The following is a 41867-nucleotide window of genomic DNA, read 5'->3' as shown; positions in this document are numbered from 1 at the left end:
GGCATCGCCGGTGTGCGGCACGCGGCCGTCGCCGGGCGCGGCGCTGCGTTCGGATGCGGCAGCCCTGGCGGCGTCGAAGCAGGTGCCCGGCACCGTGGTGCTGGCGCTGGTCAGCAGGGCGCTCAGCGGGGCCTGGTCGCCGATCAGCTTGGAGTGGTTCGCCTGGCCCACACCAGCCTGCTGTGGCCTTGCCCGCCCCATTCCTTCGATTGCACGCCCCACAGCGCAGTGGCGTTGCGGTGCGCCGCCTCCCCGCCGCCGGCACCGTGCCACGCCGGGGCGTGGCCGCCGGACAGGTTCGCCTGCGCGCAGGCGCGCCCATCGCGCGCCTGCGCGTAGGCCTGCGTGTCGGCCTCGGCTAACTGACCGCCCGGCGTGGCCGGCGTGCCCGCTTCGCCCTTGCCGTTGTACAGCGCCCCCAGCACCACCGGGCGGTCGATGTCCCCTTCCAGAAACCCCACCAGCACTTCCTGGCCCACGCGCGGCAGGAACTGGCTGCCCACGCCCGGGCCGGCGTAGCGCTGCGCCACCCGCAGCCACGTGCTATCCGGCGCCGCCGCGTCCTGCTGGAAGTGGAACGCGACCCGGATGCGCCCTTGCGCGTCGGCATAGACCTCTTGGTTGCCGCCGCTGGCGCCGACCACGATCGCGCTCTGGTATCCGGGGGCGGTCGGACACGGGTTCAGCCGCGCGCCGGTGTCGTCGGCCAGCACCGGCCGCCACAGACGACTGCGCTCCACCGCCTGGAACCGGTTGGCATAGCCCACCGCCTCGGCCTGGCGCCAGACCTCGGGGTCCAGCAGCAAGTCGAGCGGGGCCGGCGCAAGCAGCTGGCTCTCGACCGCCTTACGCAGATCCACCGGCAGGTTGTTGATGGCGGCGTGGCGGACTTCAGTCAGCAGCAGCTCCGGCGCTTGGCCGGGAAACTGGGTCACCGCGCACCAGGTACCGGTACTGAAGCTGCGCACCGTGCCGCGGCCCTGCCAGTCATGCCATTGCGCTTCCTGGGCCTGGGCCATCAGCCTGGTGTAGCGCTCGGCCTCGGCGGTGCTGGCGAAGGCGTACTGCCCGGCCGGGTCGTAGACCTCGCGCAGGGACTGGCTGCCGCCTCCGGCCAGCGGCACCTGCGCGCTGGTGGCCTGCTGGCTGCGGTAGCTGTCGCTGAGTACCGTGAGCTGGGTGGCGCCGAGCCGGCGCACCTGGCCCAGCGCCGACACACTGTCGGCCGCCTCGGTGGCATCGCTGCGATGGAAACGCACCCCAGTGCCGGCAATGGCGGTGGCGTCCTGCGCCTGCGCACTGCTGTCGGCAAACACCACCAGGGCGTGGCCGGCCGGGGCCTGGTCATCGTGCTCCAGCCGCCAGCCCAGGCCTTCTTCGGCCAGCAGGCGTTGCACAAACGCCAAGTCGCTCTCGCGGTACTGCACGCAATAACTGCGCGCGCGCGGCCGATAAAAAGCCGGTCACCTCGGCGCTCCAGCGCCAGTGCGCCTGTGGCGCATAGCCGGCAAACACCTCTTCCAGGATCTCGATGAGCGTGCGCTCCTGGAACACCCGGCTATGGCGGCCTTGCGACAGCCACCAGGTCCAGCCCACCAGCCGCACGCGGTAGCGCGCCAGGCCGCCGTCGCTGCCCAGTAGCGCTGCTTCGTTGACCAGGAAAGAACGCACGATCTCACCGCCGCGCGCATCGCGCGTGTACAGCGTGGCACGCTGCGCCAGCCAGTCATCCAACGGCAGATCCGCATCGGTGCTGAGCACATCGACCCACAGGTCCACGCCCTGCGACAGTTGCTCGCGGCCTTGCCAACACTCCACGATCACCGCAGGCGCCTGCGGCAGCTCCAGCCGATGCAGACGCTGGGCGTCGTTGAGCTGCGCCAGGGCGGTCGATCGTGTTACCAGTGCGTCCATCACTGACATCCCTTGCGCCATAAAACAGCCAGCTCATCACGTTAGCAAGGCTTGCGGCTGCTGACTACCGGCATGTGCTGATTTTACAAATACTGTTGATCAGCGGTGCTGGCAGTGCCTTGGGGAACAGGGCTTAGGCGTGCCCACCCACCGACGGCGTCTGCGCTTCCAAGGTTTCCAACTCGCGTGCCACAGCTTGGGGGGACTTGGTGTATGGCGCGATCAAGCTGTAGAACGCCGGCACCACGTACAGCGACAACAAGGTGGACAGCGATACACCGAAGATCACCACCACACCGATGGTGGCGCGGCTGGCCGAGCCGGGCCCGCCGGCCACCACCAGCGGAATCGCACCGACCACGGTGGCGATCGAGGTCATCAGGATCGGGCGCAAGCGCACCGATGCCGATTCCACAATTGCCTCGTGCACGCTGCGTCCTTCGTCGCGCAGCTGATTGGCGAACTCCACGATCAGGATGCCGTTCTTGGCCGCCAGGCCCACCAACATCACGATGCCGATCTGACTGAACAAATTGAGCGTGCCACCGGTGATCCACAAACCGACCAACGCACCCAGCACCGCCAACGGCACGGTGAGCATGATCACCAGCGGATGGGCAAAGCTTTCGAACTGCGCGGCCAGCACCAGATACACCACCAGCAAGGCCATGCCGAAGGTCAGCACCACCGCGCTGCCGGATTGCTGGTATTCGCGCGATTCGCCCTTCCAGTCCACCTGCGCGTACTCGGGCAATTCTTCGCGTGCGGCCTGCTGTGCCCAGGCGATCGCATCGCCGAGCGGGTAGCCTGGCTCCAGGCCGGCACTGATGGTGATCGCACGCAGGCGGTTGAAGCGATTCAAGGTGCCGGCTTCGGCCACTTCGCTGAGCGTAACCAGGTTGGACAGCGGAATCAGCTCGCCACGGATCGAACGCACCCGGATGGCGGTGAGGTCTTCCGGCGCCATGCGGCCTTCGCGGCCGGCCTGCAGCATCACGTCGTATTCCTCGCCGTTTTCGACAAAGGTGGTGACGCGGCGTGAGCCGATCATCGCTTCCAGCGCCCCACCGATCGCGGTGACCGGCACGCCCAGGTCGGCGGCACGCAGGCGGTCGATATTGATGCGTATCTGCGGGCGGGTTTCCTTGTAATCCGAGTCCGGGCCGACCAGGCCGGGATTGGCCTCCATGCGCTGCAGGATGCGATCGCGCCACTGCGCAATCTCTGCGTAATCCGGCCCGCCCAGCACCAGCTGGAACGGTTGCCCGCGGCTGCGCACCAGCCCGCCGCTCACCTGCGTGCGCGCACGCACGCCGCTGAGCACGTTGAGTTTTTGCTGCAGTTCGTCAGCCACTTCGGTGGTGGGGCGCGTGCGTTTTTTCCAATCCTGCAGAAACACGCTGACGCGGCCGGTGTGCATTTCCTCGCTGCTGCCAAAGCTGCCAGGCACGCGTGGATTTGCCCGCACGACGGGTTTGTCAGGGCCCACGTACGGGCCGAGGATGGCTTCGACCTGATGCATTTGCCCTACCGTGTAATCGAAGCCGGCGCCTTCGGGCCCATCGATCATGATCTGGAAATTGCCGCGGTCTTCGGCTGGTGCCAGCTCTGAGGGAATACGGCTCATCAACCACGCGCTGGCTCCCAGCGCCAGCAACATCAGCAGCGCGAAGATCCAGCTGCGATGAACATGCCGCTCCAGCGAGCGCCCGTACGCAGCCGACACCGCCTGCATGCGGCCGTCGAACCAGCGATGGAAGCGATTGGGTTTGGCCTGCCCATGCGAGCGCAACAGCTTGGACGACATCATCGGTGTCAGCGTCAGCGCAACGAACGCGGAGATCGCCACCGCTGCCGCCAATGCCACCGCCAGCTCGCGGAACAAACGCCCGGTATTGCCTTCCAGAAAACCCACCGGCAAAAACACGGCCACCAGCACGGCGGTCGTGGCGATCACGGCGAAGGCAACCTGCCCGGTCCCGCGCTTGGCGGCCACCAATGGCGGCTCGCCCAGCTCGATGCGGCGCTGGATGTTTTCCACCACCACGATGGCATCGTCCACCACCAGGCCGATACACAGCACCAGGGCCAGCAGAGTCAGCAGGTTGATCGAAAAATCGAACGCATAGAGCGCGATGAATGCGGCGATCAGACACACCGGCACCGTCACTGCCGGAATCAAGGCCGCGCGCGCGCTGCCAAGAAACACCCAGATCACCACCAATACCAGCACCACCGCTTCGACCAGCGTGTGATACACGCGCTCCACCGCCGCATCGATAAAGGTCGTGGTGTCGAAGGCGACGAAGATATTGGTGCCCTGCGGCAGCGATTTCTGCACTTCCTCGGCCTGCGCGCGCGCTTGGCGTGCCACATCAAGCGCATTGGCGGTGGAGTTGCGCACGATGCCCAGACCCACATTGGGCACGCCGTTGCTCTGGAAATACGCGCGCCGCTCGGCCGAGGTCAGCTCCACCTTGGCCACATCGCCCAGACGCACTACGTAACCAGCCTCGCCCTTGCTCAACGGCAACTTGGCGAAGTCTTCGGGCTTGAGATAACTGCGCTCCACGCGCAGGGTGAAATCGCGCTGCGCCGATTCAATGCTGCCGGCCGGCAGCTCCACGTTTTCGTTCTGCAGTGCGGCTTCGACGTCGGCCACGGTGAGTTCGCGCGCGGCCAGTTGATCGCGATCTAGCCAGATGCGCATCGCATAGCGCTGCTGCCCGCCGATACGCACCTGCGCCACGCCGTCCAGGCTGGAGAAGCGGTCCACCACATAGCGCTCGGCATAGTCGGACAACTGCAGCGTGTCCATCGTGCTGGAGCTCATGTTGAGCCACAGGATGGGGTCGGCATCGGCTTCGACCTTGGAAATCTCCGGCGGGCGCGCCTGGTCGGGCATGCGGTCGGAGACGCGGCTGACCGCATCGCGCACGTCGTTGGCGGCGGCTTCCACATCGCGCGATTGCACGAACTCGATACTGATATCCGAAGACCCATTACGGCTGCGCGCCTCGATGGTTTCGATGCCTTCGATGCCTGCGAGCGCGTCTTCCAGCACCTGGGTGATGCGGCTTTCCACCACCGCCGCCGAAGCGCCGGTGTATTCCACATCCACCGAGACGATGGGCGGGTCGATAGCCGGCAACTCGCGCAGCGTGAGCCGGGTGAACGACATGACCCCCAGCACGATCAGCAGCAGGCTCATCACCACCGCCATCACCGGGCGGGTGATGGACAGATCGGAGAGTTTCATCGGGCTGCCTGCGGGGGCACCGGCGCAGGTGTCGATGCAGGAACGGGCGCGGCCTGATCGATCACCTTCAAGCCTGGACGCAACTTGCCGGTGCCATCAACCACGATGCGCTCACCGGCGTTAACCCCGTCGAGAATTTCTACCTTGCCATCGCGCCGCTCGCCCAGCCGCACGTCGGCGCGCTCGACGCTGCTGTCGGGCTTGACCCGGAACACGTAAGACTCTCGCCCCACCTGCACCACCGCAATTTCGGGAATCACCACCGCCTGCCGCGCCGGCTGAAACAGCCGCACATCCAGCAACATGCCCGGCCGCAGCCGGCGATCGCTGTTGGGAAAATCCGCCCGCACCGTCACCGAGCGGGTGGTCTCGTCGATGCGCGAATCGATCGCCGCCACCACGCCTTCGAACTGCGCGCCCGGATAGGCCGCCGCGCTGCCGTTGACCCCATTACCAAGTTGCACCAGGCCGAACTGCGATTCCGGCACCTGAAAGTCCACGTACATGCGCGCCACATCGTCCAGCGTGGCGATCACCGTGCTCGAGGTGATCAACGAGCCGGGGCTGATCTGGCGGATGCCGAGCACGCCGGAGAACGGTGCGCGCACTTCGCGGTCGGTGATCTCTGCGCGCATCTGCTGCACGCGCGCCTGCGCGGCATCGCGCAAAGCACGTTGCGTATCGACGGTGGATTTGGCCACCAGCTGCTGGCCAACCAGACTCAACTGGCGGTGATAGAGCTGATCGGTTTCTTCGAAGGTGGCCTGTGCGGCAATCAATGCCGCCTGCTGCGAGTTGCCGCGCAGGCGCAGCAGCAACTGCCCGGCCTTGACCTCGTCGCCGCTGTCGAAATTGACCTGCTCCACCACATCGCTGACCGCTGCCGTCAATGCCACCGATTCGCGCGCACGCACGGTGGCGATCGACTGCACAGTCGAGTTCCACGGTTGGGTGGTCACCGCCTGCACAGAGACCGGGATGGGTTTGGAAACGGTAGGCGCCGCAGCCTGACGGCTGCAACCGGCCAACGCAGCGGCCAAGAAAAGCACGGCGCCAAAGCGCGCGCTGGGCAGAACGAGCATCAGAACATCCTGGCGAGGCACGTCTAAATTTTAACGACCTGGCCGCCAGGGTTTTGACAGAAAGGCATGCGTTGCACCATGACCAAAGACCCTTGCCGTCGTCGGCGCGATGCGCTGGTCAACGTTCCAATTCAAGAAACTCGAGCACTTGGCGTGCCAGCGCCTCTACATTATCACCATCGGTTTGAAGATGGATCTCCGGCGCTTCCGGCGCCTCGTACGGCGAATCGATACCGGTGAAGTTGGGGATCTGCCCGGCCCTCGCCTTGCGGTACAAGCCCTTTACATCGCGCGCTTCAGCGACCGCGAGCGGCACATCGACAAACACTTCGACGAATTCACCCGGGTCGAAGCGCTCGCGCGCCAGTTGCCGCTCGGCGCGGAACGGGGAGATGAAGCTCACCAGCACGATCAGGCCCGCATCGGCCATCAGCCGCGCCACCTCGGCCACGCGGCGGATGTTTTCCACGCGGTCTTCGTCGGTGAAGCCCAGATCGCGATTGAGCCCGTGGCGTACGTTGTCGCCGTCCAGGATGAAGGTGTGGTAGCCCAGCGCATGCAGACGCTTGTCGACCAGATTGGCAACGGTGGATTTACCTGCCCCCGACAAGCCGGTGAACCACAGCACGCGCGGGGTCTGGCCCTTGATGCGCGCACGCGCGGCGCGATCCACATCCAGATGCTGCCAATGCACGTTGCCGGCGCGGCGTAGCGCGAACTCCAGCGTGCCGGCGGCCACCGTGGCATTGCTCTGTCGATCGATCAGGATAAAAGCGCCCAGCACACGGTTGCGCGCATACGGCGAGAACGCGATCGGCTCGTCCAGCGACAGATTGCAGTAGCCCACTTCGTTAAGCTCCAGCCGCTTGGCAGCCAAGCGCTCCTGCGTATTCACATCGACCTTGTGCTTGATCTCGCTGATGCTCACGGTGACCGTGCGTGTGCCAATCTTGAGCCAGTACGGGCGGCCCGGCAGCAACGCGGCGTCGTCCATCCACAGCAGATGCGCGGCGAACTGGTCGGCCACTTCCGGCGGGTCGTCGACGGCGGCAATGATGTCGCCACGGCTGATGTCGATCTCTTCGCGCAAGGTCAGCGTGACCGCCTGGCCGGCACGCGCGCTGTCCACTTCGCCGTTGGCATCCAGCACCGATGCCACATGCGCTCGGCGCCCAGACGGCACCACCACCACTGCATCGCCAACACGTACCTGCCCAGCCGCGATGGTGCCGGCATAGCCGCGAAAATGCTGGTTGGGACGATTGACCCACTGCACAGGAAGACGGAAGCCACTGCCTGCTTCCGGCGCTTCCAATTGCACGGTTTCAAGATGCTGCAATAGATGCGGGCCGCTGTACCACGGCATCCGCGTCGATGGGCTGGACAGATTTTCGCCATCCAATGCCGATAGCGGAATGCACTGCACATCGGCAATGCCCAACTGCGTGGCCAGCACGCGATAGGCATCGGCGATATCGGCGAACACCTGCGCGTTGTAGTCCACCAGATCCATCTTGTTGACCGCCAGCACCACATGCCGGATGCCCAGCAACGACACGATGTAGCTGTGCCGGCGCGTCTGCGTCAACACCCCCTTGCGCGCATCCACCAGCACCACCGCGACATCGGCGGTGGACGCGCCGGTGGCCATATTGCGCGTGTACTGCTCATGCCCAGGGCAATCGGCCACGATGAACTTGCGCTGGTCGGTATCGAAATAGCGGTACGCCACATCGATGGTGATGCCCTGCTCGCGCTCGGCGGCCAGGCCGTCCATCAGCAGCGCATAGTCGATACCATCGCCTTGCGTGCCATGCCGGCGGCTATCGCTTTCCAGCGCCGTAAGTTGATCGTCGAACAAGCGCTTGCTGTCGTATAGCAAGCGCCCGATCAACGTGCTCTTGCCGTCATCCACGCTGCCGCAGGTGATGAAGCGCAGCAGTGGTTTGGATTCGTGTTGATGCAGGTAAGCGCTGATGGCGCCGGGAATCGGGAGTCTGGAGTCGGGAATGGCAAAGGCGCCCTCCGTCGTCGCGACGTTTGCAGCGAACTGCTGTTGCGATTTCCCATTCCCCAATCCCCCTTCCCGGCCCATCAGAAATACCCCTCAAGCTTTTTCTGCTCCATCGATGCACCGGGCGCATGGTCGATCATGCGGCCCTGGCGCTCGGAACTGGTGCTGACCAGCATCTCGGCGAGCACCGCCTCCAGCGTGTCTGCAGTCGATTCGATCGCGCCGGTCAGCGGATAGCAGCCCAGCGTGCGGAAGCGCACCGAGCGCAGTTGCGGCGTCTCGCCTTCGTGCAACGGCAAGCGGTGGTCGTCGACCATGATCCAGGCGCCGTCGCGTGCCACCACCGGGCGCTGCGCGGCGAAGTACAGCGGTACCACCGGAATGTGTTCGCGGTAGATGTACAACCAGATGTCCAGCTCGGTCCAGTTGGAGAGCGGAAACACGCGCACGCTCTCGCCAGGCTTGGTCCGTGCGTTGTAGAGATTCCACAACTCGGGGCGCTGATTCTTCGGGTCCCAACGATGACGCGCATTGCGGAACGAGAACACCCGCTCCTTGGCACGCGATTTCTCCTCGTCGCGGCGCGCGCCACCAATGGCCGCATCGAAGCTGCCCTGCTCCAGCGCCTGCTTCAAGCCCTGGGTTTTCATGATGTCGGTATGCACCGCCGCGCCATGGCTGATCGGGCCGATGTTCTGCGCGATGCCGTCCGGGTTGATGTGCACGCGCAGGTCCACGCCGGTCTCGGCCGCACGTTGGTCGCGGAAGGCGATCATCTCGCCGAACTTCCAGCGCGTGTCTACATGCAGCAGCGGAATCGGCGGCGGGGATGGCGCGAAGGCCTTGAGCAGCAGGTGCAGCAGCACCGAACTGTCCTTGCCCACCGAATACAGCATCACCGGGGCCAGGAACTCGGCGGCGACTTCGCGCAGGATATGAAGGCTTTCGGCTTCGAGCCGATCCAGGTGTGACAGGGGCTGCAGAGTCATGAGGGCGTCTTAGGCGTGAGCAGCAAGACCCACCAATGGCAGGCCAGGCAGCCCAGTGTGTGGTGTGGCCATACCCAACTGAAATAACAGGCCGGCATAACGCGATAACGGCTCATCCTTTCTGGCGACTGCAACATTTCCATAACATCGCGTGTCTCATCGAAGCACCCGGATCCGAATGACCGCCGTCAGTTCTGCGCTACCGCCCAGCCCCTTGCCCGACGAGCGCAAAGCGCTGCTGGAACGGTTGGTCGAGGGCCTGGATGCCGCATCGCTGTGGTGGCTGTCCGGCTATGCCGCCGGCCTGGCACAAGGGCATCCGCCGCGTTCGCTGGCCGTCTTGCCTGGCGGCCAGCCGCACGCGATCGCGCAAGCGAGCCAACGCCTGACCGTGCTGTACGGCAGTCAGACCGGCAATGCCCGCCGGCAAGCCGAGCAACTGGCCGCCGAGGCCGAGGGCGCCGGGCTTAGCGTGCGCTTGCTGCGCGCCGACGCCTATCCCACCCGCGACCTCGCCAGCGAACGCTTGTTGTATGTGGTCATCAGCACCCAGGGCGAAGGCGACCCGCCGGACGATGCGATCGGGTTGGTCGAATTTCTGGCCAGCCGGCGCGCACCCAAGTTACCCGAGCTCAAGTACGCAGTGCTCGGCCTGGGCGATTCCAGTTATGCGGATTTCTGCGGTATCGCGCGGCGTATCGATGATCGCCTGGCCGAACTTGGCGGCAGCCGCGTACAGCCGCGTGGCGAAGCCGATCTGGATATCGACAGCGTCGCTGCGCCCTGGCGTGCGCAGGCACTCACGCATGCACGTGAGCAACTCAAGAGCGGCCCGCCCTCGGCCACCATCACGCCCTTGCGCAGTAGTGCAGCTGCGCCGGTGTGGTCGCATCAGCACCCGTTCGCTGCAGAGGTGCTGGCCAACCAGATCATCAGCGGGCGCGACTTCAAGGGGCCGCAATTTCGCGTGTATGGCTTGCCAGGTAAGCGCGTGCGTCATCTGGAATTTTCGCTGGAAGGCAGCGGGCTGAACTACGATCCAGGCGATGCGCTGGGTATCCGTCATCGCAATCCGCCCGCGCTGGTGGATGCGGTGCTGGAGACGCTGCGCCTGGATGGTCATACCGCGGTCACCCTCGGCGATGAGACTCTGGCCTTGCACGAATGGCTGGCCACCCAGCGCGAACTGACCAAGCTGTCGCGGCCGCTGCTGGCCGCACACGCCGAGCGTGCGCGCGCCGACGAGCTGCAAGCGCTGCTCACCCCGACCCAGACCGCCGGCCTGGCGTCATTGCTCGCCGATCACCAGTTGATCGACGTGCTGCGACGCTGGCCGGCGGATTGGGACCATGACAGCCTGCTGGCCACCCTGCGTCCGCTCACCCCACGCCTGTACTCGATCGCCTCCAGCCGCAAGCGCGTGGGCGAAGAAGTGCATCTGGTCGTGGACGAACTCACGTATCAGGCGCACGGGCATGCGCATCTGGGCTCGGCCAGCGGCTTTCTCGCTGCACTGCGCGAAGGCGACACCGCACCGGTCTACATCGAGCCGAACGAACGCTTCCGCGTGCCCGCCAATCCTGACCGCGACATTTTGATGATCGGCCCCGGCACCGGCGTGGCACCGTTCCGCAGCTTCGTACAGGAACGCGCCGAAAGCGGCGCAAAGGGACGCAACTGGCTGTTCTTCGGTGCCCAGCATTTCAATACCGATTTCCTGTATCAAGCCGAATGGCAACAGGCCTTGCAGCGCGGCGAGTTGCACGCGCTGGAAGTGGCGTTCTCACGCGATCAGGCCGAAAAAATCTACGTGCACCACCGCCTGCGCGCGCGCGGCGCCGAGGTCTACGCCTGGCTGCAAGGTGGTGCACATGTGTATGTATGCGGCGCCATCGGCATGGGCAAGGACGTGCACACCTCCCTGCTCGACATCGTCGCCGCCCACGGCGCCCTCGATGCGGAAGCCGCAGCAGCGTACCTCACCCAACTGCAAGTGGAGGGACGGTATGCGCGCGATGTCTATTAATGCCGGAAATCTGGAATGGAGAATCTGGACCGGGTACAGCCAACAACTGAATTTTCTCGATAGACCACGCCGCTTCTTACGATTCCCTATTGCCGATTCCCGACTCCCATGAGCCACTCCGTCGAAGACATCAAATCCGAAAGTCGCCGTCTGCGCGGGTCGCTGGAAAAGAGCCTGGCCGATGCGGTGACCGGTGCGTTGCGTGAGGACGATCAGACCCTGATCAAGTACCACGGCAGCTATCAACAGGACGACCGCGATATCCGCGATGAGCGCCGTCGGCAGAAGCTTGAGCCGGCGTATCAGTTCATGATCCGCACCCGCACGCCGGGCGGGGTGATCTCACCCACGCAGTGGTTGGCACTGGATAGCATCGCCACGCGGTACGCCAATCATTCGCTGCGCATTACCACGCGCCAGGCGTTCCAGTTCCATGGCGTGATCAAGCGCGAACTCAAGGCGACCATGCAGGCGATCAACGCAACCTTGATCGATACGCTGGCTGCGTGCGGCGATGTCAATCGCAATGTGCAGGTCGCAGCGAACCCGCTGCTGTCGCAGGCGCATGCCACGCTGTATGCCGATGCTGCGCGCGTGTCCGAGCATCTGTTGCCGAATACGCGTGCGTATTACGAAATCTGGCTGGACGAAGAGCGCGTCTCCGGCTCCGGCAGCGAAGAGGAACCGATCTACGGCAACCGATATCTGCCGCGCAAATTCAAGATCGGTTTCGCCGCGCCGCCGCTCAACGATGTGGACGTGTTCGCCAACGATCTTGGTTTTATCGCGATCCTGCGCGAGGGCGAACTGCTCGGCTACAACGTCAGCATCGGCGGCGGCATGGGCGCAAGCCACGGAGATGCAGAGACCTGGCCGCGCGTGGCCAACGTCATTGGTTTTGTCACCCGCGATCAGTTGCTGGATGTCGCTACTGCGGTGGTCACCACCCAACGCGACTTCGGCAACCGCGCAGTGCGCAAACGCGCGCGCTTCAAGTACACCATCGACGATCACGGTCTGGACACCATCGTGGCAGAGATCGAACGCCGCGCCGGTTTCGCGCTTCAGCCGGCGCAGCGGTTTGCGTTCGAGCACAACGGCGATCGCTACGGCTGGGTCGCAGGCGAAGACGGGCTATGGCATCTGACCCTGTCACTGCCGGCCGGGCGCATCGCCGATACCAAGACCGCTGCACATCTGAGCGGCCTGCGTGCGATTGCGAAATTGAACGTCGGGCAATTCCGCATGACGCCCAATCAGAACCTGGTCATCGCCGGCGTGCTGGCTAGCGAGCGCTCACGCGTCGATGCCTTGGTGGTGCAATACGCGCTGGATGCAGGCAATCGCGCGCCCACTGCGCTGGCCCGCGGCGCATTGGCCTGCGTGTCGCTGCCCACCTGCGGTCTGGCGATGGCCGAGGCCGAGCGGTATCTGCCCGACTTCAGCGCCGCCTTGCAACCGTTGCTGCAACAGCATGGGCTAGCGGACACACCGATCGTGCTGCGCCTGTCCGGCTGCCCCAATGGCTGCTCGCGCCCGTATCTGGCCGAGATCGCACTGGTGGGCAAGGCACCGGGCCGCTACAACCTGATGCTGGGTGGCGATCGCCGTGGCCAGCGCCTGAACACGCTGTACCGCGAAAACATCACCGAAGCGGACATTCTCGCCGCACTCGAACCGCTGCTGGCCCGCTATGCGGCCGAACGCGACCAGGCCGGCGACGAAGGCTTCGGCGACTTCCTGCATCGCAGCGGCCTGATCGCACTGCCGCCCTACCCCACACACCGCCACCTCGACCTGGAATTGCTCGCATGACCGCGCTGCCTGCTGCATCGATCACCACGTCCCCACTGGACGATCTGGACGCACTCAATACGCATTTGGAAACGCTGCAAGCGGATGCCCGTGTGGCCTGGGCGCTGCAGAATGGGCCGCAGAACGTTGCGCTATCGTCCAGTTTCGGCGCACAGTCGGCGGTCACCTTGCACCTGCTCACCCAGCAGCGCCCGGACATTCCGGTGATCCTGATCGATACCGGTTACCTGTTCCCGGAAACCTACCGGTTTGCCGACGCGCTGGCAGACCGGCTCAAGCTCAATCTCAAGGTCTATCGCCCGCTGGTCAGCCGTGCCTGGATGGAGGCGCGCCACGGCCGCCTGTGGGAACAGGGCATGGTCGGCATCGATCAGTACAACAACCTGCGCAAGGTCGAGCCGATGCGGCGCGCGTTGGACGAACTCAACGTGGGTACCTGGTTCACCGGCCTGCGCCGCAGCCAGTCCGGCGGCCGCGCGCAGACACCGATCGTGCAAAAACGCGGCGAGCGCTACAAAGTCAGCCCGATTGCCGACTGGACCGACCGCGACGTGTGGCACTACCTGCAGGCGCACGACCTGCCGTATCACCCGCTGTGGGAACAAGGCTACGTGTCCATCGGCGACTTCCACACCACGCGCCGCTGGGAACCGGGCATGCGCGAAGAAGACACGCGTTTCTTCGGGTTGAAGCGTGAGTGCGGCATCCATGAGGACATCTGATCAACGGCGCTGCGTTCGGCCGATCCAGTAACGATCCAACAGCCACATCAGTAACAACGACACGCCGACCAGCGGGAAGATCAGCCCGCACAGCACCAACAAAAGCATCAGACCGCGCAACGTGCCTGAATCAGCCGGCAGTGGCGGCACACCCAGCCCGCCGAGCGGGCGACGTTTCCACCACATCACTGCAGCGCTCACGCACAACAGCACGATCGCCGCGCACGCCAGCAACAGGATCAGCTGATTGGCAGTGCCGTATTGCTGGCCCAGGTGCACATTGATGCCCCATTCCAGCGCGCGCCCCATCGGCCCGTAATCGCGATACGTCATGTCCAGCAGCACCGCACCGCTGTACTGATCCAGATGGATCACGCGCTGACGTGTCAGATCGGCAGGATACACCGAGGCGGTATAGACGCCGGTCGTGCCGCGCGGCGGTGACACGCTGTAGCCCGGCGCAATGCCGAGCGCAGCGAACCGCGCCATCGCCGTATTCAACCCGATTGCCCCGTGTTCGGGCGCAGCGACACTGCCCGTGCCACCGTGGGCCGCGTGCTCTGGCTTCTCTGACGGGTCTAAGTCGCCTGAGTGCTCTGAGTGGTCCGAATGTTCTAATTGATCTGCATGAGCAGCACGCAGGCTAGCCCCTCTCCCCTCGGGGAGATAAGGCACTGCTTGGGCGCCACTGGCGCGCGTGCCTTGGAGCGCCCGCGCTGCTAGCGCGGGCCGGGGGGCGGAGCGGCGGTCGTGGTGAGGGTCGGTCGCACGCACTGCGTCTGCTCGCAGCCCTCCCACCTGCCCGTCACGCAACCCCTCATCCAATCCAACAGCTTCGCGCTCGGGCACAACAGACTCCGGCACACGCGCCTGCCGCAACGACCACGCCGGATCGGTCGTATCGGACAACCGCTGCTGCGACATCGGCTGCTGCACCCGTAGCCCAAGCGGATACCCAAAATCGTGCCCATTGACCCAGCGATTGACCTGCGCGCCCCATAACCACGACCACGGCATGCCGGTCAGCGCCAGAAACAGCAACACAGCGCCCACACTCGCACCAGTAACCGCATGTACATCACGCCAGAACACCCGTTGCGTCGGCTTGCCGCGCACACTGACCACCCCGCCGCGTCGCCCGCGCGGCCACCATAGATACACACCGGTCAGCACCAGCACGATCGCCCAGCCAGCCGACATTTCGATCAACCCACGCGCAAACGGCCCGATCAACTCAAGGCTGTGCAGCCGACGAATCGTCCAGGCCCACGTGCCATGCTCGGGCAGCGTGCCAAGCACGCGTGCGCGATACGGGTCTACATACACCACTTGTCGCGCACCTTGCGCATCCACCAACCCGATTTCGGCACTGGCATCGGCGCGTTTGGGCGTGGTGTAACGGAACAACGTGCCGGCATATGCGCGCTGCGCCGCATCGACCAGTTGCTGCGCAGACACACGCGCCCCGCCCACCGGCACCACTTTCAACCCATGGTGCACGCTGCGATCGATCGCGTCCTGATACAGAAACGCCGCACCGGTCAGCGCCAGCCAACTAATGAAGGGAAGCACCAGCAAACCTGCATAGAAATGCCAGCGCCACACCGCGCGATAGAAACGCCAGCGGCTGTCTTGACCCAGCTCGGTCACAGCATCTTGTGCAGTCGATACGCGCATCAGAAGCTCCAATCCCACGACAGCGACAACGCACGCCCATCGCCAGGCGAATAACCAGAACTACCGCTGTCGTACCAGGCGTACACATACGCGCGATCGGTGACATTGCGCAGTTGCAGGCTGAGCGCATTGCGCGCATCCACGTTCCAGCGCGCGCCCAGATTGAGCAATGCATAGCCACCGGTACGGCCCAGCGTGTTGCTGCGTTCCAGATAATAATCGCCTTGCGCATTGCCCCAGGCGCTGAGCTGCACGGCCGAATTGAGCTGCCACTCCAGTCCGGCAGTCGCCAGCCAGTGAGGCACGTTTTCGATCTCCTTGCCGCGCGTCGCGGGCGCACTCGGGTCCGGCGTGGCGATGCTCGCCTTTTGCCGCGAGTACGATAGCCAGGCACGCCAGTGTTCGGCCGGCTGCAGATTCAGTTGCGCATCCCAACCGCGCCGCAGCGTGCGCCCCACATTGGCCACATCGCCGACACCGGCCACCCCGTTCACTCCCAGAATCGTCGCAACTTCGCCAGAGGCGCGTTGTTCCCAATACGCCAGGCGACCGTCCATCACCGCCGATGGGGCGAACTTGAAACCGGCCTCCCAGCCATCGTTGATCGATGGGCCCAGATTGCCGGGCTGGCGGCGATACGTACCATCGCCGCTGCCGATCTGGAAGGTGCGCCCCCAGTTCGCATACACGCTGCTGCGCTCGGCCAGCCGATAGCTAGCGCTGAGCTTGGGTTGTTTGATGGCGCCGTAATCGTAGGTGGGCGCATCGATGCCGGCGCCCACATCGTGCAGCTGCCCATCGACGCGGTCGATGCGGTAGCCCGGCACCAACTGCAGGCGCTCGATCGGCGTCAGCACCGCTTGCACATAGGCACCGCGCGTGCGCAGGTCGTAATGCCAATCGCGCAATTGTGCACCGCGCACGCGTGCCACGGTGCGGTAACGCTGCGACTGATTGTCCTGCCACTGCGCATCCAAGCCGGCTTCCAGGTTGGCGCTCAGCGCACCCCAGTCGGGCTGCCAGTTACCACGCAGCAACACCCCGCGATGGGTTTCATCGGTATCGCGCTCCTGCTGCAGGCCGGCGGCGGAAAACCGCACCCAGCGACGATTGCGGTAGTCGTTCTGGTAGGCCTTCGCGCTCCACTGCGCATCGCCACCCAGCGTGCCGTCCGCCTGCAAGGCGGTCTGCCGAACCTGACGTTCGCTGCGATCGTCTTGCGCATAACTCGGCGAACTGCGCGGCACAGCACGCGCGGTGGCCGCATCCAGATAACCCGCTTCCAGCGCATGGTTGTCGTAGTAACGCGTGGTGAGCCCGGTACGGAAGACGCCATCTGGGTCGGTGTAGAACCACTTGCCGGCCACGCTGCGTTTGCGCGCGTCGGCATGGTCGCGGTAGCCATCGGAATCGCGCCACGCCAGTACGTAGTTCTGGCTCCAAGCGCCATGTTCGATGCCCTTGCTCAACTGCACCTCGCGCGCACCGAAACTGCCGGCCGTCGCGCTCAGGCGACCGTCGTTGCCACCGGTGCGGGTCAGCACATCCACGCTGCCGGCAATCGCGTTCAAGCCGTAGCGTGCCTCGTTGGTGCCGCGCACGATTTCGATCGCGCTGATGTCCTGGGGAAACACCGCATCCAGATACGGCATGCCACCGGCATTGTCGTTGCTGGGGATGCCGTCGATCAGCAGCTTGACCGCATTGATCCGCCCCTCGCCATTGAAGCCACGGAACGAGAACCGCCCCGCATCGGTGCCCATGCGGAACTGGGTGACCTGCACACCAGGCGCGCGCATCAGCAGCTCCCAGCTGTAGTCCACATGCTGGTCGTGCAGCAGCTCGCCGCCGATCACATTCACCGAACTCAGCACGCGTGCCGTGCTCGGGCTGCGCCGGGTCTGCGCGCTCACCTGCACCTTGCCCAGCGTCAATGCCGCATCCTGTGCTTGCACCGATACGGCAGGCCCCCACACCAGCGCCAACGACGGCGCGTACCACAGCGTTTTCAACAATCGCAATCGCATGACCAACCCTTCGCCGTGCCGGCACGGCAACACCGCCGTGCGCCGCGGCGATACAGCGGACACAGGCATCAATCAGAACGCGAGTCGCCCACGCAGTTGCGTGAAGGCACGCCTGAGATCAGGCGCGCAGTAAACAAAACGTAGCGGACGCTCGCGATGGGACCAGACCTAGCCGTGTGCGGTGGCCCACGTGCCCCGAGTGCGGCCCAGCGCACTACCGGCCCTGTGTGTGCATGGGTGTGCACGGGCACCGGGGCCGGCCGGATCTGCAGCAAACACAGCACCACCAGCGCCAGCCACGGCAGCAGGCGCGCGGCCAGCACGCAGTAATCGCAGGCTTCGCCGTGCGTGGCGGCAGCATGTTTGCCGGTTTGCGGCTTGGCTGGCGACACGACGCTATCGTGCTGATGCGCGGCAGTCTGCGCCAACATGGCTCGGTGATCCGTATGCAGCGAACCGCCCATGCCCAGTGCCGGCCCGCTCATGCACATCGGTTCGGCGGATTGCGCCTGGCTCCAACGGCTGATCAGGGGCGCCACCAGCATCAGCGCCACCGCCAGACAGGCAAGCAGGTGCAGCCAACGGTGGCGACGCAACGAACGCATCGCGTGAGTGTAAGCCGCTGCATGCCGCGGGGCGATGGTTGCGGCAGGTGCGCGACCGGATGTCGCACCCTGGCGCGTCGCAACCACCCTCGCCTCAGCTCCTACCAGCGGCAATACCCTGCACGATCTGCGCCACGACACCGCAAACACACCCAAACGCCGCTTCCACTGTAGAGGCTGGCAGTCACAGTTCTATCAGTGCGCGTGATCGCGCGCACATGGTGGCCCCTGCCATGCCCTATGCTTGTCGCTTATCCACATCCATTCCTGCGCGCGCATGAGCACCGTCCTGTCCGATCAAGCGGCTGAGCATTTTCCCTGCGCGCCCAAACCAGCGAGCGAAGCGTTACGCCTTCAGGCGCTACGCAGCTACGGCATTCTCGATACGCCACGCGAAGCCGCATTCGAAGACATCACCAAGCTGGCTTCGATCATCTGCCAGACCCCGATCGCGCTGATCAGCCTGGTGGACGCCGACCGTCAATGGTTCAAGAGCGAGTTGGGCATGGGCGAGCGCGAGACGCCGCTGTTCAAGTCGATGTGCGCGCATGCGCTGCTCGACAACGACGTAATGGTGGTACCCGACACGCGCGAAGACAGCCGCTTTGCACGCAACCCGCTGGTCACCAGCGAGGTGCCACTGTGTTTTTATGCCGGTGCCTTGCTCAAGACCAGCGAAGGCCTGCCGCTTGGCACGGTCTGCGTGCTGGACCGGCAACCGCGCCAGCTCACCGACGAACAGGTCGAAGCGCTGCGCGCGCTGGCACGCCAGACCATGGCGCAGCTGGAACTGCGCCGCGCGCTGCTGATCGCCGAAGAGTCCGACCACTATCGCAGACGTCTGATGGCCATCGCCGGGCACGATCTGAAGACCCCGCTGCGCACTGCGGCCTATGCCATCGACAAGATGCGCCGGCACGCCAATGTCGACTCCGTCCCCACCCTGGTGACCGCGCGCGATGCGATCGGCCTGGTCGGGCGGAGCCTCGACGAACTGGCCACGTTGGCCGCCACCAGCAAGGCGGCCTCACCGGATCTGCAGCCGCTGGCACTGGAAGACGTGCTGCACGCGGTGCTCGGCGTGTGGCGGCAGCCGGCGGTCAACAAGTCTCTGGCCTTGCACCACGTGCCCACCTCGCTGCGCGTGCGCAGCCACCCCACGCTGCTGACCACGCTGATCGGCAACCTGGTTGCAAATGCGGTCAACTACACCGAACGTGGGCGCGTGCTGGTCGGCGCCCGCCGCCGGCCCGGCTACGCCGTGGTGGAAATCATCGACAGCGGCATCGGCTTGAACCTGGAACAGCCCGACCAGGTGTTCCAGGCCTTTCGCCAGGCCGACCCGAACAGCGAAGGGCTAGGCATCGGTCTCTGGATCGTGCACCGCACCGCCGAAACCCTGGGCTGCGAGGTGGACGTGCGCCTGCGCCCTGCAGGCGGCACCTGCTTCTCGGTGCGCATCCCGCTGGCTTAATTGCAGCGTTTGCTTCGCGCAAAAAAAGGCGGACCCGAGCCCCTGACCCGGATCCGCCGCCAAGCACGCCAGGCCTCTCCCAAGGGACCCGGGTGCGCGAGGCCGCGCCATCACGCAGCCTCGCGCAACGATGATGCGACAGCGCTAGCAACCCCTCGACCACACCACCAAACAGACCAACCATGCGAGGTCTGCATCGCCGGTCCTGCACCGTCCACCCCTAGACGTCAGAGAGCGTCGCGTTATGGTTGCCATAAGGGTTTTCGACAGCGCAGCGCGCAACTTGATGCGTGCCGACAACGCCGGCCCGGCAGCCCTGACACGTGTAGGGAGAATCACTGACAGCGTGTTCTGGTGTTACCGCGAGCGTGCGCGCATGCTGTTGATCGCGTTAAGGTTTTTCGTCAACGCTTACGTTGCAGTGCAGCATCCAGATGCGGTCACACGTGCAATAGATGAGGCCGTCAAAGCTCAGGTTCGGGGGCGTCCTGCCGCGCAAACCACTGTGCCGAATGCACCTCTTCCGCCGCGACCTCCAGCAGTTGGCGCAGCACCGCCAGCAGAATTTGCACCTGCGTGCCGCCGGCCTGCACTGCCACCCATAACGCTTCGTGATGCGGGTCGGCCAGCACTGTCAGCAATGCCTGCTCGCGCCCCTCGACACTGGCGGACAACTGCAACGACATGCCGCCGTCCTGGTCGGGCGACCATAGCCGGCTGAGAGGCGGACGTTGCGGCTCGGTCATCGGTTGCAGTGCCTCACAGTGGCGAACAGGGATCGCGCGCGCAGACAACCGGAATCGGTACACCCCGCGCTCAGACCGCAGTGTAATAACAGTTCCTATCGATTCCGAACACTGACCGCCAGCATGATGCAGTCGCACAGTTGCTAAGTGGACGTACTTGCGGCATGTCTCATGCTGGTACACATGCAAGCGTCCGCAGCAACCGAAGCAATCCCATGAAACAGGCAGACGTCGTCTGCAGCGTCGATCGGTGCGCGGTGCCGCATCCGGGAGCGGGACACGCGGCAAGTACGTCTTTGTAGGCTCGGTGGCGGCATCCATGCCGCCACACGGTGCCGCACCCGGATACGGCACCACGCCTCCACCCTCTGCGGCTGCTGATGGGCAAGCAATACCTTCGCTTTTCCTGCAGACACCGACAGCATACGCGCGTACCGGCGTGGGACCTGTTGCGGCATAGATGCACCTAAATGGACGTACTTGCGGCGTGTCCCACGCTGGCACGCGCGCAAGCGCCCCCCAGTGACCAAAGCATTCTCAAAAACACAGCAGACGTCGTGAGCAAGTTTGGTTGACACGCAGTGCAGCCTTCGATGGGCCGCTCAGCTGGTAATGGTCTGGGTCAGCGATTCCCAGGTCGGCGGCAGCGGCCAATTCGGCGCCTGGTTGCCATCCAGCACCCGCCGCAGATCGCGTTTGTCGATCTGCGGCGCCAGCACATGCACCAGGTCCACCGCATAATCGCGCAGCACGCGGTCGCGCGGCAGCACCGCCCAGGCGATGCAATTGGCAATCGGCGCCGGTGCCGGCCAGGCGCGCAGATCCTCGTCGTTGGCGCTGACCGCCATCTCCGCCAACAGGCCAACGCCGAGCCCGGCTCGCACGTAGGTCTTGATCAGGTCCGCATCCAGCGCGGTCAGCGCGATACTCGGCTCCAGCCCGACTTGTGCAAACGCGCGCTTCAGCGACGAGCCCGGCCGCGTGGAAGATTCGTAACTGATCAACGGGTACTGCGACAACGCCTGCATGTCCGGCGCGGTGCGTGCCTGATCCAGCGGATGGCCGCGCGGCACGATCACCAGCCGACGCCAGCGATACAGCGGCACCGCGATGCCGGCGCTCGGCTCGCCTCCGGCGGTGCTGACCACGGCGATGTCAGCATCGCCCTGGCTGAGCAGATCCAGCGCCGCGCTTTCGGCGGCCTGTTGCAGATGCACGCTGACCTGCGGGTAGGCGTGCTTGATCTGCGCCACTGCCGGCGGCAGCACGAAGCGCGCTTGGGTGTGGGTGGTGGTCAAGGTCAGCTGCCCCTGGCTCTCGCGGCGCTGGTTGGCCGCATAGGTGCGGATATTATTGGCTTCCGAGAGCACCGAGCGCGCGCATTCGATCACTTCCACGCCAGCCGGCGTCACCGCGTCCAGGCTGCGCCCCTTGCGCACGAACAACAGAAAACCCAGCTCGTCCTCCAGCTGCTTGAGCTGCTTGGACAGACCGGGCTGGGTCGCATGCACGCGTGCGGCGGCGAGCGTAATGTTCAGCTCGGCATCGGCGATGGCGACCAGATAACGAAGTTGGGTCAGCGTCATGGGCTTACATCCAAAAAAGCGCGAGGCGCCACGAAGGACTCGACTGTAGAGGAGTTCTGCAGGTCAGCTTATAACCGAACGCTATTTTCAGGGTGTATGAAGTCATTTCCGACCGCTATATGCCGGCGTTACGGTCTCGCCCTGCCTTCGGAATCCTTCGTTCGTGCCCTCTGTGTTCCCGCTCCTTGCCGACCTGTGTGGCCGAGCCGTCCTGGTGATCGGCGGCGGCGGCGATGCCGAGCGCACCACGGCCGCGTTGCTGCAGGCCGGCGCGCTGCCGCTGGTGGGCGCACCGGAACTCACCCCGCAATTGCGCAACTGGGCGCAGGCCGGGCAGCTGCGCTGGTTGTCGGGCCGGTTCGACCCGGCATGGCTGGAATTGCCCGATCACCCGGTCTGGCTGACCATCGCCGCCAGCGAGGCAGCCGAACTCAACGACGCCTTGCGCGCTGCGGCAACCGCGCGGCGCCTGCTCACGCACGATGCCGCGCCGGCCGTTTCCACAGCGACACCAGTACGTTCCCCGGCAAAGCGCACCGTGGTCGGCACGCTGTCCCCCGGCAGCGTGACCCTGGTCGGCGCCGGCCCCGGAGATCCCGGCCTGCTCACCCGGCATGCGTTGCGCGCGCTACGCCAGGCCGATGTGCTGCTCTTTGATCGCCTGGTCAGCCCGCAGATCCTGCGGCTTGCACGTCGCGACGTACTGCGCGTGGAAGTCGGCAAGTCAGCGCAGGGACACAGCACCCGCCAGGAGCAGATCCACGCGTTGATGCGCGAGCATGCGCGCGCCGGTCGCCGCGTCGTGCGCCTGAAAGGCGGCGACCCGTTCGTGTTCGGCCGTGGCGGCGAAGAGCTTGAATTCCTGCGCGCGCACGGTATCGGCTTCCAGGTCATTCCCGGCATCACCGCCGCGATCGCCTGCGCCGCCTACGCCGGCATTCCGCTCACACATCGCGACCACGCGCAATCGCTGCGGCTGATCACCGCACACTGCAAGGAGTCGCTGGACACGCTCGACTGGCACGCGCTCGGCCAGGAACGCCAGACCCTGGCCTTCTACATGGGTGTGGCGGGCCTGGACGGCATCCAGCAGCGCCTGCTGCAGGCCGGCCGCGCGCCCGCCACGCCGTTCGCGCTGGTGGAAAACGGCTCACGCCCGCAGCAACGCGTGATTACCGGCACCCTCGCCAGCCTTGCTGCCATCGCGCAGCAGCATGCGGTGCAGGCACCTGCGCTGCTGATCCTTGGCGAGGTGACCGCGCTTGCCGCGACATTGCACTGGTTCGGCGCGCCGCCGCTGACCGGGCAGCCGCCTCTGCACTCACTTGGTCCAACGCCCGACGCGCCCACACTCGCCCACGCAGCCTGATCCCGACGGAGACCCCATGGCCCTGTACGACAACATCCTCGACACCATCGGGCTTACCCCGGTGGTCAAACTCCATCGCCTCGCACCCGAGCACGTGACCCTGTACGTCAAGGTCGAGGCGTTCAATCCGGGCGGCTCGGTCAAGGACCGGCTGGCGCTGGCGATCGTTTTGGACGCCGAGCAGCGCGGCCTGCTCAAGCCAGGCGACACGATTGTCGAGGCCACCTCCGGCAATACCGGTGTGGCGCTGGCAATGGTGGCCGCCGCACGCGGCTACAAATTCGTCGCCACCATGGTGGAAACCTTCTCCATCGAGCGCCGCAAACTGATGCGCGCGTATGGCGCCAAGGTCATCCTGACCCCGGCCGCCGAGCGCAGCAGCGGCATGGTGCGTAAAGCCAAGGAACTGGCCGAGCAGCACGGCTGGTTTTTGGCCAGCCAGTTCGCCAACCCGGCCAATCCTGCCTATCACCGCAACACCACTGCGGCGGAAATCCTGCGCGACTTCGCCGGCCACCGGCTGGACCATTTCGTCACCGGCTGGGGCACAGGCGGCACGCTCACCGGTGTGGGCGAAGTGCTGCGCGTGGCTCGCCCGGAAGTGCGCATCACCGCCACCGAGCCGGCCGGAGCCGCATTGCTGCAAGGCCAGGACTGGAAGCCCCACAAGATTCAGGGCTGGACCCCTGACTTCGTGCCCGAAGTGCTCAACCGCGATGTCGCACACGAAGTGCTCAGCGTGGAAGACACCGACGCGATCAGCGTGGCGCGCCGCCTGGCCGCCGAAGAAGGCATCTTCACCGGCATCTCCGGCGGCGCCACCGTCGCCACCGCATTGCGCGTGGCCGAAAGCGCGGTGCCCGGCGCGGTGGTGCTGGCGATGCTGCCCGATACCGGCGAGCGTTACTTTTCCACGCCGCTGTTCGCCGATATCAACGAAGGCTCCGACGACGATTGGTTGGCTGGTCTGCCCTGATCGCTCAGGTTGTGTGTTTGCAGGCACAGGCCGCGCCCACAGCGCGGCCTGTTTGCTTGTCGTCGTTCCAGTCATCGCCCTCGCCTTCTTCAGCATGCACTCGCGCATTGCCGCAGAGACGTCGGACACCGCCAAGCTTTTTGTAGATCGCTCTGTGCGGAGCAGCTTGCACTGCGGCGCCCGCGCACTCCCGCCCATGTCAAGGAAACGTTAGGGTGGCAGCCGTGATGCAGGGAGAACCGTCGTGAGCAATCGGCCATATAGACACAGCAACACCCGCGCTTCGGGCGCCATGGCTGGTCAAGATCACCTCGCCTGCTCACTTTGCGCTGGCACTAGGCTTAGGTGCCTGGCTGCAAAGCGCGTTGGACCTGCCATTGCCTGCGCCAACGCCGTTGGCCTGGATCGAACTATCCGGCGGCGTGATCGCCGGTCTCGGGCTGGCACTGGCGGTGAGCTGCTTCATCCTGTTCGCGCGTCGCCGCACCACCATCATGCCCAACGTCCATCCTTCGCGGCTGGTGCTCGACGGCCCGTATCGCTTCACCCGCAACCCGATGTATCTGGCACTGGTGCTGAGCTATGGCGTCCTGTGTCTGCAACTTGGTCTGCTGTGGGCGGTCGCGTTGTTTCCGCTGCCATGGCTCGCCCTGCAGCTCTACGTCATCCCATTCGAACAAGCGCGTCTGCGCAGCGAATTCGGCCGCCATTACAGCGCCTATTGCGCGCGCGTCAGGCGCTGGTTGTAGTCCTCGATCGTCGATGACATCGCTGCGATGCGATTGAGCAGATCAATCGCATCGGCGCGTTCGCGTGGTCCGTCTGCCGTCGACGCACGCACGCTCAGGCAGTCGCAGTGGCTGAGATGAATGGGCGCTAGCGTGCCCCTTCCGCAACGCGTGCCCCATAACGCGTTGCTCATGCGCACCCTCTAACTATCGCGCCATGAAGATCGAAGTCTGGCAAGGCGACATCACCGAACTCGACATCGACGTCATCGTCAATGCCGCCAACGAATCACTGCTTGGCGGTGGCGGCGTGGATGGTGCCATCCATCACGCAGCCGGCCCGCGCCTGCTGCAAGCCTGCGAGGCGCTGCCGCAAGTGCGTCCAGGCGTGCGCTGCCCCACCGGCGAAATTCGCATCACCGACGGCTTCGATCTCAAGGCCCGCCATGTGTTCCACACCGTCGGCCCGGTGTGGCGCGATGGCAAACACAACGAGCCGGAACAACTCGCCAACTGCTATTGGCAGTCGTTGAAACTGGCCGAGCAGATGCTGCTGCATTCGATCGCGTTCCCGGCGATCAGCTGCGGCATTTACGGCTATCCGCTGTATCAGGCCGTGCGCATCGCCGTTACCGAAACGCGTGCTTGACAGCGTTCGCACCAGGTGCCCAAGCACATCGTGCTGGTGGCCTACAACGAAGCGACCTTCAAGGCGTATCAGCAAGCGCTTGCTGCACAGGAAACTGCTCCCGCCTGAGGCACGGAGTTACAGGTTGAAGATGACGAGCGCCGTGAGGCGCTCGTTGCGTTTGGGGGCGACGCAGAAACTGCTCGATCGGTTCAAACGCAAACGCCGGCATTGCTGCCGGCGTTTTTTCTTACGGTTGATCCGGACCAGGAGCGGCCAACAAACCGATCAGCCCTTCCACTTGCCCAGCGCGGCCAGACCGTTTTCCTTGGCGCGCTCATAGATGATCTGCTGCGCCTTGGCGACGTTGCCGGTCATGTCCTTGGCCCACAGCTTCAGTGCGGCCTGCTGCATCGCACGGCCATAGGAGAAGCTCAGCGGCCACGGCAGATTGCCGAGCTGGTGCATCTCGTTGAGGTGCGCAGTGGACTGCTCGTCGCTCTGGCCGCCGGACAGGAACACGATGCCCGGCAGGATCGCCGGTACGGTCGACTTCAGGCACATCACAGTGGACTCGGCGACTTCTTCCACACCGGCCTGTTCTTCGCAGCCCTTGCCGGAGATGACCATTGAGGCCTTCAGGATGGTGCCTTCGAGCACGACATTTTGCTCATACAGTGCGCCGAACAGCGAACGCAGCGTGGCTTCGGTGACTTCGTAGCAGGTCTCGATGTCGTGGTTGCCGTCCATGATCACTTCCGGCTCGACCATCGGCACCAGGCCCTGCTCCTGACACAGCGCGGCGTAACGCGCCAGCGCATGCGAATTGGCCTCGATGCAGGTGCCTGACGGCATGTCTTCGCCGATGTTGATGACTGCACGCCACTTGGCGAAACGCGCGCCCAGCGTGTAGTACTCCTCAAGGCGTGCACGCAGACCGTCCAGGCCTTCGGTGACCAGCTCGCCCGGCATGCCGGCCAGCGGCTGCGCGCCCTTGTCGACCTTGATGCCCGGGATGATGCCGTGGTCTGCCATGTACTTGGCGAACGGCACGCCGTCCTTGGTCTTCTGACGGATGGTCTCGTCGAACAGGATGGCGCCGGAGATGTAATCGCTCAGCTTGGGCGTGGTCAGCAGCAGTTCGCGATACGCGCGACGGTTTTCTTCGATGTTCTCGATGCCGACGCTGGCAAAACGCTTGGCGATCGTGCTGGTCGATTCGTCGATGGCGATGATGCCCTTGCCCGGGGCGACCATGGCCTGGGCGGTTTCGGCAAGCTGTTCGATGCTCATGTAGTTCCTGTGGCAGCTGCGGGGGAGAACGAAAGTATAGCGACGAAAGTCGTACACATTGCTTCACGGAATGTCTGCAACCGATTACACGTGTCCTGCATGACAGGATGTGTGGCGCGGCGCGCATCGCGATGTGTATGCGTGCCGACAATGCTTGTTGCCGATGTCATCGCTGGCAAGACAGCAGACGGGACAAGGCATTGGCATGTTCGATGTAGATGTGTGTGTGGTGGTCATGCCAGCACAACTAACGACCCGGGTGCTTGAAGTCACGCAGCACGTGTTTGCACACAGATCCTGGCCGCTTGAAGTTGCAGCGGGATGTGTACCGACAACGCATCGAACTGGTGCGTGCATGGCGTCTTCTATGGCGCCTCGCCTGCGCAAACCATCGGCAATAAACACCACCCGAAAAATCCGACACGGCACAACGGCGACCCGCAGGCCGCCGTTGTGTCGGCACTCGCGATTGCATCGCACATCGCGCGTTTCACAGACGCGCGATGTCATCACGACACAAGCGTGACTATAGCTCGCCCAATCCGCTGGCGCGGCCGTCTTCGCCCACTTCCAGCAGACGCAAGGTGTTGGTGGCGCCATGGGTTTCCATATGCTCGCCGCTGGTGAACACCACGCGGTCGCCAGGTCCCATGCGCTCGTTCTCCACCAGCAGACGGATCGCCGCACGTGCGGCCTCGCGCGGGGTGAGGCCGCGGCTGTCGAAGCTGATCGGGAACACGCCACGCACCATCGCCATGTGGCGGCGTGCGCCATCGTGACGGGTGAACGCGTAGATCGGCATGTTGGAGCGGAAGCGCGACAGGTAACGCGGGGTGCCGCCGGATTCGGTCAATGCGACCACACCGGCCAGACCGATGTGCTCGGACAGGAACATCGTCGCCATCGCAATCGCCTGGTCGGCGCGCTGCAGATTGCGTTGCGCCGCTTCAAAGTCGGTGTCGAACTCGAACTGGCGCTCGGCACCCAGACAGATGCGCGCCATCGCTTCCACCGCACGCACCGGATAGGCACCGGCAGCGGTTTCGGCCGAGAGCATCACCGCGTCGGTGCCGTCGATGACCGCATTGGCCACGTCGAGCACTTCGGCACGGGTTGGGATCGGGCTTTCCACCATCGACTGCAGCATCTGCGTGGCGGTGATCACCACTTTGTTCTGCGCCAGCGATTCGCGGATGATCTTCTTCTGCAGACCCGGCAATTCGGCATCGCCGATTTCCACACCCAAATCGCCGCGCGCCACCATCACCACGTCGGAGGCTTCGACGATCTCGACCAGGTTCTCGATCGCTTCGGTGCGCTCGATCTTGGACACCAGCGCGGCATCGCAGCCGTGCTGGCGTGCGATGCGACGCGCGTCGTTCATGTCTTCGGCATTGCGGCAGAACGACACTGCGATGAAGTCCACACCGATCTTGGCGACGATGCCGATCAATTCCTTGTCGCGCTCGGTCAGCGCGCCCAGCGACAACCCGCCGCCCTGCTTGTTCAAGCCCTTGCGGTCGGACAACACGCCATCGTTGAGCACCGTGGTGACGATGCGCTGCCCCTGCACTTCGGTCACCTGCAGCTGCACTAGACCATCGTCCAGCAGCAGCACATCGCCCGCAGCCACGTCCTGCGGCAAGCCCAGGTAGCTGACGCCCACCTGATGCTGGTCGCCGGCCGGGGCATTGGCATCGGCCAACAGGTCGAAGCGCTCGCCCATGATCAGCTTGATCTTGCCTTCGGCAAAGCGCTCAATGCGGATCTTCGGGCCGGGCAGATCGGCCAGGATGCCGACCTCGGCACCGACACGCACTGCAGCGGCGCGTACTTCGGCCGCACGCTTGGCCTGGCCGGACGGATCGCCGTGGCTGAAATTGAGGCGCACCACGTTGACGCCCGCCTTGAACAAAGCGTCCAGCACACCGGGGGGATCCGTGGCCGGTCCAAGCGTTGCGAGGATTTTGGTGCGGCGTTGGCGTTCTTTCATGATGGCCTCCCTGTAAAAGCCGCGAAACTTAACACACGCGTCACCTACCCAGGATGGCATTACGGCATAGCCACCCTTGCATTCCGGCATGTCCGAAGACAGTGCGAGACAGTACGTACGCTTTCCGCATCGGCTGGCGCGCCGTTGGACGTTGCTGTGGGCTGCCACCCTAACCCGGCAGCGGTGAAGGTCTCACGGTTCGGAGCGGCAACTAGAGGGCGGTGCTCGGAGCGCGGATGCTGCAAAATGATCGCAGCATCCGCGTACTGGTCCCCATTTGCGAGCGCCGGCCGCGCTCGCCTGGCGGTGCGCGCAGCTGCTTTGTCCGTCACTGCTCATGCATCGATCAAGGCGCGCAACTCGGCAGGCCTGTGCGCGATCGCACCGGCCCCGGCTGTGCGCAGTTCAGCTTCGTCACCGAAGCCCCACAACACGCCGATGCTCTGGATGCCATGGTGATTGGCGCCATCGATATCCATGCGGCGGTCGCCGATCATCACGCAGCCGGTTTTTTCGATCTTCAAACGGCGCAGTGCTTCGGCGATGAGGTCCGGCTTGAAGCGACGCTCGCCGTCTTCGCTTGCACCAATCACGTCTTCGAAGCACGCACCAAAGGGCAGATGCTCGACGATGCGGCGCGCGTAGCGCTCGTTCTTCGAGGTGACTACCGCCAGGCGGTGACCGGCGCGATGCAGGCCGGTGATGACGTTGCCGATGTCGTCAAACACGCTGAGCTCGGTCCAGCCCACCGCGTCGTAGCGCGCGCGATAGGCCGCCAGCGCGCGCTGCACCCGTTCCGGATCATCCGGAAAGCACTCGGCAAAACTGTCGCGTAAGGGCGGGCCGATCCACGCGCGCAGGGTCTGCACCGATGGACGCGGCTGGCCCACCTCGTCGAAGGCATGCACGATGCTGGCGACGATGCCCGGCTCCGAATCGACCAGGGTGCCGTCCAGATCGAAAAACAGCGTGGCTGCACTCACTTGCCGCGCGCCTCGAGTGCGGCCACGGCCGGCAGGGTCTTGCCTTCCAGAAATTCCAGAAACGCGCCGCCACCGGTGGAGATGTAGGTGACGTCCTTGGCGATGTGGTACTTGTCGACGGCCGCCAGGGTGTCGCCACCGCCTGCAATCGAGAACGCATTGGAACTGGCGATTGCACGCGCCAGCGTTTCGGTGCCGTGGCTGAAGGGCTCGAATTCGAACACGCCTACCGGCCCGTTCCACACCACGGTGCCGGCGCTGGCGATCAACTCGGCATAGCGCGCGGCGGTCTGTGGGCCGATATCCAGAATCAGGTCATCGGCCTCGACGGCATCGAGCGACTTCACGGTGGCTTGCGCATCGGGCAGAAACTGCTTGGCCACGACCACATCGTTGGGCAGCGGGATCTCCGCACCGCGCAGCTTGGCATCGGCGACGATCTGGTTGGCGGTGGGAATCAGATCCGGCTCGTTCAAGGACTTGCCGACGTCATGCCCGGCTGCGGCGATAAAGGTGTTGGCGATGCCGCCGCCGACGATCAGTTGATCGACCTTGTTGACCAGATTGGCCAGCAGCTCCAGCTTGGTGGAGACCTTGCTGCCGGCCACAATCGCCAGCAGCGGCTTGGCCGGGTTGTCCAGCGCCTTGGCCAGCGCGTCCAGTTCGGCCATCAACAGCGGGCCGCCTGCAGCCACCGGGGCGAAACGGATCACGCCGTGCGTGGAGGCCTGCGCGCGATGCGCGGTGCCGAACGCGTCCATGACGAACACATCGCACAGCGCGGCGTACTTGCGCGCCAAGGCTGCGTCGTCCTTACCCTCGCCGACATTCATGCGGCAATTTTCCAGCAACACCACCTGGCCCGGCGCCACCTCGACATCGTCGACCCAATCGCGCATCAGCGGCACGTCCATGCCCAACAGCTCGGTCAGGCGTGCAGCCACCGGCGCCAGCGAATCTTCTTCGGTCCAGCTGCCTTCCTTGGGGCGGCCCAGATGCGAGGTAACCATCACTGCAGCGCCTTTTTCCAGCGCCAGCTTGATGGTGGGCACCGAGGCGGTGATGCGCTGTTCGGAGGTGATCTGGCCGTTGTCGATCGGCACGTTGAGATCTTGACGGATCAGCACGCGCTTGCCGGAGAGATCGAGGTCGGTCATGCGGACAATGGACATGGAGTCAGCTCGCTAAGTCTGGGGGAATGAAGAATCGGGAATGGCGAATCGAGGAAGCAGCCAGTGCGCAGAGCGCCAACGTCTGGCCGCTACGCGGGCAGACGCCCTGGGGCAGCCGTCGCAGGCTGTCGTTGCGCGCTTGTGCAGATCGCGGGGATCGCAGCTTGCCTGTCGCGCATGTCGCTGCCCATACGGCTGGCGATGCGGGAGATGATCGGTCGAACACGACGGGCAATGCGGCTGCCTTGGCAACGGGGGACGCCCATTGTCGGACCTTCGCGCCGCAGCGGCAAACCGCAGTGCGGCGCACGTCGTCAGGGGTTGCGATTGGCGGCCGAACTACGCAACAGACTCACTGCGAGACCGCCGACCAGCAGACCCCATAGCAAACACCGTTCCCAGTGGCGCGGCGTGGTAGCCGGCTGCAACGCCGCGTCGCCGGCCAGCGGCTGTGCTTGCGCAGCGATGTTGGCCTGGGCCGGTTGCCATTGCGCCCCGCGTTCGCGGCGCAAGGCCTGCAGCATCGAGGCCAGCGGCGCTTCGCCGCGTGACGCGCGCGCTGCCCGCAACCACTGCATACGGCGGCTGGCCCTGCGCCAGAAAGATCACCCGCTCCGGCGGGTAGCCCACACGCGGGGTCGGCACCGCGGTGCTACGCCGCTGCGCGGCGAGCAGCCGCCATTGGCGATCGCGCACCGGTGCGGACAGCCGTTGCGGCGGCGATGCAGCTGCGGCGCCATTGCCCAGGCGATAGGCCAATTGCAAAGCAGCCTTCCAGCGCCACTGGCATCGCGTGCGGCAATCAGCTACAGATCGCCGTTGGCAGGCGCCGCACCCGTCGGCAATGCAAACAACGGCACGCGCTGCCGGCGGGTCGCAGCGGCTGGCGCTGCATCCACCGGCAGAAGTGGCAGTCGGCACTTCCTCGCCACGCGCATCAATCACCGTGACATCGCGCAACCCTGCATCATGTACACTGCGATAGATCGCATCGTTCAAGCTCAGCTGGTACATGCCGGCACCCAAGCCAGCCACCTGCAACGGCCATTGCTGGCGATAGTCCTGACGTACATCGGCCGCTTGCGCTATCAACGGCATCAGCAGCAGCCGTTCCCATTGCATTGATTTCATGCCTGATCCTTTTCGACGCCATCGTCGCCGACTGCATTCTCTTCAATAGCCGCCTGCCGCGGCGGTGCCGGTGGCAGATAGCCCACCACGGTGCACAACAGGCCGTAGGCCATGAACGAGCCGATGCCGAGCAGGTTGCCCAGATGCTGGCGATCGACCAAGACCAACTTGGCCAATACCAGGCCCATCACCAACGCCCCACCCAGCCACAGGCCGCGCTGACCGCGCTGACCGCGGCGCGAGCCGATCACCCAGCCCAGCACACCCAGCACGCTCCACCCGATGGTCAGGCTGGTCTGCGACGAGGTTGCATTGATCAAGGACGCATCCCACGCCACGCCGCCCCAGTGCTGCACGCTGTGCAAGGTGCTGCCGGTGATCAAAACACCCAGTCCAACACCCCAGCGCAGTCACACGCCAACGTTGCAAGGCCAATGGCGCCTGCGCAGACCATGCCCACCGGGCAAGCACGGCCAGTTGCGCCAGCTCAGTCGGGTTGAGCAAGGGCAGCCACGGCAACGGCGCTGCGCTTACTGGATCCAGTAATACGATCAACCAACCAATGCCCAGTACCGCGAACACGCAACTCAGCAAAGCATTGCGCGCAGGATCGAAGTTTGCTCCTTGCGGCCACGCCAGCCACGGCCAACGCAGCAGACCCACGGCCGTCACGGCAAGCCAGGGTGCGGCGAGCAATGCGCAGCGCCAGCCGTTAGCGAGCATGAATGCATCGGCCAACCAAGCCGCGCCCAACGACACCACCAACGGCCACAGTAACCACCAGATGCACTGCGCGGCCACGGCGCCTGCGTCATGCTGCATGCGCAGGCGCCACAGTGCACGTGCACCGGCCACGGCGAACGCCAACCAGGCCAACGCGCCCCACTGTGCGAACGGCTGGGTCTGCGCATGGCTTTGCCACAGCTCCAGCGGCACGGCCGGAGCCAGCGCGGACATCACCGTCCACACCAACGCCGTTGCGGGGCGACGACGATGGACCTCGGCCGCCATCCACAGCGTGAGCGCCACAAAGCCCAGCAGCGGATACAGACGCGCCTGCAGCGCGAACGCCACCAGCGGCGTGCCGAACAACAAACTGCCATCGATCAACTTGCGCGCGCTGCCATCGCCACGCCGCGCATGCAGCACCGAAATGGCCACAGACATGGCGAAGCTGATGCCCATCGACAGGCCGGCACCCAGCAATCCAGACAACTTGAAGGCGGCGAACACGGTCAACAACAACCCGCCGATGGCGCCACCCTACAAGGCCAACGCAACCCCCTGCCGCTGCAGTCGTTGCTTCCAGCCGAATACCAGACCGGCCAATGCGAGCACACTGATGCCGGCCAGCCGCAGTTCGACCGGCATGCGCATCCAGCCCTGATCGCTGGCGTACTTCAACAACGACGCCACACCGGCCAACAACACCAGCATGCAGACCTTGACCGGCACATTTGTTGGTGCTGGCTGATGCAACGCCGCCGCATCCGCGGTCCGTGCTCCAGCCCCGCTGGACTGCCACTGCACAAGCCGCTGCTCCAGCGCATCCACGCGCCGCCGCAGCACGGCAATCCACACCAGTGCGATCGCCAACCCCACCGGCACCGCAAGCAGAAACAGCAGCACCAACCCGATCATCGTTTCCAACGCACCAAGCCCTGAGTCGGCATCCGGCAGAATGCGCGAACCATACAGACTCAGCACACGTCTGGGCAGCCAGTTGCGATATGAGCACGCAGCGACGGTAATGCGTCAGCGGCGGCGGCATCTACCGACATCATCGTTGACACCCTTGACCGTTTCGCCATCGCCGGCCTCGACGTCGAACGACTGGATCGCTTCACCATCGGCATTCATCCAGGCCGGCGTACCTGGCTGCTTCTTCGCCGCCCAACTGTTCAATGGAGCCGAAAACGCAATCACCATACCGAGCGCCAATGCTCCCGCCAGAAACTTATCCATCGTTATGTTCTCTCGATCCATGGAGTTCCCCGATCCTTCGTCCACGACACGGGAACGGCCACCGTGCTAGCAAATTAGCGCACGTGAGCATCTCAAAGCCCACATCTTGTATTGGCCACAACGGCGTGATGGCGCATGTCCACATTACGCTCCCACACGCAAAAAAAAGGCCCCGGCATGCCGGGGCCTTTTACTCATCGCCTAAGCGCGAAATTACTTCGCGACAACCCGCACCATTTCCAGGCACTTGTTGGAGTAGCCCCACTCGTTGTCGTACCAGGACACCAGCTTGACGAAAGTGGAGTCCAGGGCGATGCCGGCGTCGGCATCGAACACCGAGGTACAGGTTTCGCCGCGGAAATCGGTGGCCACCACCTTGTCTTCGGTGTAGCCCAGCACGCCCTTCAAGGCGCCTTCGCTCTGTGCCTTCACTTCGGCGCAGATTTCGGCGTAGCTGGCCGGATTTTCCAGCTCGACGGTGAGGTCGACCACTGAAACGTCCGAGGTCGGCACGCGGAAGCTCATGCCGGTGAGCTTCTTGTTGAGCTCTGGAATCACCACGCCCACCGCCTTGGCAGCGCCGGTGGAGGACGGAATGATGTTTTCCAGAATGCCGCGCCCACCGCGCCAATCCTTGTTCGACGGGCCGTCCACCGTCTTCTGCGTTGCAGTGGCTGCGTGCACAGTGGTCATCAGGCCGCGCTTGATGCCCCACTTGTCGTTGATCACCTTGGCCAACGGCGCCAGGCAGTTGGTGGTGCACGAGGCGTTGGAGACGATCGCTTCGCCCTTGTAGGTCTTGTCGTTGACGCCGAACACGAACATCGGCGTGTCGTCCTTGGACGGCGCCGACAAGATCACCTTCTTGGCGCCCGCGTCGATGTGCTTCTGCGCGGTTTCCTTGGTGAGGAACAGGCCGGTGGACTCGATCACCACATCGGCGCCGACCGCATCCCACTTAAGGTTGGCCGGGTCGCGTTCCTGGGTCAGGCGGATCTTGTTGCCGTTGACGATCAGCGTGTTGCCGTCGACCGATACCTCGGCCTTGAAGCGGCCATGCACCGAGTCGTACTGCAGCATATAGGCAAGATAGTCGGGCTCGAGCAGGTCATTGATGGCCACGATCTCGATGCCATTGGCGAAGTTCTGCACCGCAGAGCGCAGCACGTTGCGGCCGATGCGCCCGAATCCGTTGATGCCAACCTTGATTGCCATGTTCACTAGCTCCTGCGGCCGCGACAGCGCGGCGGATGGAAAGGGACCGCCATTCTAGCAGCGTCGCACTCGCGCAGCCGTGCGGTTGAACGCTGCGCGGCACAGCGCGCAAAGACGTTGCGGACAGGTGCAGCCGCACCATCACAGTGCCCCCCGAACGCTGCTGGTGAATGCATTGCCGGCATGGGATGTCTGTGTTCGCCGCATGCGCGATGCACGACCCCACTTGCATCGATAGACCTGATGATCCAGCGCTTGTACGCACTGCGCCGGCAGCGGGCTCGGCAATCGCGTCTGCCCTTCAGAAGGCACAGGCACATCGCATCTCAATCGAGCATCCGCACCTGGCACTCGGCGCAATGAGCGAGCAGCTGGACAACAGTTGCAATCCAATGCACACAATAAATCCCTACTAATTTATCTAATTTTCAACAACTTAAAAATTAATAAAATACGCCAAACAGCATATTCAAGACTATGCCGAACAGCAGAATTTCGGCACTCCGTGAATTTCGATACTGGCGCTGCCTGCTGAGGCACCCATCAATCACAACGGAGATTTCCCATGCGTCGCACCCTTATCTCTCTGGTTCTGGCTCTGGCCGCCATCCCGGCGCTGGCCGCTGGCGTGATGCATTACACCGAAAAGGCAACGTTGCCCGCCGATGGCGAAGCGCGTGAAGTGGCCGCACTGTTCGACACCTGGAACGCCGCGCTGGCCACCGGCAATCCGCACAAGGTGGCCGATTTGTACGCACCGGACGGCGTGCTGTTGCCGACCGTCTCCAACGAAGTGCGCGCCTCGCGGGCGCAGATCGAAAAGTACTTCGAAATTTTCCTGACCAAGAAGCCGCAGGGCGTCGTCAACTACCGCACCGTGCGCGTGCTCGATGAAGACAGCGCAGTGGATGCCGGCGTCTACACCTTCACCCTGACCGACAAGGACGGCAAGAAGAGCAAGGTGCAAGCGCGTTACACCTTCGTGTACGAAAAGCGCGACGACAAGTGGCTGATCATCAACCACCACAGCTCGGCAATGCCGGAAGTGGATGCGCCCAAGGTCGCCAAGGTCAAGTAAGTGCTCGATCCCCGCAGCCATCCGCTCGCTGCCTGCTCCATCGCGCATGCAAGCGTCGGCGTTCCTCCCACGCCGCCGCTTGCGCCAGGCGCATCGCGTTGCACCTCAGACGCGATGCGCCGGTGCGATCACCGCCACGGCGAGCACCGCTGTTGTCAGTGCCAGCTCCTGCTCACATCCGCGCATGACCCACAGCGTCATTGCGCCGACGAATTGATCAGGATCAAGGCAGCCCTCGGGCAAACCTACAAGACGTCCTCCATCGACTGCACACAACGAGAGTTTCCATGCGCATGCGTTCTACCCTTCTGCTCGCCGGCCTGGCCGCCAGCTTCGCCAGCGTCCCCGCACTTGCTCAATCCAAAGGCGACTGGACCGTTGCCGTCGGCGCCCACCAGGTCGCCCCCAAATCCGACAACGGCCGGCTGGTCGGCGGCACGCTCGAAGCGGACGTCGGCAAGGACATCAAGCCGACCTTCAGCGCGGAATACTTCATCGCCGACAACCTGGGCATTGAAGTTCTGGCTGCGCTGCCGTTCGAGCACGACATCGCGCTCCGCGGCATGGGCCGCGTCGGCAGCACCAAGCATCTGCCACCGGTAATTTCGCTGCAATACCACTTTAACAGCCAGGGCAAGCTCTCGCCGTTCGTTGGCGCGGGTATCAACTACACGCGGTTCTTCAACACCGACACAAGCGGCGCGCTGGCCGGCAGCGAACTGGAGCTGGACGATTCCTGGGGCCTGGCGCTGCATGCAGGCGTGGACTACAAGCTCAGCGACCGCGGCGCGCTGCGCGTGAACCTGCGTTGGATCGATATCGATACCGAAGCCAGCCTCAATGGCAACCGCATCGGCACGGTCAACATCGACCCGCTGGTCTATGGCGTGGCGTACGTGCACCGGTTCTGATCCTAGCGGCGTGCACGGTGCATCTCTTGCACACTTGGCGTGCAGGGAGGTGAAGCCACCGCCGGAGTTGCGGACAGGTTGATCACGCCGACCGCCTGTCCGACCTGCCGGGGATCCCATGCGCATGCTGATCCGTCATGTCGATTTAAACGGCGCGCGGCTGGGAAGGGCGAAGATCGATCCATTGACCTACGGCGTGTCGTATCTGGTGTATTCCTGATCGCATTGCAGACGTCACGCTGAGGCGTGGCTGGCGTCGATTGTGGCGGCCATCAAACCGTCCCAAAGCGATGCGTACACTTGTGGGATGAAGACCTTCCCATCTTATTATTTTGTTCTTGCCACAGCCGTTGCCGCGGCACTCCATCCCATCACCGTATTGGCCTGGGGCGCGCAAGGCCACCGTCTGGTGGCGCGCCTTGCCGAGACAGAGCTGAGTCCACAAGCGCGTGCGCAGGTGGCGCAATTGCTGGCAGGCGAGGCGAATCCTAGCCTGGCCGGGGTCGCCAGCTGGGCCGATGATCTGCGCGAACACGATCCGGATCTGGGCAAGCGTTCCGGGCCCTGGCATTACGTCAATCTGGGCGAACACGATTGCAACTACGTGCCGGCGCGCGACTGCCCGGATGGTCATTGCGTGATCGCAGCGCTGGATCAGCAAACCGCGTTGCTTGCCGATCGCAGCCAGCCGTTGGACGTGCGTCGCCAGGCATTGAAGTTCGTGGTGCATTTTGTTGGCGACATCCATCAGCCCATGCACGCCGGCTATGCTCACGACAACGGCGGCAACGCGTTCCAGCTACAGATCGATGGCAAGGGCAGCAATCTGCATTCGCTCTGGGACAGCGGCATGCTCAACGACCGCCACCTCAGCGACGATGCCTATTGGCAGCGCCTGCTGGCGTTGCCCGCTGCCACTGCAGTTTCGCCAGTGCTGCCGCCGCCCGCTGCGGCATGGGCGCAGGCGTCCTGCAAGATCGCCATCACGCCGGGCGTGTATCCGAGCAAGCACGTGTTGCCGGATAGCTACATTGCGACTTACCGTCCGCTTGCCGAGACGCAATTGCGGATTGCCGGCGACCGACTCGCCGCCGTGCTCAATGCGGCGCTGGCCGCCCCCTGATATGGAGACGCCGATGCAGCCCGAGGTCCTTGCGTTCTTCCACGCCGACAGCAACACCTTCACCTATATGGTTGGCGATGCGGCGTCGGCTGCTGCAGCGGTGATCGACCCGGCGCTGGATTACGCGGCCGACACCGGCGAGGTGCGCACGCATGCAGCGCAGGCCATCGTCGATGCCATCGCCCAACGCGGCTGGCAGGTGCACTGGCTGCTGGAAACCCATGCGCATGCCGATCACCTGTCTGCTGCGCAATGGCTGAAACAGCACTGGCCGCAGGCGCGCATCGGTATCGGCGAAGGCATTCGGGATTTGCAACAGACACTCGCAGCGGATTATGCGTTGCCACCGGACTTTCGCGCCGATGGCTCGCAGTTCGATCATCTGTTCGCCGACGACGAACGTTTCCTGCTCGGCGGTATCCAGGCGCGCGTTATCGCAGTGCACGGGCATACCAGCGACAGCATTGCGTATCTGATCGGCGATGCGCTGTTTCCCGGCGATTCGTTGTTCATGCCCGACGCGGGTACGGCGCGCTGCGATTTCCCCGGTGGCGATGCGCGGCAACTGTTTGCCTCGATCCAGCGCCTGTATGCGCTGCCGGAAGACACGCGTGTGTTCGTCTGCCACGACTACGGCCCAGGCGGCCGCGCTGTGGCGCATCAGACCAGCATTGGCGAACAGCGGCGCGGCAATCTCCATGTGCGCGATGGCGTCGAGATCGAGGCGTTCGTGGCGCAGCGGCAGGCACGCGATGCCACCTTGCCCGAGCCCAAGCTGATCCGGCCTGCGCTGCAGGCCAATCTCCAAGCTGGCCGATGCGGCGGAGTGGATCGGTAACGTTCCAGTGTGGTCGCCACGCGGCGCACGGGGTGCAGCCGCTATGATCGGTATCTGACCCTGCTGGAGCTTACCCATGCGCACGATCGGTTTTTGGCAGCGCGCGTTCTGCCTGTTGATGCTCGCCCTGCCCGTCCTGGCCACTGCGCAGACTGCACCGGTGACGGTGTTTGCCGCAGCAAGCTTGAAGGAATCCATGGACGAGGCCGCGGCCGCTTACGAAAAGGCGACCGGCACGCCGGTACGCGTGTCGTATGCCGCCAGCTCCGCACTGGCACGCCAGATCGAGCAAGGCGCACCGGCAGACGTGTTCTTCTCTGCCGATCTGGAATGGATGGATTATCTGCAGCAGCGCGGCCTGGTGCTGCCGGCGCAGCGCCACAACCTGCTCGGCAACACGCTGGTGCTGATCGCCCCGGCCACCAGCAAGGTGCGCGTGGACCCGCGCAAACTTGGCGCAATTGCCAAGGCACTTGGCGAGAGCGGCCGGTTGGCGGTTGGCCAGACCAACAGCGTGCCGGCCGGCAAATACGCCGCCGCATCGCTGCGCAAGCTTGGCCAGTGGGATGGCTTGAGCAACCGGCTTGCGGAATCGGAGAGCGTGCGCACTGCCCTGATGCTGGTGTCGCGTGGCGAAGCGCCGCTGGGCATCGTGTACGGCTCGGACGCACGCGCCGACCCCAAGGTGCGTGTGGTCGCTACGTTCCCTGAAGACAGCCACGATGCGATCGTGTATCCGGTCGCTGCGTTGAAGAACAGCAGCAATCCCGCCACGGCCGCGTTCATGACATGGCTGAGCAGCAAGCCGGCCAAAGCGATCTTCACTCGCCGCGGTTTTTCGCTGAAGGATTGAGGCGCGCAAGTTGTCCATGTTCACCCCGCAAGAGCTGACAGCCATCGGCTTGAGTCTCAAGGTCGCCATCGTTGCGGCTATCGCCAGCCTGCCGCCGGGTATCGCCTGCGGCTGGTTGCTGGCGCGGCGGCGCTTCCCCGGTAAAGCGCTGTTGGACGCATTGCTGCATCTGCCGTTGGTGATGCCACCGGTGGTGACCGGCTATGCGCTGCTGGTGGTGCTGGGCACGCATGGGCCGGTCGGTCGTTGGCTACTGGAACACGTCGGCATCCAGTTCGCGTTCCGTTGGACCGGCGCAGCGCTGGCGTGCGCGGTGATGGGGTTTCCGTTGATGGTGCGCGCCATTCGCTTGTCCATCGAAGCGACCGATCGCCGGCTCGAAGCGGCTGCGGCCACGCTCGGCGCAGGTCCGTGGCGCGTGTTCTGCAGCATCACCTTGCCGCTGGCCTGGCCGGGCTTGGTGGCCGGCATGGTGCTGGCCTTCGCCAAGGCCTTGGGCGAGTTCGGCGCGACTATCACCTTCGTGTCCAATATTCCCGGCGAAACCCAGACTTTGTCGTCAGCCATCTACGGTTTGATGCAGGTGCCAGGTATGGAATCGGGCGTTTGGCGGCTAGCCGGCGTTGCGTTGGCGATTTCGCTGGCAGCGCTGCTGCTGTCCGAATGGCTGGTGCGCAGGCCGCATCCGCGCGAGGAGGACTGATGCTAGACCTTGATCTGCAATTGCAACGCGGCAACTTCCAATGCCACATCCGGATTCGGGACGATGCGCGTGTGGTGGCCCTGGTCGGCCCTTCCGGCGCGGGCAAGACTACGGTGCTCAACGCGATCGCCGGGCTGGTGCGACCGCAGGCCGGGCATATCCGCATCGATGGGCGGTGTCTCTATGACGCCCAGCAAAGCATGAACCTGCCCACGCACAAACGCAGAATCGGCTACGTGTTTCAGGATGCGCGGCTGTTCCCGCATCTGGATGTGCGGCGCAACTTGCGCTACGGTCGGCACGCACGTTGCACCTCGCCGTTCGGTTTCGATGATGTGGTGGCATTGTTGGGGATTGCGCCGTTGCTGCAACGACGGCCGCGCACTTTATCCGGAGGCGAAGCGCAACGCGTGGCAATCGGCCGGGCCTTGTTGTCGCAGCCGGCGATTCTGTTGTTCGACGAGCCGTTGTCGGCACTGGATCAGGCGCGTCGCGAAGAATTGATTCCCTACCTGCAACGCTTGCGCAATGAGATCCGTCTGCCGATGTTGTACGTCAGCCACAATCACGACGAAGTGCAGCGCATTGCCGATAGCGTGCATGTGTTGGAGTGAGCGGAGCCAGCAGAACTGGTACGTAATGTCTGACCGGTGCGGCCCTCGCCAGGAACGGCATTGGCGCACGCAGGCGCTGCATGTTTGGTGCACTGACTAAGAGCAGCTAACAAACGTAGCGAGCAGTCGTCAGGTGGGTGCGGACGGCGCGCAGGAACCGGAGTGTACGAGTGGTACATGAGGATTCCGAGCACCGGCCGCGCCAGCCTGGCGGTGAGCGCAGTAGTTTTGTTAGCCGCTCTAAGAGCGGCTAACAAAACCCCTTGAATATTGTCTCTCCGGTGGCAAAATTGCGAACATGACGCCTCGCAAAGAGATTCCCATTGCGCTGTGGAAGCGCATCGAGCCGCTGATTCCG

Annotated in this window: 29 protein-coding genes, 1 other RNA gene and 6 pseudogenes; 16 read left to right on the top strand and 20 right to left on the bottom strand. The window is 64.4% G+C overall.

Annotated elements, in window-relative coordinates; translation table 11 throughout:
- The 5 genes and pseudogenes from XpopCFBP1817_RS22595 to cysD all read right to left on the bottom strand — a co-directional run.
- Window positions 1-1914: pseudogene (locus tag XpopCFBP1817_RS22595) on the bottom strand (type VI secretion system Vgr family protein); the annotation flags it as partial.
- A 133-nt stretch (window positions 1915-2047) separates the two neighbouring features.
- Window positions 2048-5173, bottom strand: a complete 3126-nt coding sequence (locus tag XpopCFBP1817_RS05585) for an efflux RND transporter permease subunit (RefSeq protein WP_128416356.1) — start codon at window positions 5171-5173, stop codon at window positions 2048-2050.
- A complete protein-coding gene (locus XpopCFBP1817_RS05580; protein WP_128416355.1) occupies window positions 5170-6255 on the bottom strand; it encodes an efflux RND transporter periplasmic adaptor subunit in 1086 nt (361 codons plus the stop codon). The genes XpopCFBP1817_RS05585 and XpopCFBP1817_RS05580 overlap by 4 nt, the downstream gene beginning before the upstream one ends.
- A gap of 118 nt (window positions 6256-6373) precedes the next feature.
- Entirely contained in the window at window positions 6374-8350 is a 1977-nt protein-coding gene (gene cysN, locus XpopCFBP1817_RS05575; RefSeq protein WP_128416354.1) for a sulfate adenylyltransferase subunit CysN, read from the bottom strand.
- Window positions 8350-9258: a sulfate adenylyltransferase subunit CysD gene (cysD, locus tag XpopCFBP1817_RS05570; protein ID WP_128416353.1), complete on the bottom strand. Its 909-nt coding sequence runs from the start codon at window positions 9256-9258 to the stop codon at window positions 8350-8352. The genes cysN and cysD overlap by 1 nt, the downstream gene beginning before the upstream one ends.
- 178 nt (window positions 9259-9436) lie before the next feature.
- Between cysD and XpopCFBP1817_RS05565 the strand changes: the two genes are divergently transcribed.
- The 3 genes from XpopCFBP1817_RS05565 to XpopCFBP1817_RS05555 all read left to right on the top strand — a co-directional run bounded on the left by XpopCFBP1817_RS05565 (window position 9437) and on the right by XpopCFBP1817_RS05555 (window position 13821).
- Window positions 9437-11284, top strand: a complete 1848-nt coding sequence (locus XpopCFBP1817_RS05565) for an assimilatory sulfite reductase (NADPH) flavoprotein subunit (protein ID WP_128416352.1) — start codon at window positions 9437-9439, stop codon at window positions 11282-11284.
- Window positions 11285-11392: 108 nt separating this feature from the next.
- Complete coding sequence (gene cysI, locus XpopCFBP1817_RS05560) at window positions 11393-13099, top strand: assimilatory sulfite reductase (NADPH) hemoprotein subunit (protein ID WP_128416351.1); 1707 nt, start codon at window positions 11393-11395, stop codon at window positions 13097-13099.
- Complete coding sequence (locus XpopCFBP1817_RS05555) at window positions 13096-13821, top strand: phosphoadenylyl-sulfate reductase (protein WP_128416350.1); 726 nt, start codon at window positions 13096-13098, stop codon at window positions 13819-13821. Before cysI ends, XpopCFBP1817_RS05555 begins: the two co-directional genes overlap by 4 nt.
- Here XpopCFBP1817_RS05555 and XpopCFBP1817_RS05550 read toward each other — a convergent pair whose 3' ends face one another.
- From XpopCFBP1817_RS05550 to XpopCFBP1817_RS05540, 3 genes and pseudogenes are all read right to left on the bottom strand, one after another.
- Window positions 13822-15498, bottom strand: a complete 1677-nt coding sequence (locus XpopCFBP1817_RS05550; protein WP_128416349.1) for a PepSY-associated TM helix domain-containing protein — start codon at window positions 15496-15498, stop codon at window positions 13822-13824.
- Entirely contained in the window at window positions 15498-17501 is a 2004-nt protein-coding gene (locus XpopCFBP1817_RS05545; protein ID WP_167393838.1) for a TonB-dependent receptor, read from the bottom strand. The genes XpopCFBP1817_RS05550 and XpopCFBP1817_RS05545 overlap by 1 nt, the downstream gene beginning before the upstream one ends.
- A gap of 194 nt (window positions 17502-17695) precedes the next feature.
- A pseudogene (locus XpopCFBP1817_RS05540) lies at window positions 17696-18130 on the bottom strand (DUF2946 family protein); the annotation flags it as partial.
- A gap of 277 nt (window positions 18131-18407) precedes the next feature.
- On the opposite strand from XpopCFBP1817_RS05540, the gene XpopCFBP1817_RS05535 reads away from it, so the two are divergent.
- Entirely contained in the window at window positions 18408-19604 is a 1197-nt protein-coding gene (locus XpopCFBP1817_RS05535) for a GAF domain-containing sensor histidine kinase (protein WP_128416346.1), read from the top strand.
- 464 nt (window positions 19605-20068) lie between these two features.
- Here XpopCFBP1817_RS05535 and XpopCFBP1817_RS05530 read toward each other — a convergent pair whose 3' ends face one another.
- Together XpopCFBP1817_RS05530 and XpopCFBP1817_RS05520 are read right to left on the bottom strand one after the other, a co-directional pair.
- Window positions 20069-20350, bottom strand: a complete 282-nt coding sequence (locus XpopCFBP1817_RS05530; RefSeq protein WP_128416345.1) for a hypothetical protein — start codon at window positions 20348-20350, stop codon at window positions 20069-20071.
- A 602-nt stretch (window positions 20351-20952) separates the two neighbouring features.
- Window positions 20953-21936, bottom strand: a complete 984-nt coding sequence (locus XpopCFBP1817_RS05520; protein WP_128416344.1) for a LysR family transcriptional regulator — start codon at window positions 21934-21936, stop codon at window positions 20953-20955.
- A 163-nt stretch (window positions 21937-22099) separates the two neighbouring features.
- Between XpopCFBP1817_RS05520 and cobA the strand changes: the two genes are divergently transcribed.
- From cobA to XpopCFBP1817_RS05500, 4 genes and pseudogenes are all read left to right on the top strand, one after another.
- Window positions 22100-23305, top strand: coding sequence for a uroporphyrinogen-III C-methyltransferase (gene cobA, locus XpopCFBP1817_RS05515; protein ID WP_128416343.1), 1206 nt, complete (start codon window positions 22100-22102; stop codon window positions 23303-23305).
- Between the two features lie 16 nt (window positions 23306-23321).
- Window positions 23322-24281, top strand: coding sequence for a cysteine synthase A (cysK, locus tag XpopCFBP1817_RS05510; RefSeq protein WP_128416342.1), 960 nt, complete (start codon window positions 23322-23324; stop codon window positions 24279-24281).
- Between the two features lie 305 nt (window positions 24282-24586).
- Window positions 24587-25030: a methyltransferase gene (locus XpopCFBP1817_RS05505; protein ID WP_128416341.1), complete on the top strand. Its 444-nt coding sequence runs from the start codon at window positions 24587-24589 to the stop codon at window positions 25028-25030.
- Between the two features lie 196 nt (window positions 25031-25226).
- Window positions 25227-25766 (top strand): annotated as a pseudogene (locus XpopCFBP1817_RS05500) (O-acetyl-ADP-ribose deacetylase).
- 159 nt (window positions 25767-25925) lie between these two features.
- Here XpopCFBP1817_RS05500 and XpopCFBP1817_RS05495 read toward each other — a convergent pair.
- From XpopCFBP1817_RS05495 to gap, 8 genes and pseudogenes are all read right to left on the bottom strand, one after another.
- Window positions 25926-26930: a class I fructose-bisphosphate aldolase gene (locus XpopCFBP1817_RS05495; RefSeq protein ID WP_128416340.1), complete on the bottom strand. Its 1005-nt coding sequence runs from the start codon at window positions 26928-26930 to the stop codon at window positions 25926-25928.
- A 526-nt stretch (window positions 26931-27456) separates the two neighbouring features.
- The gene (gene pyk / locus XpopCFBP1817_RS05485) at window positions 27457-28923 is read right to left on the bottom strand and encodes a pyruvate kinase (RefSeq protein ID WP_128416338.1); all 1467 of its coding nucleotides are present in this window, start codon (window positions 28921-28923) and stop codon (window positions 27457-27459) included.
- 335 nt (window positions 28924-29258) lie between these two features.
- Complete coding sequence (locus XpopCFBP1817_RS05480) at window positions 29259-29906, bottom strand: HAD family hydrolase (RefSeq protein WP_128416337.1); 648 nt, start codon at window positions 29904-29906, stop codon at window positions 29259-29261.
- Window positions 29903-31078 (bottom strand): phosphoglycerate kinase, encoded by a 1176-nt coding sequence (locus XpopCFBP1817_RS05475; protein WP_128416336.1) that lies wholly within the window; start codon window positions 31076-31078, stop codon window positions 29903-29905. The genes XpopCFBP1817_RS05480 and XpopCFBP1817_RS05475 overlap by 4 nt, the downstream gene beginning before the upstream one ends.
- Window positions 31079-31392: 314 nt before the next feature.
- A pseudogene (locus XpopCFBP1817_RS05470) lies at window positions 31393-32209 on the bottom strand (DUF3999 family protein).
- Window positions 32206-33859, bottom strand: a pseudogene (locus XpopCFBP1817_RS05465) (DUF2339 domain-containing protein). The pseudogenes XpopCFBP1817_RS05470 and XpopCFBP1817_RS05465 overlap by 4 nt, the downstream one beginning before the upstream one ends.
- A gap of 105 nt (window positions 33860-33964) precedes the next feature.
- On the bottom strand, window positions 33965-34195 hold the full coding sequence (locus XpopCFBP1817_RS05460) for a hypothetical protein (RefSeq protein WP_208619546.1): 231 nt from the start codon (window positions 34193-34195) through the stop codon (window positions 33965-33967).
- 192 nt (window positions 34196-34387) lie between these two features.
- The gene (gene gap / locus XpopCFBP1817_RS05455; protein ID WP_128416335.1) at window positions 34388-35389 is read right to left on the bottom strand and encodes a type I glyceraldehyde-3-phosphate dehydrogenase; all 1002 of its coding nucleotides are present in this window, start codon (window positions 35387-35389) and stop codon (window positions 34388-34390) included.
- Window positions 35390-35954: 565 nt separating this feature from the next.
- Between gap and XpopCFBP1817_RS05450 the strand changes: the two genes are divergently transcribed.
- The gene (locus XpopCFBP1817_RS05450; RefSeq protein ID WP_128416334.1) at window positions 35955-36467 is read left to right on the top strand and encodes an SgcJ/EcaC family oxidoreductase; all 513 of its coding nucleotides are present in this window, start codon (window positions 35955-35957) and stop codon (window positions 36465-36467) included.
- Between the two features lie 105 nt (window positions 36468-36572).
- On the opposite strand, the gene XpopCFBP1817_RS21535 is transcribed toward XpopCFBP1817_RS05450, so the two are convergent.
- A complete protein-coding gene (locus XpopCFBP1817_RS21535; protein ID WP_158251274.1) occupies window positions 36573-36743 on the bottom strand; it encodes a hypothetical protein in 171 nt (56 codons plus the stop codon).
- 11 nt (window positions 36744-36754) lie between these two features.
- Between XpopCFBP1817_RS21535 and XpopCFBP1817_RS05445 the strand changes: the two genes are divergently transcribed.
- The 7 genes and pseudogenes from XpopCFBP1817_RS05445 to modC all read left to right on the top strand — a co-directional run bounded on the left by XpopCFBP1817_RS05445 (window position 36755) and on the right by modC (window position 41509).
- Entirely contained in the window at window positions 36755-37378 is a 624-nt protein-coding gene (locus XpopCFBP1817_RS05445) for an OmpW/AlkL family protein (RefSeq protein ID WP_128416333.1), read from the top strand.
- Between the two features lie 136 nt (window positions 37379-37514).
- Window positions 37515-37598 (top strand): annotated as a pseudogene (locus XpopCFBP1817_RS05440) (OmpW/AlkL family protein); the annotation flags it as partial.
- A gap of 87 nt (window positions 37599-37685) precedes the next feature.
- Complete coding sequence (locus tag XpopCFBP1817_RS05435; RefSeq protein ID WP_128416332.1) at window positions 37686-38501, top strand: S1/P1 nuclease; 816 nt, start codon at window positions 37686-37688, stop codon at window positions 38499-38501.
- A 13-nt stretch (window positions 38502-38514) separates the two neighbouring features.
- A complete protein-coding gene (locus tag XpopCFBP1817_RS05430; protein WP_128416331.1) occupies window positions 38515-39339 on the top strand; it encodes an MBL fold metallo-hydrolase in 825 nt (274 codons plus the stop codon).
- Between the two features lie 76 nt (window positions 39340-39415).
- Window positions 39416-40192 (top strand): molybdate ABC transporter substrate-binding protein, encoded by a 777-nt coding sequence (gene modA, locus XpopCFBP1817_RS05425; protein ID WP_128416330.1) that lies wholly within the window; start codon window positions 39416-39418, stop codon window positions 40190-40192.
- 16 nt (window positions 40193-40208) lie between these two features.
- Entirely contained in the window at window positions 40209-40895 is a 687-nt protein-coding gene (gene modB / locus XpopCFBP1817_RS05420; RefSeq protein WP_208619545.1) for a molybdate ABC transporter permease subunit, read from the top strand.
- On the top strand, window positions 40895-41509 hold the full coding sequence (gene modC, locus XpopCFBP1817_RS05415) for a molybdenum ABC transporter ATP-binding protein (RefSeq protein ID WP_128416328.1): 615 nt from the start codon (window positions 40895-40897) through the stop codon (window positions 41507-41509). The genes modB and modC overlap by 1 nt, the downstream gene beginning before the upstream one ends.
- Before the next feature lie 104 nt (window positions 41510-41613).
- Here the strand turns inward: modC and XpopCFBP1817_RS05410 are convergent.
- Window positions 41614-41688: non-coding RNA, sX9 sRNA (locus XpopCFBP1817_RS05410), on the bottom strand.
- Between the last annotated feature and the right edge of the window lie 179 nt (window positions 41689-41867).

The organism is Xanthomonas populi, from assembly GCF_002940065.1.
Taxonomy (GTDB): Bacteria; Pseudomonadota; Gammaproteobacteria; order Xanthomonadales; family Xanthomonadaceae; genus Xanthomonas; species Xanthomonas populi.
The sequence above is the reverse complement of the archived record's forward strand: the minus strand, read 5'-3'. Positions and strand labels throughout refer to the sequence as shown.

What these genes read in the sequence shown, in the direction of transcription:
- XpopCFBP1817_RS05585 (WP_128416356.1), bottom strand. Translation starts at nt 5,173, where the DNA reads ATGAAACTCTCCGATCTGTCCATCACCCGCCCGGTGATGGCGGTGGTG.
- XpopCFBP1817_RS05580 (WP_128416355.1), bottom strand. Translation starts at nt 6,255, where the DNA reads ATGCTCGTTCTGCCCAGCGCGCGCTTTGGCGCCGTGCTTTTCTTGGCC.
- cysN (WP_128416354.1), bottom strand. Translation starts at nt 8,350, where the DNA reads ATGGGCCGGGAAGGGGGATTGGGGAATGGGAAATCGCAACAGCAGTTC.
- cysD (WP_128416353.1), bottom strand. Translation starts at nt 9,258, where the DNA reads ATGACTCTGCAGCCCCTGTCACACCTGGATCGGCTCGAAGCCGAAAGC.
- XpopCFBP1817_RS05565 (WP_128416352.1), top strand. Translation starts at nt 9,437, where the DNA reads ATGACCGCCGTCAGTTCTGCGCTACCGCCCAGCCCCTTGCCCGACGAG.
- cysI (WP_128416351.1), top strand. Translation starts at nt 11,393, where the DNA reads ATGAGCCACTCCGTCGAAGACATCAAATCCGAAAGTCGCCGTCTGCGC.
- XpopCFBP1817_RS05555 (WP_128416350.1), top strand. Translation starts at nt 13,096, where the DNA reads ATGACCGCGCTGCCTGCTGCATCGATCACCACGTCCCCACTGGACGAT.
- XpopCFBP1817_RS05550 (WP_128416349.1), bottom strand. Translation starts at nt 15,498, where the DNA reads ATGCGCGTATCGACTGCACAAGATGCTGTGACCGAGCTGGGTCAAGAC.
- XpopCFBP1817_RS05535 (WP_128416346.1), top strand. Translation starts at nt 18,408, where the DNA reads ATGAGCACCGTCCTGTCCGATCAAGCGGCTGAGCATTTTCCCTGCGCG.
- XpopCFBP1817_RS05530 (WP_128416345.1), bottom strand. Translation starts at nt 20,350, where the DNA reads ATGACCGAGCCGCAACGTCCGCCTCTCAGCCGGCTATGGTCGCCCGAC.
- XpopCFBP1817_RS05520 (WP_128416344.1), bottom strand. Translation starts at nt 21,936, where the DNA reads ATGACGCTGACCCAACTTCGTTATCTGGTCGCCATCGCCGATGCCGAG.
- cysK (WP_128416342.1), top strand. Translation starts at nt 23,322, where the DNA reads ATGGCCCTGTACGACAACATCCTCGACACCATCGGGCTTACCCCGGTG.
- XpopCFBP1817_RS05495 (WP_128416340.1), bottom strand. Translation starts at nt 26,930, where the DNA reads ATGAGCATCGAACAGCTTGCCGAAACCGCCCAGGCCATGGTCGCCCCG.
- pyk (WP_128416338.1), bottom strand. Translation starts at nt 28,923, where the DNA reads ATGAAAGAACGCCAACGCCGCACCAAAATCCTCGCAACGCTTGGACCG.
- XpopCFBP1817_RS05475 (WP_128416336.1), bottom strand. Translation starts at nt 31,078, where the DNA reads ATGTCCATTGTCCGCATGACCGACCTCGATCTCTCCGGCAAGCGCGTG.
- XpopCFBP1817_RS05460 (WP_208619546.1), bottom strand. Translation starts at nt 34,195, where the DNA reads ATGGATCGAGAGAACATAACGATGGATAAGTTTCTGGCGGGAGCATTG.
- gap (WP_128416335.1), bottom strand. Translation starts at nt 35,389, where the DNA reads ATGGCAATCAAGGTTGGCATCAACGGATTCGGGCGCATCGGCCGCAAC.
- XpopCFBP1817_RS05450 (WP_128416334.1), top strand. Translation starts at nt 35,955, where the DNA reads ATGCGTCGCACCCTTATCTCTCTGGTTCTGGCTCTGGCCGCCATCCCG.
- XpopCFBP1817_RS05445 (WP_128416333.1), top strand. Translation starts at nt 36,755, where the DNA reads ATGCGCATGCGTTCTACCCTTCTGCTCGCCGGCCTGGCCGCCAGCTTC.
- XpopCFBP1817_RS05435 (WP_128416332.1), top strand. Translation starts at nt 37,686, where the DNA reads ATGAAGACCTTCCCATCTTATTATTTTGTTCTTGCCACAGCCGTTGCC.
- XpopCFBP1817_RS05430 (WP_128416331.1), top strand. Translation starts at nt 38,515, where the DNA reads ATGCAGCCCGAGGTCCTTGCGTTCTTCCACGCCGACAGCAACACCTTC.
- modA (WP_128416330.1), top strand. Translation starts at nt 39,416, where the DNA reads ATGCGCACGATCGGTTTTTGGCAGCGCGCGTTCTGCCTGTTGATGCTC.
- modB (WP_208619545.1), top strand. Translation starts at nt 40,209, where the DNA reads ATGTTCACCCCGCAAGAGCTGACAGCCATCGGCTTGAGTCTCAAGGTC.
- modC (WP_128416328.1), top strand. Translation starts at nt 40,895, where the DNA reads ATGCTAGACCTTGATCTGCAATTGCAACGCGGCAACTTCCAATGCCAC.